We start from the raw sequence: 57,671 nt of genomic DNA, 5'->3' as shown, positions 1-57,671 counted from the left end.
CAGCGGCTTGGCCCAGCCCTTGTCGACGGCCTGCTTGATGGCGCCGGGCTGCGGGAGCATCGCCACGTCCGGCGGGGCACCGCCCGCGACCTTCGAACCGAGGAAGTTGATGATGGGGTCCTGCGCGGGCACGAAGGTCACCTTCGCGCCGGTGCGCTTCTCGAACTCCGCGAGGACCGCCTTGAAGTTCTTCTGCTCGGCACCCGTCCAGACGGCCGCGACCTGAAGGCTCTCACCGTCCAGCTTGGGCAGGGTGACGGTGCTCTCCGTCGCCTTGTCGGTGCCGCCGCTCTTGTCCTCGTCGCCGTCGTCGTCGCCACCGCACGCGGTGAGCGAGAGCGCGAGGGCTCCCGCCACGATCGCCGCCGCGGCCCGTGCGGTTCCGCGTGTCCGGATGGTGTTGCTCGTCCGCATCACTGCCCCGTTCTTCGTTCCTCGTCGAACGTCGCGCTGTCCCGTGCGCACTGGTCTACGCCCGGTGACTCGGGGGCGGCAAGAGCGCATCCCATGTCAACCCGTAGATCGTGATTGCCTCGTGACCAGCGGCGGGGGTGGGGAGGTCGGGGGTGCGTGCGGGCACGGTGGGCCGGGGTGCGGGCGCGGGGCGGGGCCCGGGGGCCCCGGCCCCGGGGGCGGGTGGCTTCGGCCCCGGGGTCACAGCAGGGAGGGGACCTCCGCCGCCGAGACCTCGCGGGCCGCCCGTTCCAGCGCGCTGGCGAGGAGGGCCAGGTCGGTGGGGCCGTTGCCCAGTTCGCGGACCGGGCGGCGGGCCGGGGGGTCGCCCATGCGCGGCCACTCCAAGGGGAGGACCGTCGGACGCAGGGTCGCCGTCCGGGGGATGCGGCCCGTGACCCGGCCGCCCTGGAACGGCGTGACCCGCCCGTCCGGGGTCGTCAACCGGCCGCGCCCCGGCGCCGGTTCGTCCGGCCCCGGCACCGGCGCGTCCAGCGTGACCCGCAGCGCGGCCCGGCGCACCGGTTCCGTCTGGTCCGTACGGCCGCCCGGCGCGGTGGCCGCCACCAGGTGCACGCCGAGCCGCTCGCCGTCCCGGGCCACGGCCTCCAGGGCCCGCATCACCGACCCCGCCGCGGGCCGCCCCGGCGACCCCAGCGGGGGAGTGACCAGCGCGTCCAGGTCGTCCACGACCACCACCAGGCGGGGCAGCGGCGGCGCCGCCTCCGCCCGCCGCCGGGCCGCCCCCGGCCGCAGCTTCAGCGTCGAACTCGGCGGAGAGTCCAGGTCCCCCGCCCCGCCCCCGCCGCCCGGCGCCGGTGTCCGCTGGGCGACCATCCGGCCCGACACCGCGCGCCCGGTGTGCCACTCGGTGAAGTCCGAACGGCCCAGCAACTCCGCGCGCCGCTTCAGCTCGGCGCTCAGCGACTGCGCGAACTCCCGCATCCGCACCGGGTCGTTGGCGGCCAGGTGCGTCGTCACGTGCGGCACGTCCAGACAGACCCGCAGCCCCTCGCCGGGGCCGCCGCCCGCCCCCGCGCCCGTGCCGTCCCGGCCGTCGATCAGGACGACGCCCAGCCGGTCCGGGCGCTCGGCCGAGGCCAGCGAGGCGACCAGCGCCCGCAGCAGCTCCGTACGGCCGCTGCCCGGCGGTCCCTCGATCAGCAGGTGCGGTCCCTCGGCCGCGAGGTCCACGCCGACCGGGCCGCGCGGTCCGGCGCCCAGCACCCCGTGGGCCCGGCCGCCGAGCGCCCGGGGGTCGTCGGCGGCAGCCGCCCAGCGGGCCATCAGGGACGCCGGGGTGGCCCGCGCCAGCCCCAGCTCGTCCAGCAGCCGGGCCGCCTGGGGCAGCGGCGCGGACACGCGCGCGTGCCGCTCGCCCGCGCCGCTCTCCGGGCGCAACGGCGCCAGCGCCCGCGCGAACCGCTCCGCCCACGCCGCCGACACGGCGTCCACCGTGCCCAGGGTGCCGTGGCCGACCGGACCGGCCGGGGCCGCGCCGGTGCGCGCGACGCGCAGCAGCCGCAGCGCCGTCGCCACGTCCCCGCTGAGCAGCGCGACGGCACCGCACTCCCGGAACACCGGGTTCGCCGCGCAGGCCGCCTCGTACGTCTGCGTCACCGGCGACGCCGGGGAGGCGGCGGCCGTCTCGGCGAGGCACACCACATGGATCCCGGCGCGCGGCCCCTCCAGGGCCAGCCTCGTCACCGTCTCCCTGAGGTCCGCGCCGCCCGGGTCCCCGTCCACGACCACCACGGTGTACGGCCCCGGGTGGCCGGCCGCGGCCGGCTCGGTGCCGTCGTCGTCCGGCCGCGCCCACGAGGGGCGTGCGGCCGGGCCCCCGGCTGCGGGGGACCCCTCGGCGGCGGCCGGCCTGGCCGGTGCGGACGGCGGGCGGACGTCGGTCCGGGCTTCGGTGAGGTGGTCGTCGAGGCGGCGGAGCAGCTCCTGACCGCGGGCCGCGGCCTGGTCGCGGTCGAAGGCGAGCAGCAGGCGGCAGTCCTGGCCGTGGCCCGGACGCAGATGGGGCAGCCAGCCCAGCCAGGACCACTCGGCGGTCCGTTCCGGCACCGCCCGCGAACGGTCCGCGCTGATCAGGACGATCTCCAGCAGGTCGGGCGAGTGCAGCGCGGCGAGCTGCGCCAGCACCGAGCGGGCCAGCCCGGCGAGCCGCTCGCGCGGGCCCGCGAGTCCGAGCGCCCCGGACTCGCGCAGCCCGGCGGTCACCGGGACCGCGGGCAGCGGCGCACCGCCCGGCGCCACCCGGTCGGCCGTACCGAGCCGGACCGCGAGCAGCTCCGGATGGACCGGGCCGCGCTCCCACAGCCGGGGGCCCGGCCCGAGCGCGGTCAGCAGCAGCGCGGCCGCGTCCGGCCAGGTCTCCGGCACGGGGGAGGGATCGGCCGGGGGCGGGCCCGGATCGCCGTACTCCCCGTCGTCCGGGAGCGGCGCCTGCTCGGCCCGTCCGCCGGCCAGCTTCCGCGCCCACGCCGACAGCCCCCCGCGCCGCCGCACCCCCGGCGGCACGTCGGTGCCGCGCAGCGGGGTGCCCTTGCGTCCGCCGGTCGCGGGGGGCGGGACGGCGGCCCCGGGGCGGGGGGCGCCGGGGCCGCTCACCGCGCGGTCACCGGCCCCCGGCGCGGGCGGCAGCCCGGACGTGCCGTACGGGTCGCCCGTACCGAGCAGATGCTCCGCGTCGAACCCGGGCACCCCTGACCGGCCCGCGTCGTAGCCGGTGGTTCCGGAGCGGCCCGCGTCGTTTCCGGTCGCTGCGGAACGGCCCGCGTCGTAGCCGGTCACTCCCGACCGGCCCGCGTGCGTGTCCCCGGAAGCGCCCGTGCCGTGGCTCTCGATCCGGGGAGCGCCGCCCTGCCCGGGCACGAGCGGCTCCGCGGGTCCGTGCCCGCGCGCCCCCGGCGTCTCGGCGGCGGCCCCCCACCCGGCCGTACCGTACGCGTGCCCGGTGGCCTGCGCGGTGGCCTGTCCGGCACCCCCGGTGGCCCGCGCCGGAGCCTCGTCCTGCGGTACGTCCCCGCCCTCTCGCCCGTCGGCGGCCCCCCGTACCGCGTCCGCACCGGAACCGCCGTCGCCGGCCCCGGACCCCTCGCCGACGCGCACCCCCGCCACCGGCACCCGCACCCGCACGAACCCCTCCCCGTCCGGCGCGGTCGGCACGCGCGTGCCCGGGTGGGCGGCGCGCGCCGGGACCAGCCGCAGCGCCGACTCCCCGATCCGCAGCAGCGCCCCCGGAGGGAACCGCACCGGGCGGTCGCCCACGCGCGTGCCGTCCAGCGTGGTGCCGTTGGTGGAGCCGAGGTCGGCGACCGTGACGCGGCCGCCGGCGGCGACGGTGACCGCGCAGTGCGCCCGGGAGACGTCGGGGTCGTCGAGCGGGACGTCGGCGTCGGCGGAGCGGCCGATGCGGATCTGGCCGCCGTGCAGCAGGTGGACGCCGCCCGCGTCCGGGCCCGCGACCACCTGGAGCTGGGTCGGGGCGTCCGCGGACTCGGGGTGCGGCTCGGGGTCGCCGGGGGCGCCGAGGAACAGCACGGCGCCGTCGGTCAGGGGCGGCTCGCCGAGGGTGCACCGCCGCGCGTCCAGCGGCCGCTCGCCCGCGTACAGCACCACCGGACCCGAGCCGTCACCGCCCGGGACCGCCGCGGCGAGGGCGGACGCCACGTCGGCCAGGGCCGTGCCGACGGGCGCCGTGACCAGCACGTCGCGGCTCGCGGCGCGGCCCGGCGCCGGCGAGGAGGACGGGCCCAGCGGGTCTACGACGGTCAGCCGGATCTGCATCGCCGTCAGCGGTCCCTTCTGCGCGGGCGCCCGCGCGTCCGCGGACGAAGCCGTCCCGCGGTCCCCCACCACGGACTTCCCCCACCGCCACACGAGCACGTCGGCCAGTACTGCACGCATCCTCGCACCTGCCACTGACAACCTGCCCGCCACCGGCCATCAAATGATCTTGATTGGTCGGCTCTGCCCGTAAAAATGCCCGACCGGCACGGACCGGATGACCGTTCGAGCACTGGTTGAGATCGGTCACGCGCGCCTCCGGCAACCATGGGACCGGACCGAGCGTCTTTCCTTCGAACATGTTCCGGAACCGCCGGGCGCGGGCCATGCGCCGACGACCGGACCGCGGCGGCACCGCAACCGGACGACAGCCGGACGACAGCCCGGTACCAAGGGGCACGGCACTACAGTGGGTCGGAACAGCCAGCAAGCAGCAGGGAGCGCATGACGTGCGGCCGGTAGGCAGCAAGTACCTCCTCGAGGAGCCGCTCGGACGCGGTGCCACGGGGACCGTCTGGCGAGCCCGCCAGCGCGAGACCGCGGGCGCCGAGGCGGCCGTGGCCGGACAGCCCGGCGAGACCGTCGCGATCAAGGTCCTCAAGGAGGAGCTCGCGAACGACGCCGACGTCGTGATGCGCTTCCTCCGGGAGCGCTCCGTCCTGCTCCGGCTCACCCACCCGAACATCGTCCGGGTCCGTGACCTGGTCGTCGAGGGCGATCTGCTGGCCCTGGTCATGGACCTCGTCGACGGCCCCGACCTGCACCGCTACCTGCGCGAGAACGGCCCCTTCAGCCCGGTCGCCGCCGCGCTGCTCACCGCGCAGATCGCCGACGCGCTGGCCGCCAGCCACGCCGACGGCGTGGTCCACCGCGACCTGAAACCGGCCAACGTGCTGCTCAAACAGGACGACGGCCAGATGCACCCGATGCTGACCGACTTCGGCATCGCCCGCCTCGCCGACTCGCCCGGCCTCACCCGCACCCACGAGTTCGTCGGCACGCCCGCGTACGTGGCGCCGGAGTCCGCCGAGGGCCGCCCGCAGACCTCCGCCGTCGACATCTACGGCGCCGGCATCCTGCTGTACGAGCTGGTCACCGGCCGCCCGCCGTTCTCCGGCGGCTCCGCCCTGGAGGTCCTGCACCAGCACCTCAGCGCCGAGCCGCGCCGCCCCTCCACGGTCCCCGACCCGCTGTGGACGGTCATCGAGCGCTGCCTGCGCAAGAACCCCGACGAGCGCCCCAGCGCCGAGAACCTGGCCCGCGGCCTGCGCGTCGTCGCCGAGGGCATCGGCGTGCACGCCAGTTCGGCGCAGATCGGCGCCGCCGAGAACGTCGGCGCGCTGCTCGCCCCCGACCCGGCCCCCGCGCCCGTGCCGGACACCCCGGGCGCCGCCGACCCGACCCAGGTCCTGCCGCAGCACGGCGGGTACGACCCCGAAGGCGCGACCAGCGTCCTGCCGCACACCGGCGGCCCGGCCGGCGCCGCCGACCCCACCGCCGTCCTGCCCAGCCGGGGCGCGGCCGACCCGACCGCCGTCCTGCCGCCCGTACCACCGGACCAGCAGGGCGGACCCGGGCAGCCCGGCGGGCCCGAGGACCCGCACCCCTGGCAGAACCAGTTGCGCGCCGCCCGCGACCGCAACGAGCAGACGCAGGTGCAGTACCTCGACCCGAACGAGGACCCGCTGCGCCGCCGCCCCCAGCGCCAGGTCGCCCGCCCCCAGCAGCCGCCCCGCAGGCAGCCCCAGCAGCCCCAGCAGCCCCCGCAGGGCTACGGCGGCCGGCAGCAGCCGCACCGGTACGTCAACCCCCAGCCCCAGCAGCCGCCGGGGCCCCAGCCGCAGCGGTACGCCCCGCCGCCCGCGCCCGAGCCGCAGCGCCCCCGGCGCGAGCCCCGGCGGCGCGGCGCCAACCCGATGCACATCCCCGGCCTCGGCTGCCTCAAGGGCTGCCTGGTCACCCTCGTCGTGCTGTTCGTGGCCGGCTGGCTGGTGTGGGAGCTGAGCCCGCTCCAGGAGTGGATCGGCACCACCAAGGGCTACTGGGACCAGCTCACCACCTGGATCGGCGACATCACCGGGTGGATCGAGGACCTGGGCGGCTCCGGCTCCAACTGACCGGCACCCGCCCGTCCGCGAGCGGCCGGGCGGGAGACATGTCGACATCCCGCGGGTGATTTCCCCCTCGCCGTGAAGAGCGGCCTTTCGGACGCGTAGTTTTGTCGACCGAGGGCCGGGTCTGTGGACCGGGGGTCCGGGGGTCGGCCCCGGACCGGCGCAGCATCGGCAACACGCGTCGGTAGGAGCAGTCTTGGCACGGAAGATCGGCAGCCGGTACACCGCCCACCAGATCCTCGGGCGGGGCAGCGCCGGCACGGTGTGGCTGGGCGAGGGACCCGAGGGACCCGTCGCGATCAAGCTGCTGCGCGAGGACCTCGCGTCCGACCAGGAGCTGGTCGGCCGCTTCGTCCAGGAGCGGACCGCCCTGCTCGGCCTGGAGCACCCGCACATCGTCTCCGTACGCGACCTGGTGGTCGACGGCAACGACCTCGCGCTCGTCATGGACCTGGTCCGCGGCACCGACCTGCGCACCCGCCTGGACCGCGAGCGCCGGCTGGCCCCCGAGGCCGCGGTCGCCGTGGCCGCCGACGTCGCCGACGGGCTGGCCGCCGCGCACGCGGCCGGCGTCGTCCACCGCGACGTCAAGCCCGAGAACATCCTGCTCGACATGGAGGGCCCGCTCGGCCCCGGCGGCTCGCACCGCGCGCTGCTCACCGACTTCGGTGTGGCCAAACTCATCGACACCCCGCGCCGCACCCGCGCCACGAAGATCATCGGCACCCCCGACTACCTCGCCCCGGAGATCGTCGAGGGCCTCCCGCCGCGCGCCTCGGTCGACATCTACGCCCTGGCCACCGTCCTGTACGAGCTGCTGGCGGGCTTCACGCCGTTCGGCGGCGGCCACCCCGGAGCCGTTCTGCGCCGCCACGTCACCGAGTCCGTCGTCCCGCTCCCCGGCATCCCGGACGAGCTGTGGCAGCTCCTCGTCCAGTGCCTCGCCAAGGCCCCCGCCTCCCGGCTGCGCGCCTCCGAGCTGGGCGCCAAGCTGCGCGAGCTGCTGCCGCTGCTGGCCGGCATGCCGCCCCTGGACGTGGACGAACCCGGCGCCGAGCAGGCCGACGCGGAGCCCGGCGCCCCGGCCGGCCCCGCCGACCGGCCCGAGGGCACCGGCGGCCCGGTCCGGCGGCGCGGCGCGGTCCCGCTGGTGCCGGGCGCCAAGCCCGCGGACTCCAACCGCGACACCCACACCTCGATGCGGGTCCCCGCCCCCGACGAACTCGCCGGCGGCGCCCGCGGCACCGCCCGCGCCCCCCGCGCGGCCGGTGCCCCCCGCCCCGGCTCGGCCCGCAACCGGGCCACCGCCCGGCGCCGCCGGATCGCCCTCGGCGCGGGCGCCGCCGTCCTGGTCGCGGCGGTCGGCGTCGGCACCTGGCTGGCCACCGGCGGCGACGACACCGGCGCGGACCCGCAGGACACCCGGAACTCGGCGCCGGCCTCCCCCTGACCCGGCGCCCGCGCCGCCCGGCGTGGACCGCTTGGCGGAGCCGTTACGCTGGAGGCGTGGCAGTCGTCGATGTATCCGAAGAGCTGAAGTCCCTCTCCTCGACCATGGAGTCGATCGAGGCCGTCCTGGACCTGGACAGGATGAGGGCAGACATCGCCGTGCTCGAGGAGCAGGCGGCCGCGCCGTCCCTGTGGGACAACCCGGACGAGGCGCAGAAGATCACCAGCAAGCTCTCCCACCTCCAGGCCGAGGTCCGCAAGGCCGAGGCGCTGCGCGGCCGGATCGACGATCTCGCCGTGCTCTTCGAGATGGCCGAGGAGGAGAACGACCCGGACACCCGCGCCGAGGCCGAGTCCGAGCTGACGGCCGTGAGGAAGGCGCTGGACGAGATGGAGGTCCGCACCCTCCTCTCCGGTGAGTACGACTCCCGCGAGGCGCTGGTCAACATCCGCGCCGAGGCGGGCGGTGTCGACGCCGCCGACTTCGCCGAGAAGCTCCAGCGGATGTACCTGCGCTGGGCCGAGCAGCACGGCTACAAGACCGAGATCTACGAGACCTCGTACGCGGAGGAGGCCGGCATCAAGTCGACCACCTTCGCCGTGCAGGTGCCGTACGCCTATGGCACGCTCTCCGTCGAGCAGGGCACGCACCGGCTGGTGCGCATCTCGCCCTTCGACAACCAGGGCCGCCGGCAGACCTCCTTCGCGGGCGTCGAGGTGCTCCCCGTCGTCGAGCAGTCCGACCACGTCGAGATCGACGAGTCCGAGCTGCGCATCGACGTCTACCGCTCCTCCGGCCCCGGCGGCCAGGGCGTGAACACCACCGACTCGGCGGTGCGCATCACCCACCTGCCCACCGGCATCGTGGTCTCCTGCCAGAACGAGCGGTCGCAGATCCAGAACAAGGCCACCGCGATGAACGTCCTCCAGGCCAAGCTCCTGGAGCGCCGCCGCCAGGAGGAGCAGGCCAAGATGGACGCCCTCAAGGGCGACGGGGGCAACTCCTGGGGCAACCAGATGCGTTCCTACGTCCTGCACCCGTACCAGATGGTCAAGGACCTGCGCACCGAGCACGAGGTCGGCAACCCCGAGGCCGTTTTCAACGGCGAGATCGACGGTTTCCTGGAAGCCGGAATTCGCTGGCGCAAGCAGCAGGAGAAGTAACTTTGTCGACACGACAACTGCCGTCCACCGGACGGCAGTTGTCGTTCATCCGCCTTTTACGTCACACTCACGCTCTTTGTGTCCGGCATACTCCCCCCAAGCGGACATCGCGTACGCAACGGCCTTGACGCGCTCTTGAAAAATCGGAATGGTGACGTTCGGCATGCGTATTTCTGGGGCGCATGTGAACCGGGGGACTTCTACACGGCTACTCCCGTCGATCACGGCCCCGAACGCGCCGCATTGACTATTCGGCTACTGGGGGTAGCAACTACATGACGAAGAAGACGCGGATCCGTGTCGCGCGCATCGCCGCGGGCGCGGTGATCGCCGCCGGCGCATCCCTGACCGCGGCGGGCGCGGCCTCGGCCCTCGACATCGGCGTGACCGCCGCCAATGCCGGGGGCTCGGTCTCCGCGAAGTCGGACGGCGGTACGACGGAAGGAACCACCGGGAACACCAGCGCCTCGCTGGGTGTGTCCGAGGGCACGTCCAGCGGTACCTCGGCGGGTACGTCGAGCGGTACGTCGGAGGGCACCTCGGCGGGTACGTCCAGCGGTACCTCGGAGGGCACCTCGGCGGGCACCTCCAGCGGTACCTCGGAGGGCACGTCCAGCGGCACGTCCACGGGCACCTCCAGCGGTACGTCCGAGGGCACGTCCAGCGGTACCTCGGCGGGCACCTCCTCGGGTACGTCCAGCGGCACGTCGGAGGGCACCTCCAGCGGTACGTCCGGCGGCTCCACGTCCGGCGGCTCCACCTCCGGCGGCAGCACGTCCGGTGGCAGCACGTCCGGCGGCTCGACCGGCGGCTCCGGCGGCAGCACCTCGGGCGGCTCCACCTCCGGCGGCTCCACCTCGGGCGGCTCCACGTCCGGCGGTGACACCGGCGGCACCGGTGGGTCCACCGGTGGCTCCGGCACCACCGGGGGTTCCGGCGGTCCCGGCCCCGACGGCGGCAACGTCCCGCAGAACCAGGGCACCTCCGCCCTCACCGACACCGGCGACGGCACGTCCGGCGACGCCTCCGCGCAGGGCGGCGGGGACGAACTGGCCGAGACCGGTGCCGCGGAGACCACCTTCCTGGTGGTCGGCGCGGCCACGATGATCGCCGGCGGCATCGGCTTCCGGATGCTGCCGCGGCTCATGAGCGGCCGGGGTGGCGCCGCCGCCTGACGGCGACGGAACCGCCCGCGCACACCACGTGCCGAGGGGCCCGGAGCGCACCCCGCTCCGGGCCCCTCGCCCGTCTGTCCGTCTCGCCCGGCGGCCCCGCCGCCGCGGCCCGGCGCTACGCGGCCTGGTGGGCCAGCAGGGCCACCGCCGCCACCAGCAGCGCGAGCAGTGCGATCAGTGCCACCGGGTTCAGACCCGTGGAGAAGTCCTCGCGCTGCATCCGCTCGCGGTTCGCCCGGCACACCGGGCACCGGCCCTCGCTCACGGGCGCCGCGCAGTTCGCGCACACCAGCCGGTCGTACGTCATGCGCTCGCCCTCCTTGCGGCCGTTCCACCTACACAACGCCCGCGCGTCCGCGAACGTTCCCCTTCCACTGTGCCAGGTTCCGCGAGTCGCTGCGCGCGAACCCCGGGGGACCGGTGTATGGACAAAACACGCAAGCGGCGACCAACCCCGACCGGTGCCTGCGGTCCCATACCCATTTCGCGTATGGTCACGCACATCTACCCCCGGCTACCCGTGGTGCATCCGTGATCCGATTCGACAACGTGTCCAAGGTCTACCCCAAACAGAACCGCCCGGCCCTCAGAGACGTCTCCCTGGAGGTCGAGAAGGGCGAGTTCGTCTTCCTCGTGGGGTCCTCCGGCTCCGGAAAGTCCACCTTCCTGCGGCTCATCCTCCGCGAGGAGCGGGCCAGCCACGGACAGGTGCACGTTCTGGGCAAGGACCTCGCCCGCCTGTCCAACTGGAAGGTGCCGCACATGCGGCGCCAGCTCGGAACCGTCTTCCAGGACTTCCGGCTGCTGCCCAACAAGACGGTCGCCGAGAACGTCGCCTTCGCGCAGGAGGTCATCGGCAAGTCCCGCGGCGAGATCCGCAAGTCCGTGCCGCAGGTCCTGGACCTGGTCGGGCTCGGCGGCAAGGAGGACCGCATGCCGGGCGAGCTGTCCGGCGGTGAGCAGCAGCGCGTGGCCATCGCGCGGGCCTTCGTCAACCGGCCCAAACTGCTGATCGCCGACGAGCCCACCGGCAACCTCGACCCGCAGACCTCGGTCGGCATCATGAAGCTGCTCGACCGGATCAACCGGACCGGCACCACCGTGGTGATGGCCACCCACGACCAGAACATCGTGGACCAGATGCGCAAGCGCGTCATCGAGCTGGAGAAGGGGCGCCTCGTCCGCGACCAGGCGCGCGGTGTCTACGGCTACCAGCACTGAGACCGCACCCCGCCCGGTATCCACGGAAAGGCTTGTTCAGACGCCATGCGCGCCCAGTTCGTCCTCTCGGAGATCGGTGTCGGTCTCCGCCGCAACCTGACCATGACCTTCGCGGTCATCGTCTCCGTCGCCCTGTCCCTGGCCCTGTTCGGCGGTTCGCTGCTGATGAGCGACCAGGTCAACACCATGAAGGGCTACTGGTACGACAAGGTCAACGTCTCGGTCTTCCTCTGCAACAAGAGCGACGCCGAGTCCGACCCCAACTGTGCCAAGGGCGCGGTGACCGAGGACCAGAAGAAGCAGATCATGGCCGACCTCGACGAGATGTCGGTCGTGGAGAAGGTGACGTACGAGTCGCAGGACGAGGCGTACAAGCACTACAAGGAGCAGTTCGGCGACTCGCCGCTGGCCAGCTCCCTCACGCCGGACCAGATGCAGGAGTCGTACCGGATCAAGCTGAAGGACCCGGAGAAGTACCAGGTGATCGCGACCGCCTTCGACGGGCGGGACGGCGTGCAGTCCGTGCAGGACCAGAAGGGCATCCTGGACAACCTCTTCGGCCTGCTCAACGGCATGAACTGGGCGGCCCGCGCGATCATGGCGCTGATGCTGGTGGTGGCGCTGATGCTGATCGTCAACACCGTGCGCGTCTCGGCGTTCAGCCGCCGCCGGGAGACCGGCATCATGCGCCTGGTGGGCGCCTCCGGCTTCTACATCCAGGCGCCGTTCATCATGGAGGCCGCGGTCGCCGGACTCATCGGCGGCGGCGTGGCCTGCGCCTTCCTGGTGGCCGCCCGGTATCTGATCATCGATCACGGACTGGCGCTCTCCGAGAAGCTGACGCTGATCAACTTCATCGGCTGGGACGCGGTCCTGACGAAGCTGCCGCTCATCCTGGCGACCAGCCTGCTGATGCCCGCACTTGCGGCGTTCTTCGCCCTCCGCAAGTACCTGAAGGTGTGACACATGCCAAGAGGGCCGAGCGGTCAAGCGACCGTGCGGCCCTCTCGGGTTGTCCTAGACTCACCGGCATGTCAGGTCGTGACCTGTTCTGTCAGCCCCGCCGCTTTCGCCACGGGGCCGCCCTGACCTTGGTGTTCGCCAGTGTCCTGGTCGCCGGGGCGGCCACCGGCTCGCTTCCCGGAAGCGACCGGAAGGAGACCGCCGACCCGGCCCGTTCCGCCGTTCCCGCCGGAGCCGCGGTGGGGGCGGACGTCACCCGGGCGGCGGCCGAGGCCCTCGCCGACGGCAAGTCCCCCACGGAGGCCGCCGAACGCGCGGTCAGCCGCAGCGGCGACCGCTGGGGCGCGGTCTACTCCCGCGGCGAGTACGAGGAGTTGGAGGACGCCCTCGACGGCCGCTACACCGGCGTCGGCCTCGCCGCGCGGCGTACCCGCGACGGCGGCATCGAGGTGACCCGGGTGCGGCCCGGCTCGCCCGCCGCCGACGCCGGGATCCGCGCGGGCGACCGGCTGCGCAGCGTCGACGGCGAGCCGGTCGACGGTCGCCCCGTCGCCGAGGTCGTCGCCCTGCTGCGCGGCGACGCCGCCGACGCCCCTGTTGGCACCACCGTCCGGCTCGGCGTCCAGCGCGGCACGCGCGCGTGGACGCGCACCGTGCGCCGGGCCGAGCTGCGCACCGAGCCGGTGACCGTACGCCGGCTCGCGGGCGGTGCCACCGTCGTCAAGGTCACCTCCTTCACCCGGGGCGCCGGCGACCGCGTCCGCACCGCCGTACGGGACTCCCCGGCCGGCTCCGGCATCGTGCTGGACCTGCGCGGCAACTCCGGCGGCCTGGTCGCCGAGGCGGTCACCGCGGCCGGCGCCTTCCTCGACGGCGGCCTGGTCGCCACCTACGACATCGACGGCGCCCAGCGCGCCCTGCACGCCCCGGCCGGCGGCGACACCGCCCGCCCCCTGGTCGCCCTGGTCGACGGCGGCACCATGAGCGCGGCGGAACTGCTCACCGGCGCCCTCCAGGACCGCGGCCGCGCGGTCGTCGTCGGCTCGCGCACCTTCGGCAAGGGCTCGGTGCAGATGCCGAGCAGGCTGCCCGGCGGCTCGGTCGCCGAGCTGACCGTCGGCCACTACCGCACCCCGTCCGGCCGCGGCGTCGACGGCACCGGCATCACCCCGGACCTGGAGATCGACCCGGCCCTCCCGTCGGCCCTCACCCGCGCCGAGTCGGTCCTGGACGGCCTGGGCCGGTAGCCGCGCCCGGCGGAAACGACTTCCCGCCGACCCCCTCCGCAGTGCGAAAATGGCGGCACTATGAGCAAGCACATGTACGTACCGAAGGAGCTCCGGCCCAAGCAGGGCGGCGGGGGCGGCAAGGCGCGGGACGGGGAGAAGGGCGGCAAGCGGAAGATCGTCGCCCAGAACAAGAAGGCCCGCCACGACTACGCGATCATCGACACCTACGAGGCCGGGCTGGTGCTCACCGGCACCGAGGTCAAGTCGCTGCGCGAGGGGCGGACCTCGCTGGCCGACGGGTTCGTCCAGATCGACGGGGGCGAGGCGTGGCTGCACAACGCCCACATCCCGGAGTACCACCAGGGCAGTTGGACCAACCACTCCGCGCGGCGCAAGCGCAAGCTGCTGCTGCACCGCGAGGAGATCGACAAGCTGGCGTCCAAGTCCCAGGAGACCGGCCACACCATCGTCCCGCTCGCCGTGTACTTCAAGGACGGCCGGGCCAAGGCCGAGATCGCCCTCGCCCGGGGCAAGAAGGAGTACGACAAGCGCCAGACGCTGCGCGAGAAGCAGGACCGGCGCGAGGCGGAGCGGACCATCTCGGCGATCAAGCGCCGGGAGCGGGGCTGAGCTGCGGGCTGCGCCGGGAATAGGCTGGCATGTGGCCGCGTTGGTCACGTAAGATGGCATCTGCACCGCTCGACGGTGCGGAGATTGAAAAATCAACATGGGGATGATCGGTTTCGACAGCGGCTGTCGAAGCAGGGGAAGCGTGTCGAGGAAGCGGCCATGATCTCGTAAACCACAGGCCGAAAAAAATAATCGCCAACACCAAGCGCGATTCCTCCCAGCAGGCCTTCGCCCTCGCTGCCTGACCTCAGGTAGCGAAGCGAGCCTCCTACTAAGGGAGTGTCAGCCCGGGGCTGTTCCCGACCCGGATCCTGGCATCAGCTAGGGAACTAAACCTCTAGACCCGGTCACGGGGTGTAGAGGGAAATCACACAGTGACTGGGCCCGTCGGCGACTTGTTCGCGTGATCGCCGGGGCCGAGAAAATCGCAGCGAACTGCACACGGAGAAGCCCTGGTTCCGCACCGTTGGACGCGGGTTCGATTCCCGCCATCTCCACGAGGTCGAGGGCGGCGTGTGCTCGCGGAAAGCGCGAGCACACGCCGCCCTCGTCTTTTCCGCGCGGCTCCGCCGCGCGAGGCGGGGGCTCCGCCACCCGCACCCCTCGCTCCAGCGGGCCGGAGTGCCGGTCATGCCCGGCCCCCGCCGGGCGGCGGCGGTGCCGTGCTCGCGCGTACCGTGAGGCGGGCCGGGAGCAGGGTCGTGGCGGGGCCGGGGGAGCCGGCGAGGGCCCGCATCGCCAGGTCCACCGCCGAGCCGCCCAGATCTGCGCACGGCACGCCCACCGCCGTGACCGGCACCCGGGCCGCCAGCGCGTCCTCGTCCGGGCAGATCGCGGCGACCGAGACGTCGCCCGGCACCCGCCGCCCGAGCCGTTCGAAGGACTCGATCAGCGGGGCCAGCAGCGGCTCGTTGTGGACGACGACCCCGGTCGGCACCGGACGCAGCCGCAGCAGACGCCCGGCGATCCGCGCGGCGGCGTCGGGGGTCGCGGCGCACGGGTGCACCGAGGAGACCAGCCCGGCCCGGTCCGCGGCGGCGGTGAAGCCCCGTACCACCCGCTGGGCGGACGCGGTCCCCCGGACGTACACCTCCGGCGGCGAGCCCACCAGCGCCACCGCCCGGTGCCCCAGCCCGGCCAGATGCTCCACACACCGCTCACCCGCCGCCCGGAAGTCCAGATCGACGCAGGTCAGCCCGTCCGGCTCGGCGGGCAGCCCGATCAGTACGGCGGGCCGGCCCGGCCCCCGCAGCAGCGGCAGCCGGGGGTCGTGCACCTCGACGTCCATCACGATCAGCGCGTCCGCCAGCGCCGGGTCGGCCACCCGCCGCAGACCCAGCTCGCCGTCCTCCCGGGTGATCAGCAGCACGTCGTGGTCGGCCGCGCGGGCGGCGGTCACCACCGACGCCACCGACCGCATCACCACCGGTACGTGCACGCCGGTGCGCAGCGGCAGCAGCAGCGCCAGCACCCCGGACCGGCCGCCGGCCGGGGCCCGCGCCGCCGCGTGCGGACGGTAGCCCAGCTCACGGACGGCCGCCTCGACGCGCCGCCGGGTCTCCGCCGAGATCGGACGCTTGCCGCTCAGGGCGTACGAGACGGTGCTGGGGGAGACCCCGGCACGCCGCGCCACATCGGTGATCCTGGGTGCCGTCGTCATGGTCGGCTCCTGCGGGCGGGGCGGAACGGGCGGCCATGGGCGAAACGCTTCGCCGCAGGAACGTAGGGGCGCCAAGCGGAAGCGTCAATGGGTCCGGCGCGAGCGGTGGGGCGGACGGGACCGGGCCGTCGCCGCCAGGGCCAGCACCAGCGCCAGGGCCGCGGCGGTGACGGGGACGGCGTAACCGGCCGTCGGGGAGACGTGCTCGACCGTCCAGCCGCCGAGCGCGCTGCCGCCGGCGATGCCGCCGAGCAGGCCGGTCACCGCCAGGGTCATGCCCTCGTTCAGCCGGCCCTCGGGGGTGCGCCGCTGGACCAGCGTCATGGTGGTGACCATCGTCGGGGCGGTCGCCATCCCGGCCAGCAGCAGCGTGCCCGCCAGCAGCGGCAGCGAACCCGGCCCGGCCGCCGCCAGCAGCGGCAGCGTCAGCAGGCAGGTCATCGCCGCCACGCACCACGGCAGCCGGGACTCCGCGGACCCGGCCGGCCGCCAGGCGCCGTACAGCAGGCCCGCCGCGCAGGAACCGGCCGCCTGGAGGGCCAGGACCGCGCCGGCCGCCGTGCGGTGCCCCTGCGCGTCGGCGAACGCGATCGTCACCACCTCCATCGTGCCGAACACCCCGCCGGTGGCCAGGCAGACCGCCAGCAGCGGCGGCATCCCGGGGGCGCGCAGCGGTGCCTTCCCCGAGGTCCGGGGCCGGGCGGGCGGCTCGGTGGCGCGCTGGGCGGTGAACAGCACCATGCCGGTCAGCAGCAGCGCCGCCGCGACGAGCGTGCCGGCCTCCGGGAAGAACGTCCCGCACAGGAACGCCGCCAGCACCGGGCCGAGCATGTAGCACAGCTCGTCGGCGGCCTGCTCGAAGGAGTTCGCCGTGTGCAGCGCGTCGCTGTCGCCGCCCAGCAGGTGGCTCCAGCGGGCGCGGGCCATGCCGCCGGTGTTGGGCGTGGTCGCGGTGGCGGCGTACGCGGCGAACAGCGCCCAGTCCGGGGCGCCTTGCCGCACGCAGAGCACCAGCGCGAGCGAGCCGAGCACGGCGATCAGCGTGGCCGGCAGGGCGATCCGGGCCTGGCCGTACCGGTCGACGAGCCGCGCGGTCCAGGGGGCGACCACCGCGGTCGCCGCCAGCCCGGTCGCCACGACGGCACCGGCGAGGGCGTACGAGTCCCGGGTGGCGGCGATCATCACCACCGCGCCGATGCTGAACATGCCCTGCGGCAGGCGGGCGACCAGGTTGCCGACGGTGAAGGCCCGCGCACCGGGCACGGCGAGCAGCCGGCGGTAGGGGCCGGGCGGGCGGTCGCGGACGCGGGTGTGCTTTGCGGCAGGGGTGTGCTGTCCGGCAGGGGTGCGGTGTCCGGTGAGCGGCATGCGCCCACCGTCGCCCGGCGCCGGCCGAGGGGTCCAACACCTTCTCCGTACCGATTCACGCACCCCTGTTGTAAGTTCGCCGGATGCCCGCCCCGAGCCACCTCGACCCCCGCCTCCTGCGCGCCTTCGTCACCGTCGCCGAGGAACTGCACTTCACCCGCGCGGCCAGCCGCCTGTACGTCGCCCAGCAGGCGCTCAGCCGGGACGTGCGCCGGCTCGAACGGGCGCTGGGCGCCGAGCTGTTCCTGCGGACCACCCGGCAGGTCACGCTCACCGCCGACGGCGAGAAACTGCTGCCGTACGCGCGCCGCGCGCTCCAGGCGCAGGACGACCTGCTCGCCGCGTTCGGCCACGCCCGCCCCCTGCTGGTCGACCTCAACTCACCGGGACTGGCCACCGGCCGCCGGGTCCTGCACCGGGCCCGCGCGCTCGCCCCCGACCTGGAGCTGATGGCCCGTTACGAGAGCGGCCTGACCTGGGCCGCGTCCGAACTGCTCGCGGGCCGTCTCGACGCCTCCTTCGGACGGTTCGCGGGGCTGGCCCCGGCGCTGCGGGCGGGCCTCGACCACCAGCCCGTCCGGTACGAACCGATGGCGGTGCTGCTGCCCGAGGACCACCCGCTGGCGCCGCTGCCCGCGGTGCCGCTCGCCGCGCTGGCGGGGGAGACGGTGTACGCCGGGGCCGGCAATCCGCGCACCCCGGAGTGGACCGACCTCGCCCACCGGCTGTTCGCGGGGCGCGGCATACGCGTGGCGCCGCCCGCGCCCCTCGCCGTGGGGGAGGCGGAGTTCGAACGCCTGATGGCGAAGACCGGGCACCCGGTGCTCGCCGTGGTCGACTTCCCGGCCCTGCCCTCGACGGTGGTGCGTCCGCTGACCGACCCGGTGCCGCTCTCGCCGGTCTCCCTGGTCTGGCGGAAGGGGCTGGTCCACCCGGCGCTCGACGCGCTGCGGTCGGCCGCCGCCCTGCTCGCCGCGGAGGAAGGGTGGCTCCGCCGAACCTTTGGGGGGTGGATTCCGGACAGTGACGAAGGTGTGATGTCGCCCTGAACAATGGGCACTGTGGCGTCACATGGTCTCCCGGTGCGCTACATTCATCGCCTGAGCACTGTGTGGTAAGGGGGCGCTCGAACCTGGTGGGAGGCCGGTTCGACGACGGGTGCTCGGTGTCGGAAGCGCAACCCGGAACCGTCCCCTGGGGGAAGTGCGTGCGCGTGAGCGATTGGCAGAAAGACGCCCAACCGGAGTGGTCCGAAAGCGCGTCCGAGACGCGCGTGCTCCCGGAGTTCGAGGCGATATCCGAAACGGCCGATGAGTCCGGTGCGCCGCACATATCCGGTCCCTCCGATTCATCTGGTCCGTCCGGTCCGTCCCCGCGGGCCGACGGTCCGGAGACCATACGGACCGAGATACTCCGCTTCCGCCGCGGCGCCCACGCCGACCGCGACGCCACGGACGCCTTCCGGCGCGGCGCCCCCGTCGCCTCCGGCGCCACCGACCCCTTCCGCCCCCCGGCCCGCCCCGACGCCACGGACGTACCCCCCGCCGCCGTCACCGACGTGCTCCCCGCCGCCGTCGACCCCGCCACCGACGTGCTCCCCGCCGTCCCCGGCCCCCGCACCCCCCTCGTACGCGACCCCTGGGCAGCGCCCGGCGAGGACCCGCACGCGCATGACGCGCACGCGCATGACCCGCACGAGGTGACCGTCCAGTTGGACGCCGTGCAGTTGGGCGACGGCGGGCTCCAGCGGGTCCCGGGCGGCGCCGGGCGCGTACCCGCGGTCTCCGACCGCCCCGTCTTCGTCGACGAGTCCGGCCGGCGCGGCCGCCTGTACCGCCGTATCGGCATAGCCGTCGGCCTCACCTGTGCCGTGTACGCCGTCGTCATGGTCGTCACCCTCCTGTCCGGCAGCTCCACCGCGCCCTGGATGCCCGTGCCGGCCGAGCGGGAGGGCAAGCCGGCCGGCCAGGTCGAGACCTCCCCGGCGCCCACCGAGTCCGCGGCGCCCTCCGGCACCGGCACCGCCGACCCCGCGACCGGCCCGGGCACCGCCGCCGGCCCGACCCCGCCGCCCGCCGAGGACACCCCCGCGGCCGGCACCGCCCCGGCCGCCGTACGACCGGACACCACCGCCGACCCCGAGCCGACCGCCACCCGGACCAGCACCCGGCCGGGCGGCGCCGCCGCCGAGCCCGACCCGACCGCGACGGCCGGGGAATCCGGCACCGGCACCACCGGCCCCGCCACCCCGCCCGCCGCCGGCGACCCCACCGCCGACCCGACCGGCACCGCCGGCCCCGGCGAGGACGACGAGACCGGCGACCTCCTCCAGCGCCCGGCCGGACCGGCCCCCGTCGCCTGGGACGGCGTCCCCGCCACCCCACCCGTACAGTCCGTGGAGCACACCCTCTGATGGCCAACCGCACCCGCCGTCACGGAGCCGGATCAGGAGCCCGTGGCGGCTCCCGGCGGCGCCGTCTTCCCCTGCGCCTGCTGCTGCCGGTGTCCGTCCTCGTCGCCCTGGTGGCGATGCTCATGCTGCGCGGGTACGTGCACAGCGAGATCCTCGCCGACCACCGCATCCGCCCGCCCGCCCCCACCGGCACGGTGCCCCAGAAGATCCTGGACGGCGGCCCGGTCATCGACACCCGCGCCGGGCGGACCGAGACCATGAGCGTCCCCGACCACCACTTGGTGCTCACCTTCGACGACGGCCCCGACCCGACCTGGACCCCGCGCGTCCTGGACGTGCTGAAGGAGCACGACGCGCACGCCGTCTTCTTCGTCACCGGCACCATGGCCTCCCGCTACCCGGACCTGGTCCGGCGCATGGTCGACGAGGGCCACGAGGTCGGCCTGCACACCTTCAACCACCCCGACCTGTCCTACCAGTCGACCTCCCGCATCGACCGGGAGCTGGCACAGAACCAGCTCGCCCTCACCGGCGCGGCCGGCATCCGCACCTCCCTGTTCCGGCCGCCGTACTCCTCCTTCGCGGACGCGATGGACGACGCGTCCTGGCCGGTGACCCGGTACATCGGCTCGCGCGGCTACCTCACGGTCGTCAACAACACCGACAGCGAGGACTGGAAGAAGCCCGGCGTCGACGAGATCATCCGCCGCGCCACCCCGCAGGGCGGCAAGGGCGCCATCGTCCTGATGCACGACTCCGGCGGCGACCGGCACCAGACCGTGCAGGCACTGGACCGGTTCCTGCCCGACCTGCAGAAGCAGGGCTACGCGTTCGACAACCTCACCGAGGCGCTGGACCTGCCCAGCGCGCACACCCCGGTGACCGGCACCGACCTGTGGACCGGCAAGGCGTGGACCTTCCTGGTCCAGGCGTCCGAGAAGGTCACCGACGTGCTGGTGGTCGGGCTGGCGGTGATCGGCTTCCTGGTGATCGGCCGGTTCGGGCTGATGCTGCTGCTCTCCGCCGTGCACGCCCGCAGGGTGCGCCGCACGGGCTTCGCCTGGGGGCCGCCGGTCACCGAACCGGTGTCGGTGCTGGTGCCGGCGTACAACGAGGCCAAGTGCATCGAGAACACGGTGCGTTCGCTGATGACCAGTGACCATCCCATCGAGATCCTGGTCATCGACGACGGCTCCACCGACGGCACCGCCCGCATCGTCGAGGCGATGGGCCTGCCCGGCGTCCGCGTCATCCGGCAGCTCAACGCGGGCAAGCCCGCCGCGCTCAACCGGGGCCTGGCCAACGCCCGGTACGACATCGTCGTGATGATGGACGGCGACACCGTCTTCGAACCGTCCACCGTCCGCGAGCTCGTCCAGCCCTTCGGCGACCCGCGGGTCGGCGCGGTCGCGGGCAACGCCAAGGTCGGCAACAAGGACACCCTCATCGGGGCCTGGCAGCACATCGAGTACGTGATGGGCTTCAACCTCGACCGGCGCATGTACGACGTGCTGGGCTGCATGCCGACCATCCCCGGCGCGGTCGGCGCGTTCCGCCGCTCCGCCCTGGAGCGCGTCGGCGGGATGAGCGACGACACCCTCGCCGAGGACACCGACGTCACGATGGCACTGCACCGCGACGGCTGGAAGGTGGTCTACGCGGAGAACGCCCGCGCCTGGACCGAGGCCCCCGAGTCCGTCCAGCAGCTCTGGTCCCAGCGCTACCGCTGGTCCTACGGCACCATGCAGGCCATCTGGAAGCACCGCCGCGCCCTCGTCGAGCGGGGCCCCTCCGGCCGCTTCGGCCGCGTCGGGCTGCCCTTCGTCTCCCTCTTCATGGTCGTGGCCCCCCTGCTGGCGCCGCTGATCGACATCTTCCTGCTGTACGGCATCGTCTTCGGCCCGGCCGGCAAGACGATCACGGCCTGGTTCGGCGTCCTCGCCCTCCAGGCGGTCTGCGCGGCCTACGCCTTCCGCCTCGACCGGGAGCACACCTCCCACCTGATCTCGCTGCCGCTCCAGCAGATCCTCTACCGCCAGCTCATGTACGTCGTCCTGCTCCAGTCCTGGATCACGGCGCTCACCGGCGGCCGGCTGCGCTGGCAGAAGCTGCGCCGGCACGGCGGGGTCTCCGCCCCGCCCGGTCCGTCCGGTCCGTCCGGCCCGTCCGCGCGGCCCGCGCCCGCCCTGCACGGAGGACCGGCCCGATGACGACGCCCCCGTACGACCCGGCGACGCTCTCCCCGACGCCGTCCCCCGCCCTCCCGGAAGACCACGAAGTGACCGCACCCCCCGCCCTGCCCGACGCGACCGGACCCGCGCCGCAGGCGCCGCCCGCGGAACCGCCCCGGCCGGCCCCCGTACGCGACCGCTACTTCGACCTGCTGCGCGCGGTCGCCCTGTTCCGCGTGGTCTTCTACCACCTGATGGGCTGGGCCTGGCTGCCGGTCGTGTTCCCGTCCATGGGCGTGATGTTCGCCCTCGCGGGCAACCTCATGGCGCGCTCGCTCCAGCGCCCGGCCGTGCGGGTCGTGCGCGGCCGGATGCGGCGGCTGCTCCCGCCGCTGTGGCTGCTCGGCGCCGTCGGCGTCACCGGCATGCTGGTCCAGGGCTGGGGACCGGACGCGGAGGGCCACCCGGCCTGGTGGTGGCTGCACCTGCTGTACTGGGTGGTGCCGCTGAGCGACCCGCCCTACGCCGAGGGACTGCCCGGCCTGCACGGCATCGTCGGCGAGGACTGGGCCACCGAACTCGCCGGGCCGCTCTGGTACATCCGCGCCTACCTCTGGTACGTCCTGCTGTCGCCGTTCCTCCTGAAGGCCCTGCGGTCGCTGCCCTGGGCGACCATCCTGTCGCCCGTCGCGCTGGCCGCCGCCCTGGAGTTCGGGTGGCTGCACATCCCGTACGGCCGGATCGACTCGGCCGTCACCGACTTCAGCACCTTCGGCGCCTGCTGGATCCTCGGCATGGCCCACCAGCAGGGCATCCTGGCCCGTCTGCCGCGCTACGTCGTGCCGTCCCTGGCCCCGTTCGTCGCCGCCTTCGGCCTGTGGTACGCCCTCACCCACGGCTTCAAGGAGGGCCACGACCTCGACGACATCCCGTTCGCGCAGTCCCTGTGGTCCCTGGCCACGGTCGCGCTGCTGCTGCACATCAGCCCCTCGTGGACGCAGTGGCCGCGACGGCTGCGGCGCTGGGACCGGCTCATCACCCTGCTCAACTCCCGGGCCGTGACGATCTACCTGTGGCACAACGTCTGCATCCTCGTCGCCGCCACCGTGTGGGACGACCTGTGGAACATCGACACCCTCGCCGATCACGAGGCATGGCTCCTGGACAGCCCCTGGCCCGTCCTCGCCCTCGCCTGGTCCCTCGTCGCGCTCTGCATCGTCGCCTTCGGATGGGCGGAGGACCTGGCCGCGAAGCGCAGGCCCCGACTGTGGCCGGACAGCCCGGCCGCGGCCCGGGGCAGCACCGGTACCCGCCGACACCGGACCTGACGCGCCACGGGGCCCGCCCCGCCCGGGACGGGCCCCGCCTCCGTCAGCCGATGGCGATACGGGTCTTCCAGTGACTCGTAGGACCGATCACCTGCGCCCCGGACCCGGACAGGGCGGTCTTGCCGCCGGAGTGGAACCGCACCGATCCGTCCGACCGGACGGCCCAGATGTCCGGGACGCCGTCACCGTTGGCGTCCGGGGTGCCGATGAGCCACGGGATGCTGTCACTGCCCCACCCCGAAGCCCCGTACGTGGTGTCGACGCCGCCCGCCGAGGCGGCCTCGGTGCCGAGGGAGGCCAGGACCACCCCGCCGCCGGTGGCGGCGATGCCCTTGCGCAGCAGCAGCCGGCCGGTGGCGTCGCTCCGGTAGACGAGGTCGGCGACGCCGTCACCGGAGACGTCCTGGAGAAAATCCGACGCGGCCTGTTCCTGCCACCCCTGCATGACGACGACACCACGTCGGACGTGTCGCCGAGCCAGGGATCAGGTGACCAGTGACGGTGGTGCGATCGTCCGTGCTCGGTCGTACAGGTCGCGTGCCGTGGCGTTCTTCAGATGCGGGCGCAGGAGACCGAACATCGTCTTCACGCGGTCGTCGGCTCGGCCGGACTGCACTTTGGGGTAGTCGTCGAGGGCCTGGTGCCAGGTGGCGCAGGCTGCTTCCAGGTGGCCGAGTTCTAACTGCCGTTCCGCCAGCAGTCCGCGGCGGTGTACGCGTGTGCGCTGGTACGCGCTGGGGCGGAGCCGGTCCGCTTGTCGCATGGCTTCGACGGCTCCGGCCTTGTCACCGAGTTCGTAGCGCACTTGGCTGACGTGGTAGTTGAGCGACGAGGTGTCGTACGAGCCGAACGCCTTGCCGCGTGACTCGGCACGGTCCATGGCCGCCTCGGCCTGCCGGAGGTAGCGAAGCGCACCCGTACGGTCGCCGGTCTGCGCGGCAGCGTGCGCCTGCTGGCCGGTGAGAAAGGCCAGCATCCGAGGGCCGGCTTTCGGGGAAGCCGCGGCGGCGGCATCGGCCAGCTCCATGGCCTTCGCCCCGTGGCGGAGGTCGACCGCCTGGACGCTCATGCCCCGCAGGGTGGTGCAGTACGTCAGGTGGTCTCCGGCAGCGCCCGCCAGTTCCAGGGCCTTGACGTAGTAGCGCTGGGCGAGACCGTGCAGACCTTCGTCCACGGCCATGTAGCCGGTCAAGTAGAGCAGGTCGGAGGCGGCGGACAGCATCGCCTTGCGTACGTTCTCGGGTGCGTCGGCGCGCAGGTAGGAGGCCACGGTGTTGACCATGAACGAGGCCGCCATGGGGCGTGCGTGACGGCCGCCGAACTCGTCGTCCAGTTCCGAGACACGCTCGGTCATGGCGACGACCATGTCCACGTCGTTCATGCCGATGCGGGTCGCGCGGCCGGACCGAATGGCGGCGGCACGTCCGACCACATCGGGCCAGCCGGGAATGGTGACGGCCACCGAGAACAGGCCGGCACCCAGGACGCCCCGACGGGACGGGTCCATGTCCAGCCTCCCCAGGTCGATCACCCCTCCCACGGTAGGTCCTGGACATGATCGCCGGCACACCAACCGCCGCTCCCGTGACGGCAGAACCTGTGGCTCGTCCTGTTTCGGTGGCGGTACGTGAAGTCCCACCGTTCCGTGAGTCCGCCTGGGGGAGTGAGGCGCGGAGGTGCCCTGACCTCTCATCCTCGCTCGCGCGGGGGTGAGTGCAACGTTCCTTTCCGGTCACCCGCTGCCACAGCGCCGAAACGCGGTCTGCCTACCTTCGGAACTCCTAGTCCGGAGCACCGTGGAGGCGTCATGACAGCCGCGAGCAAGGCCCCCGCATCCCCGAGCAGGGGCGGCCGCTGGATCGAGCACTGGGACCCCGAGGACGAGACGTTCTGGCGGGAGACCGGTGAGCGGATCGCCCGCCGGAATCTGTTCTTCTCCGTGCTGTCCGAGCACATCGGGTTCTCGGTCTGGACGCTCTGGTCGGTGCTGGTGCTCTTCATGGGGCCGGAGTACGGGCTCACCCCCGCCGACAAGTTCCTGCTGACGTCCATGGTGACGCTGGTCGGCGCCGTCGTCCGGGTCCCCTACACCTTCGCCGTCGCCGTCTTCGGCGGGCGGAACTGGACGATCATCTCCGCCAGCCTGCTGCTGGTGCCGACGGTCGCCGCGTTCGCGGTGATGGAGCCGGGGACCTCCTTCTCCACGTTCCTCCTGGTCGGGCTGCTGGCCGGCATCGGCGGCGGCAACTTCGCCTCCTCCATGACCAACATCAACGCCTTCTTCCCGCTGAGGAAGAAGGGCTGGGCCCTCGGCATGAACGCGGGCGGCGGCAACATCGGCGTCCCCGTCATCCAGCTCGCCGCGCTCGCCATCATCGGCGCCGGCGGGGGGCCGCGGGTGCTGCTGGGCATCTACATTCCGCTGATCGTCCTCGCCGCCGTCCTGTCCGCGCTCCGCATGGACAACATCGCGTCGGTGAAGAACGACACCGGCGCCGCCAAGGACGCCGCCCGCGACCGGCACACCTGGATCATGGCCTTCCTGTACGTGGGGACGTTCGGGTCGTTCATCGGGTACTCCTTCGCCTTCGGGCAGGTCCTGCAGAACGGCTTCGGACGCACCCCGCTGCAGGCCGCCTACGTCACCTTCATCGGCCCGCTGCTCGGCTCCCTGATCCGCCCGGTCGGCGGCCGGCTCGCCGACAAGTACGGCGGCGCGCGGATCACGCTGTGGAACTACGTCGCGATGGGCGCCGCCACCGCCGTACTCGTCCTCGCCAGCATGCAGAAGTCGCTCGGTCTGTTCGTCGTCGCCTTCGTCGTGCTGTTCGTGCTCAGCGGGCTCGGCAACGGCTCGACGTTCAAGATGATCCCCGGCATCTTCCAGGCCAAGGCCCGCGCCGAGGGCCTCACCGGCGAGGCGGCGGCCCGCTACGGGCGGCGGCTGTCCGGCGCCTCCATGGGCCTGATCGGCGCGGTCGGCGCGCTCGGCGGCGTCGGCATCAACCTCGCCTTCCGCCAGTCCTTCCTCTCCTACGGCTCCGGCACCGGCGCCTTCGTCGCCTTCCTCGCCTTCTACGCCGCCTGCTTCGCCGTCACCTGGGCGGTATACCTTCGCCGTCCGGCCGCCACCGACTCCGGCCCGGCCGCCCCCACCGAGCGGACCTCGCAGCTCAGCTACGCCGAGGTGTGACGTAACACTGGTGACATACATCCGATCCGGGCCTGTCATGCGCCATTGACAGGCTCGGTCGGCACGACGGGTGGAAAGATCCGAGCGGGACGAGGGCGATGGACGACGAACAGCAGCGACCCGACCACGGCCCCCTGGCCGGCTTCACCGTGGGCGTCACCGCCGCCCGCCGGGCCGACGAACTGGGGGCGCTCCTGACCAGGCGGGGCGCCGCCGTGCTGCACGCCCCCGCGCTGCGGATCGTGCCGCTCGCCGACGACGGCGAACTCCTCGCGGCGACCAAGCAGTTGATCGACCAGGCACCCGACGTGGTGATCGCCACCACCGCCATCGGCTTCCGCGGCTGGATCGAGGCCGCCGAGGGCTGGGGCCTGGGCGAGGCCCTGCTCGGCAGGTTGCGGACGGTGGAGCTGCTGGCCCGCGGCCCCAAGGTCAAGGGCGCGGTCCGGGCCGCCGGGCTGACCGAGGAGTGGTCGCCGTCGTCCGAGTCCATGGCCGAGGTGCTGGACAAGCTGCTGGAGGAGGGCGTCGAGGGCCGCCGGGTCGCCGTCCAACTGCACGGCGAGCCGCTGCCCGGCTTCGTGGAGGCGCTGCGGGCCGGGGGCGCGGAGGTGGTCGGGGTGCCGGTGTACCGGTGGATGCCGCCGGAGGACATCGGCCCCGTCGACCGGCTGCTGGACGCCACCGTCACCCGGGGCCTGGACGCCCTCACCTTCACCAGCGCGCCCGCCGCCGCCTCGCTGCTCTCCCGCGCCGAGGAGCGCGGCCTGCTCGCCGAGCTGCTCGCCGCCCTCGGCCACGACGTGCTCCCGGCCTGCGTCGGCCCGGTCACCGCGCTGCCGCTGCAGGCCCGCGGCGTCGACACGGTCCAGCCCGAGCGGTTCCGGCTCGGCCCGCTGGTCCAGTTGCTCTGCCAGGAACTGCCGTCCCGGGCCCGGGTGCTCCCGGTCGCCGGGCACCGGATGGAGATCCGCGGCCACGCGGTCCTGGTCGACGGCGACCTCAGGCCCGTACCGCCCGCCGGGATGTCCCTGCTGCGCGCCCTGGCCCGGCGCCCCGGCTGGGTCGTGCCCCGCGCCGACCTGCTGCGCGCCCTGCCCGGCGCCGGCCGCGACGAACACGCGGTGGAGACGGCGATGGCCCGTCTGCGCACCGCCCTCGGCGCGCCCAAGCTGATCCAGACGGTCGTCAAGCGCGGCTACCGCCTGGCCCTGGACGCCGCGGCGGACACCAAGTACGCGGACGGCTGACGCCCCCGGGGGTTCCGGCCACCGAGCCGTCCGGGCACTGTGGAAAGCGAACGCCCCGTTCGCGGAACCCAAGGCGGTGACGGCCACATGGCACCGGGTACGGTCACGGTCCCCCACGAGCTGCGCTTCGACACCGGACGACTCTGCCTGGACCTGCTCGCCACCACCCACCCCACCGAACAGCTCGACTCGGTGGAGGTGCTGCGCGCCTGGATCACCGGCGCCGGCCTGGTCCCGCCCGGCACCTCCCTGGCCCACGCCGACGCCGGCTGGCCGGCCGCCTTCCGCGAGCTGCGCGCCCAGACCGCGCGGCTGGTCCGCGACCGCCTCGCTCCCGGCACGCGCGCGTACGCCCTGGCGCTGGCCCGGGTCAACGACACCGCCCGCACCGCGCCCCCGGCCCCCCGTGCCGTACCCGGCGCGGACGGGTCGCTGGTACGGGAGCTGACCGGCCCCCCGGAGTGCGCCGCGCTGCTCGGCGCGGTCGCCCGGGACGCGGTGGAGCTGCTCACCGACCCCGTCGCCCGCGCGGCCCTGCGCCAGTGCGAGGGCGACAACTGCCCCATCGTCTACCTGGACACCTCCCGGGGGCGCCGCCGCCGCTGGTGCTCCAGCGAGATCTGCGGCAACCGCGAACGCGTCGCCCGCCACCGCCGCCGCGCGGCCCTCACCCGCCCCTAGGTCGTGTCCGCAAAGTCCCTCCTGCCCCGCGACGCCTGGCACGCTCCCCCGGAGGGGGCACCCCCACTCGCCGCACCGGACACAGCCCCGAGTACGCCCAGTACGAGGGACTGCGTCCGGCACTCCCCCAGCCTTCGGCCGGGGGGACCCCCAGAGCACGCACCAGACGCCGCGGGACCCGCCCTCCGGGCGGACGAAGGGACTTTGCGGACACGACCTGGGCCCGCACCGCTCGCCAAAACCGCCCCCGCCCCGTTGAACACCCCGCCCCCCGGCTCCGTACCGGATGGGCGAGCGACCGACTCGGGGGAACCCCCGGACACCGGAGGTGGGCGTGCGCAAGGATCCCGTGGTGGCCAAAGACCGCGGCACGAGGGCCCGGCACCGCCTGTCCGCCCGGTCCTCGGAGCCCGACGAGGAGCTGATGCGCGCGCTGTACCGGGAGCACGCCGGCCCGCTGCTGGCGTACGTGCTGCGGCTGGTCGCGGGGGACCGGCAGCGCGCCGAGGACGTCGTGCAGGAGACGCTCATCCGTGCCTGGAAGAACGCCGGTTCGCTCAATCGGGCGACCGGTTCGGTACGCCCCTGGCTGGTGACGGTCGCCCGGCGCATCGTCATCGACAACCATCGCAGCCGGCAGGCCCGGCCGCAGGAGGTCGACCCGTCGCCGCTGGAGGTCATCCCCGCGGAGGACGAGATCGACAAGGCGCTGTGGCTGATGACGCTGTCGGACGCGCTCGACGACCTGACCCCGGCGCACCGGGAGGTTCTCGTCGAGACGTACTTCAAGGGGCGTACCGTCAACGAGGCGGCCGAGACCCTCGGCATACCGAGCGGCACGGTCCGCTCCCGGGTCTTCTACGCCCTGCGGTCGATGAAGCTGGCACTGGAGGAGCGGGGGGTGACGGCGTGACGCGCGGTGGTCACGGGGGATTCCAGGGATGCGGCGCGGACGGCGCGGGTATGGCTGGCCCCATGCGCGGTTCCGAGGTGCCGAACGAGCACGAGGCCGTCGGCGCCTACGCCCTCGGCATCCTCGACGACGCGGAGGCGACCGCGTTCGAGGCGCACCTGGCCACCTGCGAGTGGTGCGCCCGGCAACTGGACGAACTGGCCGGGATGGAGCCGATGCTGGCCGCCCTCGCCCAGGTGCCCGGCGCCGGACGCCCGGCGGCCGGCGAGGCACCGGCCGCCCGGCCGGGCCCGGAACTGGCGGCGAAGCTGGCCGACGAGGTCGCCGCGCGCCGCGCCCGCAAGAAGCGCCGCAACCTGTACCTGGTCGGCACCGCCGCCGCGCTGATCGTCGGCGGCCCGTTCGCCGCCGTGGCCACCACCAGCGGCGGCGAGGACGGCGGCGGCCGGTCCACCGGGGCGGGGGCGGCCGGCCCCGCCCAGGCCGCGTTCGCCGAGATGCCCGACCGGGTCAGCGCCACCGACCCCGGCACCCGGGTCAGCGCGACGGTGGCGCTGGAGGGGAAGGCGTGGGGCACGGACGCGGTGCTGGAGCTGAAGAACGTCAAGGGCCCGGAGAAGTGCTCCCTGGTCGCCGTCGGCAAGAACGGCGAGCGCGAGACGGTCAGCTCCTGGTCCGTGCCCGCCCGGGGCTACGGCATCCCGGACGCCGCCACCGGCAAGGCCAGGGAGCCGCTCTACGTGCACGGCGGCGCCGCCCTCACGCCCAACCAGATCGACCACTTCGAGGTCATGACCTTCGACGGCGAGCGGCTGGTGCAGGTCGACGCGTAGCTTCACCGGCCCCCTTCGCGTACGGTTGACGGCTGCCCAGCACGTCAGAAGGGGGCCCGGTGGCCGCACAGGCTCAACAGGATTCAGCGGTCGGCTCGGTTCAGGACGCCGTACCGGACTCCGTACAGGACTCCGTACGGGACCGAGAGATCAGCGGGGAACAGGCGCACCTGGACCGGGTGTACCGCCGCCTGGAGGAGAAGATCCACGAGGCGGAGTTCCTCATGCACGACGCGGCCCGCCGCGGCCAGGTCGGCACGCCCGGCGCGCTGGCCGAGCGCGACGCCCAGGTGTTCCGGGCGGGCGTCCACCTCAACCGGCTGAACAACGAGTTCGAGGACTTCCTCTTCGGCCGGATCGACCTGCTGCCCGGCAAGGACGGCAAGAAGGGCCCCGACGGCGCGTACACCGCCGTGGAGCCCGCCGAGGGCGCGGTCCGCCCGGACCGCACCGCCGACATCGCCGAGACCCTGCACATCGGCCGGATCGGCGTCCTGGACGCGGAGTACGCCCCGCTGGTCATCGACTGGCGGGCGCCGGCCGCCGCGCCGTTCTACCGCTCCACGCCGGTCGACCCGGGCCGGGTGGTGCGCCGGCGCGTCATCCGCTCCAAGGGCCGCCGGGTGCTCGGCGTCGAGGACGACCTGATGCGCCCGGAGATCACCGCCTACCTGGACGGCGAGGAACTCCCCGTCATCGGCGACGGCGCCCTGATGGCGGCCCTCGGCCAGGCCCGTACGCACTCCATGCGGGACATCGTCGCCTCCATCCAGGCCGAGCAGGACCTGGTCATCCGCGCCCCCGCCGCCTCCGTGACGTACGTCGAGGGCGGCCCCGGCACCGGCAAGACCGCCGTCGCCCTGCACCGGGCGGCGTACCTGCTCTACCAGGACCGGCGCCGGTACGCGGGCGGCATCCTGATCGTCTCGCCGACCCCGCTGCTGGTGGCGTACACCGAGGGCGTGCTGCCCTCGCTGGGCGAGGAGGGCCAGGTCGCGATCCGCGCGATGGGCGCCCTGGTCGACGGTGTGGAGGCCACGCTGTACGACAGCCCGGCCGCCGCCCGCGCCAAGGGCTCCGCGCGGATGCTGAAGGTGCTGCGCAAGGCCGCCCGCGGTGCCCTGGAGGGGAACGATTCGCCGGCCCGGCTGCGGGTGGTCGCCTTCGGCCGCCGCCTCGAACTGGAGGCCGAGGAGCTGGCGGAGATCCGGCGCACCGCCCTGGGCGGCACCGCCCCGGTCAACCTGCTGCGCCCGCGCGCCCGCAAGCTGCTGCTGGACGCCCTGTGGGCGAGATCCGGCGCGGCCGGCCGGCACACCGACCCGGAGCTCGCCGCCGAGCTGCGCTCCTCCTTCGACGAGGACGTCTCCTCGGAGGACGCCTTCACCGCCTTCCTGGACGCCTGGTGGCCCGAGCTGACGCCGCGGGCGGTGCTCGCCGCCATGGCCGACGAGAAGAGGCTGGGCCGCTGGGCGCGCCGGGTGCTGAACCCGGGGGAGGTGCGCAAGGTGGCCCGTTCGCTGCGGCGCGAGGGCCTCTCCGTGCACGACGTGGCCCTGCTCGACGAACTCCAGGCGATCCTCGGCGCCCCGGCCCGCCCCCGCCGCAAGCGCGAGATCGACCCGCTGGACCAGCTCACCGGCCTGGAGGAGCTGATGCCGCAGCGCGAGGAGAGCCGCCGCGAGCGGGCCGAGCGCCTGGCCCAGGAGCGCACCGAGTACGCCCATGTCATCGTCGACGAGGCGCAGGACCTCACGCCGATGCAGTGGCGGATGGTCGGCCGCCGGGGCCGGCACGCCACCTGGACGATCGTCGGTGACCCGGCCCAGTCCTCCTGGTCCGACCCGGACGAGGCGGCGGCGGCCCGCGACGAGGCCCTCGGCTCCCGGCCGCGCCGCCGCTTCCGGCTCACCGTCAACTACCGCAACCCCGCCGAGATCGCCGACCTGGCGGCCAAGGTGCTGGCGCTGGCCATGCCGGGCTCCGAGTCGCCGTCGGCGGTGCGCTCCACGGGCGTGGAGCCGCGCTTCGCGGTGGTCGGGGACGGCTCGCCGGCCGACACCGTGCGCGCGGAGGCGCAGCAACTGCTGGAGCGCGTGGACGGCACGGTGGGCGTGGTCGTCGCCATGAACCGGCGCGAGGAGGCCCGGCGCTGGCTGGCCGGGCTCGGCGACCGCGTGGTGGCGCTCGGCAGCCTGGAGGCCAAGGGCCTGGAGTACGACGCGACGGTGGTCGTCTCGCCCGCCGAGATCGCCGACGAGTCCCCGGCCGGCCTGCGGGTGCTCTACGTCGCCCTGACCCGGGCCACCCAGCAGCTCACGGTCGTCTCCGGGGACCGGGACGAGCCGGACGCGGACGGGGTGCCGGACCTGCTGCGCGACTGAGGCACCGCACGCATGAGGCCCGCGCCGTCCGGAACGGCGCGGGCCTCAGCCATGTCTCAGGTGGCACCGACCCGCCATGCTCGCCTCGCGGCAAGTGGTCGCTCGTAGCGACGAAGGTTGGGCCCGGGGGCTTGGATCGGGCCGGTGCCACGTCCACGGTAACAAACGATCCCCGCAAGACAATTCCCGTCCCGGGGGTTATTTCCGGTGAGTCCGGGAAGCCCTTCCCCCTCCGCGCTACTTCTCGTATGGTGGAAGTAGTTTTCCGAAATCGTCGGTCCTGCGTCTGTACGGCGTGCGAACACAACGTTCGCAATCCGGGGCGGCTACCACGTACCCAGGGGTAGGTGCGACGATCGGACGGCACAAAACAAGCGACACGGTGAAAGCAGAGGAAGTCGGCCATGGCAACGGCGCCCAGCGTCTCCTACTCGATGACCATCCGGCTGGAGGTGCCCGCGAGCGGGACGGCCGTCTCGCAGCTCACCACGGCCGTGGAGTCCTCCGGAGGCTCGGTCACCGGCCTCGACGTCACGGCCTCCGGCCACGAGAAGCTCCGCATCGACGTCACCATCGCCGCCACCTCCACCGCCCACGCCGACCAGATCGTGCAGCAGCTCAAGGGCATCGAGGGCGTCACGCTGGGCAAGGTCTCCGACCGCACCTTCCTCATGCACCTCGGCGGCAAGATCGAGATGGCGTCGAAGCACCCCATCCGCAACCGCGACGACCTCTCCATGGTCTACACCCCCGGTGTGGCCCGGGTGTGCATGGCGATCGCCGAGAACCCCGAGGACGCCCGCCGCCTGACCATCAAGCGCAACTCCGTCGCGGTGGTCACCGACGGCTCGGCGGTGCTGGGCCTGGGCAACATCGGCCCGAAGGCCGCGCTGCCGGTGATGGAGGGCAAGGCGGCCCTGTTCAAGCGGTTCGCCGGGATCGACGCCTGGCCGATCTGCCTGGACACCCAGGACACCGACGCAATCGTGGAGATCGTCAAGGCCATCGCCCCGGGCTTCGCCGGCATCAACCTGGAGGACATCTCCGCGCCGCGCTGCTTCGAGATCGAGGCCCGGCTGCGCGAGGCCCTGGACATCCCCGTCTTCCACGACGACCAGCACGGCACCGCCATCGTCGTGCTGGCCGCCCTCACCAACGCCCTGCGCGTGGTGGACAAGCCGATCGAGAACGTACGGGTCGTCATGTCCGGCGCCGGCGCCGCCGGTACGGCCATCCTCAAGCTGCTCCTGGCCGCGGGCGTGAAGAACGCCGTCGTCGCCGACATCCACGGCGTCGTCCACTCCGGCCGCGCCGACCTGGTGGACGCCGCCCCCGGCTCCGCGCTGCGCTGGATCGCCGACAACACCAACCCCGAGAACCTCACCGGCACCCTCAAGGAGGCCGTGCGCGGCGCCGACGTCTTCATCGGCGTCTCCGCGCCCAACGTGCTGGACGGCGAGGACGTGGCCGCCATGGCCGACGGGGCGATCGTGTTCGCGCTCGCGAACCCCGACCCCGAGGTGGACCCGGCGATCGCCCGCCAGACCGCCGCGGTGGTGGCCACCGGCCGCTCCGACTTCCCCAACCAGATCAACAACGTCCTGGTCTTCCCGGGCGTCTTCCGCGGCCTGCTGGACGCCCAGTCCCGCACGGTCGACACCGGGATGATGCTCGCCGCCGCGCAGGCCCTGGCGGACGTGGTGACCGAGGACGAGCTGAACCCGAACTACATCGTGCCGAGCGTCTTCAACGACAAGGTCGCCGGGGCCGTGGCCGGCGCGGTGCGGGAGGCCGCCAAGGCCGCCGGGGTCACCGCCTCCTGATCCGGGACCGGCCCCCCGGGGCCGTCCGGGAGCGCCGGGCTGTGAGGATCACCACGGATTCCCGCCCGGCGCGTCGGGGAACCCGCTGGCGGTGGCGGCATTCTAGGGTGGCGGCCGGGCCCACCCGCCTCGTCGTGTGACTCCCAAGGGTGTTCTCACGACTCCTGCGGGTGCCGGATTGGCTTTACCGCCGCAGGTGGAGGCAGGATGCCTCCCTGGGCGCGTGGGTCCGGCGACGGACCCGGGTCCGGGGACTGTCCGAGGACCCTGGCAGCATCGGCTTCGCTGTGCCCATCATGCGGCTCCGCCGCGTGGCACGCCTCAACGGCAAGAAGAACACGGGAGTAACAACATGAACCGCAGTGAGCTGGTGGCCGCGCTGGCCGACCGCGCCGAGGTGACCCGCAAGGACGCCGACGCCGTGCTGGCCGCGTTCGCCGACGTCGTCGGCGACATCGTCTCCAAGGGCGACGAGAAGGTCACCATCCCCGGCTTCCTGACCTTCGAGCGCACCCACCGTGCCGCTCGCACCGCCCGCAACCCGCAGACCGGCGAGCCGATCCAGATCCCGGCCGGCTACAGCGTGAAGGTCTCCGCGGGCTCCAAGCTCAAGGAAGCCGCCAAGGGCAAGTAAGCGTTCAGCAGGTGAGCGCAGGGGCTGCTGTGGGCGCGGCGTGGCTGGTCGCGCCCACGCGGCGGTAGCCGCACATTCAGCACAGCCCCGCGCCCCTTTCGGGGGCGCTTCACCAACGCCGATGGGGCGGTCACCCGGGTCCGGGTGACCGCCCCATCGGCGTATCGGAAGCCTTCTAGCCGAGCGCCTTGCCCGGCAGCTCGACCTTCGCGCCCAGCTCCACGAGCTTCTCCATGAAGTTCTCGTAGCCCCGGTTGATCAGGTCGATGCCGTGCACCCGGGAGGTGCCCTGGGCCGCGAGGGCGGCGATCAGGTACGAGAAGCCGCCGCGCAGGTCGGGGATGACCAGGTCGGCGCCCTCCAGCTTGGTCGGGCCGGAGACGACCGCCGAGTGCAGGAAGTTGCGCTGGCCGAAGCGGCAGTCGGAGCCGCCCAGGCACTCGCGGTAGAGCTGGATGTGGGCGCCCATCTGGTTGAGCGCGGAGGTGAAGCCCAGCCGGGACTCGTAGACCGTCTCGTGGATGATGGACAGGCCCGTGGCCTGCGTCAGCGCCACCACCAGCGGCTGCTGCCAGTCGGTCTGGAAGCCGGGGTGCACGTCCGTCTCCAGCGCGATGGACTTCAGCCGGCCGCCCGGGTGCCAGAAGCGGATGCCCTGGTCGTCGATGTCGAAGGCGCCGCCCACCTTGCGGTAGGTGTTCAGGAACGTCATCATCGAGCGCTGCTGGGCGCCGCGGACGTAGATGTTCCCCTCGGTCGCCAGCGCCGCCGACGCCCAGGAGGCGGCCTCCAGGCGGTCCGGCAGGGCCTGGTGGTTGTAGCCGCCGAGGGTGTCCACACCGGTGATCCGGATGGTCCGGTCGGTGTCCATGGCGATGATCGCGCCCATCTTCTGCAGCACGCAGATGAGGTCCTCGATCTCGGGCTCGACGGCCGCGTTGGACAACTCCGTCACGCCCTCGGCGAGCACCGCCGTCAGCAGCACCTGCTCGGTGGCGCCGACCGACGGGTAGGGCAGCCGGATCTTGGTGCCGCGCAGCCGCTGCGGGGCCTCCAGGTACTGGCCGTCCGCCCGCTTCTCGATGGTCGCGCCGAACTGCCGCAGCACGTCGAAGTGGAAGTCGATGGGCCGGCCGCCGATGTCGCAGCCGCCCAGCCCCGGGATGAAGGCGTGGCCCAGGCGGTGCAGCAGCGGCCCGCAGAACAGGATCGGGATGCGCGAGGAACCGGCGTGGGCATCGATGTCGGCGACGTTCGCGCTCTCCACCCGGGTCGGGTCCAGGACCAGCTCGCCCGGCTCCTCGCCGGGACGGACGGTCACCCCGTGCAGTTGCAGCAGCCCGCGTACGACCCGTACGTCGCGGATGTCCGGCACATTGCGCAGTCGGCTCGGCGCACTGCCGAGCAGCGCGGCGACCATGGCCTTCGGTACGAGGTTCTTCGCACCGCGGACACGGATCTCGCCCTCCAGCGGGGTTCCGCCGTGGACAAGCAGTACGTCATCAGCGCCGTTGACGGTCATGAATCTCGCGTTCCGTGGAGTGGGGCAGGGGCCAGAAGGGAAAGGGTAATCGTCCTCGGCACCCCTTCCGCATGCCCGCGGACCGCCCGCACCGTCATGGCTCTGTCACAACACGGACCGTTCCGCGACGGGCACGGCGGGTCACCGGAACCGGTGGGACGCCGGGGTGTACCGGTGCCCGCCTGAGCTGCGTTCACTCCCGTGCCCCCGATTGCCTCCCCACGCGGGGGCAAGATGCGGGATCATGTCAGGCATGACCGAGGTGTCCTCGCTCACAGGGCGGCTGCTCGTGGCCACACCCGCTCTGGCGGACCCCAATTTCGACCGCGCGGTGGTGCTCCTCCTCGACCACGACGAGGAGGGCTCCCTCGGCGTCGTCCTCAACCGCCCCACCCCGGTCGACGTCGGCGACATCCTGGAGGGCTGGGCCGCGCTGGCCGGCGAGCCCGGCGTGGTCTTCCAGGGCGGCCCGGTCTCGCTGGACTCGGCCCTCGGCGTCGCGGTCGTCCCCGGCGAGACGGACGGCCCGAGCGCGCCGCTGGGCTGGCGCCGGGTGCACGGCGCGATCGGCCTGGTCGACCTGGAGGCCCCGCCGGAGCTGCTGGCCTCCGCGGTCGGCTCGCTGCGGATCTTCGCCGGGTACGCCGGCTGGGGCCCGGGGCAACTGGAGGACGAACTGGTCGAGGGCGCCTGGTACGTCGTGGAGTCCGAGCCCGGCGACGTCTCCTCGCCGTCCCCGGAGCGCCTGTGGCGCGAGGTGCTGCGCCGCCAGCGCAACGAGCTGGCGATGGTGGCGACGTACCCGGACGACCCTTCGCTCAACTGAAGCGCGGGTGCTTTCAGTACCCTGGCTTGCATGAGCACTCTCGAGCCCGAGCGCGGGACTGGTACGGGGACCCTCGTAGAGCCGACGCCACAGGTGTCCCACGGCGACGGTGACCACGAGCGCTTCGCCCACTACGTCCAGAAGGACAAGATCATGGCGAGCGCCCTCGACGGCACCCCCGTCGTGGCGCTGTGCGGCAAGGTCTGGGTACCGGGCCGCGATCCGAAGAAGTACCCCGTGTGCCCCATGTGCAAGGAGATCTACGAGTCCATGGGCGCCGGCGGCGACGAGGGCAAGGGCGGCGACAAGAAGTAGCGGAGGTCCGACGGGCCCCCGGAGCGTGTGCGCGCACGCTCCGGGGGCCTTTGTGCGTCCTGGGGTCACGAAGTGGTGGAGACCTCTTGTGGAGTTGTTCATCCGCTCCATAGCCTCCGGTGTGTTGTGCAGAGCGAAACCGTCATTGCATATGTTGCAACGCACGTCCGGAGGAACTCTCCATGAAGCTCGCCCCCCGACTGGCCGTGTTCCTGGCCGCCGTCACCCTCGGCGCCGCCGCCTGCGCCCCGCAGACCTCCGGCAACTCCTCCTCCGGCAAGGACGAGAAGACCGGCACCCTGCGCGTCTGGCTGTTCCAGGAGGTCAACAACAAGCCCAAGGAACGCGCCGTCGACGCCGTCCTCGCCGGCTTCGAACGGGCCCACGAGGGCACCGAGGTCGACATCGAGTACATCCCCGTCGAGACCCGCGCCCAGCGCATCAAGGCCGCCTTCAACGACCCCTCCTCCGCCCCCGACGTCATCGAGTACGGCAACACCGACACCGCCGGCTACGTCGAGGACGGCGGACTCGCCGACGTCACCGCCGAGTTCGACGCCTGGGACGAGGCGAAGGACACCGACCCCACCGCCCGCCGCTCGGTCACCGTCGGCGGCAAGGTCTACGGCGCGCCGTACTTCGTGGGCGTCCGGGCCCTGTACTACCGCACCGACCTCTTCGACGAGCACGGCCTGGACGTCCCGCGCTCCCTGGCCGAACTGGCCGCCACCGCCCGCGAGCTGCGCGCCGCCGAGCCCGGCCTGTACGGCCTCGCGGTGGGCGGCGCCTACACCTACGGCGCGCTGCCCTTCCTCTGGGCGCACGGCGGCGAACTCGCCACCGGCGAGGACGGGACGTACACCGCCGCCGTCGGCAGCGCCGCCGCCCGCAAGGGCATCGAGGCGTACACCGCCCTCTTCGGCGACGACAACTGCCCCACCGCCAAGTGCGCCGGCATGGGCGGCAACGACACGGTCACCGCGTTCGCCGCCGGGAAGGCGGCCATGGCCATCGGCGGCGACTTCAGCCACCAGGCCGTGGAGGCGGGCAAGGTCAAGGGCAAGTACGCGGTCGTGCCGCTGCCCGGCGTGCAGCCGGGCTCGATCGCCCCGGCCTTCGCGGGCGGCAACAACATCGGCGTCCTGAAGTCCACCGCGCACCGGTCCCTCGCCGTCGACCTGATGAAGAGGCTGGCGTCGAAGAAGGCGCAGGGCGAGCTGTTCGAGGCGATGGGCTTCCTGCCGACCTTCACGGACGTGCGCGCGCGGGCGGCCGAGTCCGAGCCGTTCGTCAAGCCGTTCGTCGACACGCTCGAGGCCGGGACCCGGTTCGTGCCCGCCTCCCCGGCCTGGGCCCAGATCGACTCCTCCCTGGTGCTGCCGACGATGTACCAGGAGATCGTCAGCGGCAAGAAGGACGTGGCCGCCGCCGCGGCGGACGCGGCGCGCAAGATGGACGACGCCTTCGGGTCCGCCGGATGACCGCGACCGCCCGGGCGCGCACCGGCACCCCCTGGATCTACCTCGCGCCCGCCCTGGTGGTCCTCGCCGGACTGCTCGTCTACCCCGTCTACCAGCTCGGGCTGATCTCCGTCCTGGAGTACACCCAGGCCCAGGTCAGCGGCGGGCAGCCGACCTCCTTCCAGGGCCTGGGCAACTACGCCGAGCTGTTCGGGGACACGGAGTTCTGGCGGGTGCTCGTCGCCACCGTGGTCTTCGCCGCCGCCTGCGTGGTGAGCACCCTGGCCGTCGGCTGCGCGCTCGCCGTGCTGCTCACCCGGGTCCGCGCGGTGCCCCGGCTGGCGCTGATGCTGGCCGCCCTCGGCGCCTGGGCGACCCCCGCGGTCACCGGATCGACGGTGTGGCTGCTGCTGTTCGACCCGGACTTCGGGCCCGTCAACCGCGTCCTCGGGCTCGGCGACCACTCCTGGACGTACGGCCGGTACAGCGCGTTCGCGCTGGTCCTGCTCGAAGTGGTGTGGTGCTCCTTCCCGTTCGTCATGGTCACCGTCTACGCCGGCATCCGCGCCGTCCCCGCCGAGGTGCTGGAGGCCGCCGCCCTGGACGGCGCCTCGCAGTGGCGGACCTGGCGCTCGGTGCTGGCGCCGATGCTCCGCCCGATCCTGGTCGTCGTCACCATCCAGTCGGTGATCTGGGACTTCAAGGTCTTCACCCAGATCTACGTGATGACGGGCGGTGGCGGCATCGCCGGCCAGAACCTGGTCCTCAACGTCTACGCGTACCAGAAGGCGTTCGCGTCCTCGCAGTACAGCCTCGGCTCGGCGATCGGCGTGGTGATGCTGCTGATCCTGCTCGCCGTCACCCTCGGCTATCTGCGGCTGCTGCGCCGCCAGGGGGAGGAACTGTGAGGCGCCCGTGGAGGTTCGCCGCCGAGGCGTCCGCGCTGCTGGTCGCGGCGGTGGTCGCGTTCCCCCTGTACTGGATGGTGCTCAGCGCCTTCAAACCGGCCGGCGAGATCGAGTCGGACGCCCCCCGGCCGTGGACGCTGGCACCCTCCTTCGACGCGTTCCGGCGGGTCTTCGGACAGCAGGAATTCGGCCGGTACTTTCTCAACAGCCTGGTCGTCGCGGGCACCGTGGTGATCGCCTCGGCGCTCATCGCGTTTCTCGCCGCGACCGCCGTGACGCGTTTCCGGTTCCGTTTCCGGACCACCCTGCTGATCATGTTCCTGGTGGCCCAGATGGTGCCCGTGGAAGCGCTCACCATCCCGCTGTTCTTCCTCATGCGCGACCTCGGCCAGTTGAACACCCTGGGATCGCTGATCCTGCCGCACATCGCGTTCTCGCTGCCCTTCGCGATCTGGATGCTGCGCGGATTCGTGAAAGCCGTGCCGGAGGCGCTGGAGGAGGCCGCCTACCTCGACGGGGCGAGCCGCGCCCGATTCCTCTGGCAGATCCTTTTCCCGCTGGTCCTGCCGGGCCTGGTCGCCACCAGCGTGTTCTCGTTCATCTCCACCTGGAACGACTTCCTGTTCGCCAAGTCGTTCATCATCAGCGACACCTCCCGGTCCACCCTGCCGATGGCCCTGCTGGTCTTCTACAAACCCGACGACCCCGACTGGGGAGGCGTGATGGCCGCGTCCACGGTGATGACCGTTCCGGTGCTCGTCTTCTTCGTCCTCGTGCAACGACGACTCGTCTCCGGCCTCGGCGGAGCGGTGAAGGACTGACATGAGTGAACCCACCCACCTCGTCCCGGCGGCCCGCACCGCCACCCGGACCGCGGGCCCGGACGCCGCGCTGACGGCCGCCACCACCCTGTGGGCCGCGCCCGGCACCGGCACCGCCGAACGCTGGCTGCGCACCGTCCTGGGCCCCGCCCTGGGCCTGCCGCTGCACCCCGGCCCCGAGGACGCCGACGGGGCCGTACGGCTGCGGCTCGACGGCTCGCTGCCGCCCGAGGCGTACCGCCTGGAGGCCGGCGGGCAGGGCGTCACCCTCACCGGCGGCGGCCCGGCCGGCGTGTTCTGGGCCGCCCAGAGTCTGCGCCAGCTCCTCGGCCCCGACGCCTTCCGCCGCGCGCCCCTCGACCCCGGCCGGACCTGGACGGTGCCCGCCGGGACCGTCGAGGACGCGCCCCGGTTCCGCTGGCGCGGGCTGATGCTGGACGTCGCCCGGCACTTCATGCCCAAGGACGGCGTACTGCGCTACCTCGATCTGATGGCCGCGCACAAACTCAACGTCTTCCACTTCCACCTGACCGACGACCAGGGCTGGCGCGTCGAGATCAAGCGCTACCCGAAGCTCACCGAGACCGGCTCCTGGCGGCCCCGGACGAAATTCGGCCACCGCGCCTCCCCGCACTGGGAGGAGAAGCCGCACGGCGGTTTCTACACCCAGGACGACATCCGCGAGATCGTCGCCTACGCCGCCGCCCGGCACATCACCGTCGTCCCCGAAATCGACGTCCCCGGCCACTCCCAGGCCGCCATCGCCGCCTATCCCGAACTCGGCAACACCGACGTGGTCGACACCGCCGCGCTCGGCGTCTGGGACACCTGGGGGATCTCCCCGAACGTCCTCGCCCCCACCGAGCACACCCTGCGCTTCTACGAGGGCGTGTTCGAAGAACTCCTCGAACTCTTCCCCTCCGAGTTCATTCACGTCGGCGGCGACGAATGCCCCAAGGAACAGTGGCGGCGCTCGGCCACCGCCAAGGCCCGCATGGAAGACCTGGGGCTCGCCGGCGAGGACGAACTCCAGGCGTGGTTCATCGGGCACTTCGACGCCTGGCTCGCCGACCGCGGACGCCGGCTCATCGGCTGGGACGAGATCCTGGAGGGCGGCCTCGCCCCCCGCGCGGCGGTCTCCTCCTGGCGCGGCTACCAGGGCGGCATCGCCGCCGCCCGTGCCGGACACGACGTCGTCATGTGCCCCGAGCAGCACGTGTACCTCGACCACCGGCAGGACGGCGGCCCCGACGAACCCGTGCCGATCGGCTACGTGCGCACCCTGGAGGACGTCTACCGCTTCGAGCCGGTGCCGCCGGAGCTGACGGCCGAGGAGACCCGGCGCGTCCTGGGCACCCAGGCCAACCTCTGGACCGAGGTGATGGAGAACCCGGCGCGCGTGGACTACCAGGCGTTCCCCCGGCTCGCCGCCTTCGCCGAGGTCGCCTGGAGCACCCTGCCCGCCCCGGCGGAACGGGACTTCGCGGACTTCGCCCGCCGGATGGGCGAGCACTACCGCAGGCTCGACGCGCTCGGCGTCGCCTACCGGCCGCCCACCGGGCCCCGGCCCTGGCAGCGCCGGCCCGGAGTGCCCGGCCGGCCCCTCGACGGCACGCCGCCGCGGCGCTGACGCCGCCCGGCTCGGACCCGTACCGCCGGCGAGTCTCGAACACGTACCGCTAACAAGTACGGGAAAAGACGCCCACCTTCACCGGAGAGTGGCAATTCGCGCACAGCGGTGATGCCGTGCGAAAACGGACCATCTCCCCGGTGAGGTGGGCGAATGCCTCCTAGCGGACCCCCGCGTCCGGGCGCTGCGATGATGTGCCAGAGTTGCCACGTCCGCCCTGTCAGCACGTACCGTACGGCAACACAGGCGGGACCAGGTGGGACAGCGGGAAGGGGCAGCCGGTTTGAGCACGCACGCACCGCAGGCGGCGCAGGCCGTCACGCTGCCCACGACACTGGACGAGGCCGTGGCCGCGCTCGCCGCGCTGCCCACCGCCGTCCCCGTCGCCGGCGGCACCGACCTGATGACCGCCGTCAACTCCGGGCAGCTCCGGCCCGCCGCCCTGGTCGGCCTCGGCCGGATCAGCGAGATCCGCGGCTGGCAGTACCAGGACGGCCACGCCCTGCTCGGCGCCGGACTCACCCACGCGCGCATGGGGCGCCCCGACTTCGCCGCCCTCATCCCGGCGCTGGCCGCCGCCGCGCGCGCCGCGGGCCCGCCGCACATCCGTAACGCGGGCACCCTCGGCGGCAACATCGCCACTGCCGCGCCCACCGGCGACGCGCTGCCGGTCCTGGCCGCCCTGGAGGCGACGCTGATCATCGCGGGCCCGGGCGGGGCCCGCCGCGAGATCCCGGTGTCGCACCTGCTGGCGGGCGTGGAGCTGCTCCGCGCGGGCGAACTCATCGGCTACGTGCGCGTGCCGCTGCTGCACGCCCCGCAGGTCTTCCTCAAGGCCACCGGCCGCACCGGCCCCGGCCGCGCGGTCGCCTCCGTCGCCCTGGTCCTCGACCCGGCCCGGCGCGGGGTGCGGTGCGCGGTCGGCGCCATAGCGCCCATGCCGCTGCGTCCCCTGGAGGCCGAGCACTGGGTCGCCCAGCTCATCGACTGGGACAACAACCGCGCGATCGTCCCCGAGGCGCTCACCGCCTTCGGCGAGTACGTCGCCGCCGCCTGCATCCCGGACCCCGCCCCCGCCGAGGACGGGTCCGTACCGCAGCTCCCGCCCGCCGTACTGCACCTGCGGCGCACCGTCGCCGCGCTGGCCCGACGAGCACTGGGGAGGGCGCTGACGTGAGCGACGACCAGCACGGACAGGGTGTGCCCGAGGGCGGCGGACGCTGGGACCCGCTGCCCCAGGGCGACTACGACGACGGCGCCACCGCCTTCGTGAAACTCCCCGAGGGCGGCATCGACGCGCTCCTCGACTCCGTCGACAGCCCCCTCGCGGCCCCCGGCCACGGCTATGTGCCCCCGCCGATAACGGTCACCCCCGCGACCACCGCGGGCACCGACCCGGCGGCGACCGGCACCTGGGCGATGCCGTCCGCACCGGTGGACGGCGCGCAGTGGCAGGCGCAGGGGAGCGGGGAGCAGGAGCCGTACGGGCACGGGCAGGACGGCGGCGGGGCGCAGCCCTACGGGCAGCAGGACCAGCGGTTCTACGGGCCGCAGGAGCACGGCGGGCAGCAGCCGTACGGCGGGCCGGAACAGGGCGGGCAGCAGCCGTACGGTGAGCACCCTTACGGAGAGCAGCCGTACGGGGAACAGCCGTACGGGGAGCAGCCGTACGGAGAGCAGCCGTACGGGGACCACGGCCACGGCGGGCAGCAGCCGTACGGGCAGCACGACCAGCAGCCGTACGGCGGGCAGCCCTACGGCCGGCCGGACGAGGCCGGGCGGGACGACCAGTTCGTGTACCGGCCGGGTGCCACCGGGCACTGGGACTTCTCGGCGGCCGCGGCGGAGGAGCCGGCGGCGCCGCCCGCGCCCGGTCACGACGTCACCGGCCAGTGGTCCATCCCGGTCGCCGGGGGCGAGCTGCCGGACGAATCCGGCGAGTTCACCACGTCCGCCCTGGTCGAGCAGTGGGGCGGCACCCCGCCGGCCACCCTCCCGGGCGGCGCGCCCGCGCCCTGGGCGACCCAGGCGACCGGACAGCCGTGGGGGGAGACGCCGCCCGCCGGGGACGCCCCCGCCGGTGCGCCGTCCGAGGAGACGGCGACGGAAGATGCGCGAGGGGGCGTGGAGGCCCCTGAGGGCCCGGCAGAGCGCCCGGAACCGCCCGCCCCCGCCGAGGAGTCGGAGACGGCACCGGAGGCGGCGCAGGAGGCGCTGACGGCCGCCGGGGCCGAGGCTGCGGAGACGGACGAGGCCGAGCCTTCGGCGGCGGACGGCCCCGACGGGGAGCCGGCGTCCGGCGACGCTCCGGAGGACGCCGCGCCCGAGCGGGCGGAGTCGGAGGAGCGGGCGGAGCCGGAGGAGTCGGAGGAGCCGGAGGAGTCGGAGGAGCCGGAGGGCACCGCCGAGCCGGAGGCCGAAGCCGAGGTCGAGGCCGAGGGCGAAGGCGCGGCCGGGACCGAAGCCGAGGGCGACCCGTCCGAGGCCCCCGCTGCCGAGGCTCCTGCCTCCGAGGCCCCCGCCGAGGACGACGCCCCCGAAGCCGCCGCCGAGGACACCGCCGCCCCCGAGGTCGCCGCCGCCCCGCACGAGGAACACCCCCTCGCCTCCTACGTCCTGCGCGTCAACGGCACCGACCGGCCCGTCACCGACGCCTGGATCGGCGAGTCGCTGCTCTACGTGCTGCGCGAGCGGCTCGGCCTCGCGGGCGCCAAGGACGGCTGCTCGCAGGGCGAGTGCGGCGCCTGCAACGTGCAGGTCGACGGCCGCCTGGTCGCCTCCTGCCTGGTCCCGGCCGCGACCGCGGCGAGCAGCGAGGTCCGTACGGTCGAGGGCCTGGCCGCCGACGGGCAGCCGTCGGACGTGCAGCGGGCGCTCGCCCGGTGCGGCGCGGTGCAGTGCGGTTTCTGCGTGCCCGGCATGGCGATGACCGTGCACGACCTGCTGGAGGGCAACCCGGCGCCGACCCCCCTGGAGACCCGCCAGGCGCTCTGCGGCAACCTGTGCCGCTGCTCGGGCTACCGGGGCGTCCTGCGGGCCGTCGAGGAGGTCGTCGCCGAGCGCGAGGCGCACGCGGCGGCCGACGCGGGTGAACAGGACACCGGCGAGGCCCGTATCCCGCACCAGGCGGGTCCCGGCGCCGGCGGCGTCCACCCGGCGGCCTTCGAGTCGCCGTCCGTGTTCGAGTCGCCGACGGCGTTCGAACCGCCGCACCCGCCCGGCGCGCCCGCCGGGCAGCCCCCGGCGCCGCCGGCGCCGCACGACCAGCACGACGGCCAGGACGGAGGCCACGCGTGACCGACGAAGCAGCCACCGCGGAGGCCGTGGCGACCGCGGCGGCGGCGCCCGCCCCCGAACCGATCGCGCACGGCCTGGGCGCGTCCCTGCCGCCCGCCGACGCCCGCGCCAAGACGGAGGGCACCTTCCCGTACGCCGCCGACCTGTGGGCCGAGGGCCTGCTCTGGGCGGCCGTGCTGCGCTCGCCGCACCCGCACGCGCGCATCGTGTCCATCGACACCAGCCACGCGCGCGAGATGCCCGGCGTACGGGCGGTCGTCACCCACGCGGACGTCACCGGCGCCCCCCTGGTCGGACGCGGCCGGGCCGACCGGCCGGTGTTCGCCGCCGAGGTGGTGCGCCACCACGGGGAGCCCATCGCCGCCGTCGCCGCCGACCACCCGGACACCGCGCGGATGGCCGCCGCCGCCGTCATCGTCGAGTACGAGGTGCTGGACCCGGTCACCGACCCCGAGCAGGCGTTCGAGGCCGAGCCGTTGCACCCCGACGGCAACCTGATCCGGCACATCCCGCTGCGCCACGGCGACCCGGAGGCGAGCGGCGAGGTCGTCGTGGAGGGCCTGTACCGGATCGGCCGCCAGGACCCGGCGCCGATCGGTGCCGAGGCCGGGCTGGCGGTGCCCCGTCCGGACGGCGGCGTGGAGCTGTACCTCGCCTCCACCGACCCGCACGGCGACCGCGACCGGGCCGCCGCCGCCTTCGGGCTGCCGCCCGAGCAGGTGAAGGTCGTCGTCACCGGGGTGCCGGGCGCCACCGCCGACCGCGAGGACCAGGGCTTCCAGCTCCCGCTCGGCCTGCTGGCGCTCAGGACCGGCTGCCCGGTGAAACTGACCGCCACGCGTGAGGAGTCCTTCCTCGGCCACGCCCACCGCCACCCCACCCTGCTGCGCTACCGCCACCACGCGGACGCCGAGGGCCGCCTGGTGAAGGTCGAGGCGCAGATCCTGCTGGACGCGGGCGCCTACGCCGACACCTCCTCCGACGCCCTGGCCGCCGCCGTCGCCTTCGCCTGCGGCCCGTACGTCGTGCCGAACGCGTTCATCGAGGGCTGGGCGGTCCGCACCAACAACCCGCCCTCCGGGCATGTGCGCGGCGAGGGCGCGATGCAGGTGTGCGCCGCGTACGAGGCGCAGATGGACAAGATCGCCAAGAAGCTGGGCCTGGACCCGGCCGAGGTGCGGCTGCGCAACGTCCTGGCCACCGGTGACGTCCTGCCGACCGGCCAGACCGTCACCTGCCCGGCCCCGGTCGCCGAACTCCTCCAGGCGGTACGCGACTTCCCGCTCCCGGCGCTGCCCAAGGACACGCCCGAGGAGGAGTGGCTGCTGCCCGGCGGGCCCGAGGGCGCGGGCGAACCGGGCGCGGTGCGCCGCGGCGTGGGCTACGGCATCGGCATGGTGCACGTGCTCGGCGCGGAGGGCGCCGACGAGGTGTCCACGGCGACGGTGAAGGTCCAGGACGGCGTGGCGACCGTGCTCTGCGCGGCGGTGGAGACCGGGCAGGGCTTCAGCACGCTCGCCCGGCAGATCGTCCAGGAGACCCTCGGCGTGGACGAGGTGCGGGTCGCCCCCGTCGACACCGACCAGCCCCCGGCCGGCGCGGGCTGCCGGGGCCGCCACACCTGGGTGTCGGGCGGCGCGGTGGAGCGGGCGGCCAAGATGGTCCGCACCCAGCTCCTCCAGCCGCTCGCGCACAAGTTCGGCATGTCCACCGAGCTGCTCCAGATCGCCGACGGGAAGATCACCTCGTACGACGGTGTGCTGTCGACCACGGTCGCCGAGGAACTGGCCGGCAAGGAACTGTGGGCCACCGCCCAGTGCCGCCCGCACCCCACCGAGCCGCTGAACGAGTCCGGTCAGGGCGACGCCTTCGTCGGCATGGCCTTCTGCGCCGTCCGCGCGGTGGTCGACGTCGACATCGAACTGGGCTCGGTACGGGTCGTGGAGCTCGCCGTCGCCCAGGACGTCGGCCGGATCCTGAACCCGGCCCAGCTCGCCGCCCGCATCGAGGCCGGCGTCACCCAGGGCGTGGGCATCGCGCTCACCGAGAACCTGCGCACCCCGCGCGGCCTGATCCGCCACCCCGACCTGACCGGCTACGCCCTGCCGACGGCCCTGGACGCCCCCGACATCCGGATCGTCAAGCTCGTCGAGGAACGCGACGTGGTGGCCCCGTTCGGCGCCAAGGCGGTCAGCGCGGTCCCGGTGGTCGCCTCCCCGGCGGCGGTCGCCTCCGCGGTGCGCGCCGCCACCGGCCGCCCGGTGAGCCGCCTGCCCATCCGCCCCCAGGCCGCGGTGGTCACCTGAGTTCCTCCCGCCCCCCAGGCAACGCGCCGGGGCGCGGCATGCGTCCTACCCGGTGAACACGCCGCGGCCGACCGGGCGTTGTCAGTGCCCGCGCGTAGAGTGCGAAGCGCTGGGAACGACGGCCGTTCCCGCGCGCACACCATCCGGGGGAGACATGCACGGGCTCACGAGCGATCCGACGACGGCGGCGGCACGGACGCCGGGACAGGTGCCGTCCCTGCTCACCCTGGCCCGCCTCACCACCACCCGGGAACCGTCCTCGGCGGGCCTGTTCTGGAACCCGGCGGCACTGATCGGCTGCCTCCTGCTGTCGACGGACCGCCGTACCGCCTCCGGCCTCGCCCTGGACCTGCCGCACCGCCTGCTCGCCCGCGACTTCGGCCGGTCCCGCATCGTCCGCTTCGAGGACCTCGACTTCCCGCCGTCCCTCACCCACGAGCCCACCCGCCGCTTCCTGCGCGACACGGGCCTGCCGGAGGACGCCTTCCCCCTCCGCCTGGGCCAGGACGACATCGCCCTGCCGACCCTCCACGAGCACTACGAGGACCCGGCCGCCCCCGCCCACCTGATCCGCCTGGGCACCCTCCCCGGCGACGAGGACGCGGTCATCGACGGCACCACCGGCACGATCCTCACCTGGCACCACCCCACCACCACCCTCCGCCCCCTGACCCCGGACGTCTCCACCCTCACCTACACCCTGTGGCTCCTCCACAGAACAGTGACACCGGAGGCCACGGCCCCCGGGCCCAAGGGCGCGTCGGCACCTCTGGAACACCGAACACCGAGGCCGTGACGCCCTGTCCGAGCGTCGAGCGCTGCTACCGGCCGACTGAGACGGGAACTGAGACGGACGGCCAAAGGGCGGCACCCCTTCCGGGGTGCCGCCCTTTTCTTTTGCCTGGTCAAGGCACCAGAGGCCGTGGCGGGAATCGAACCCGCGTAACTCGCTTTGCAGGCGAGTCCCTCAACCACTCGGGCACACGGCCCGGGCGCGGACCCGTCGGTCCGGCTCGGTGGAACGACCGTAGGGCGGGGGAGGGGAGGGGCTCAAGGGGTCGGGGTGCGCCGCAACGCGACTGCCATACGCCGTTCATGGAAGGAGGAGCGTGCGGGGCGGCGGTCGTACGACCGAAGTCCCGGTCGCGAACCGTCTCCCGACAGGGGCCAACTCGGAGTACGCCCCTTACCCTGGCGACCATGACCACCCCTGAGCCGCGCGACACCGACGTCGCCGACACCGAGCCGAGCCCCGGCCTGCCCCCGACGAAGAGCGACGACACCGTGCTGAGCCGGGCCTACCGGGCCCTCAGCATCGGCATCGTCTCCGTCGTCGTACTCATCGCCTTCGAGGCGACCGCGGTAGGGACGGCGATGCCGGTGGCGGCCCGGGAGCTGGACGGGGTGTCGCTGTACGCGTTCGCGTTCTCGGGGTACTTCACGACGAGCCTGTTCGGGATGGTGCTGTCCGGGCAGTGGTCCGACCGGCGGGGGCCGATCGGGCCGCTGACCTGGGGGATCGGGAGCTTCGCGGCGGGGCTGGTGCTGTCGGGGACGGCCGGGGCGATGTGGCTGTTCATCCTGGGCCGGGCGGTGCAGGGGCTCGGCGGCGGGCTGGTGATCGTCGCGCTGTACGTGGTCGTCGGCCGGGCCTATCCGGAGCGGCTGCGGCCGGCGATCATGGCGGCGTTCGCGGCCGGATGGATCGTGCCGTCCATCGTCGGACCGCTGGCGTCGGGGGCGGTGACCGAGCACCTCGGGTGGCGTTGGGTGTTCATCGGCATCCCGGTGCTGGTGGTGTTCCCGCTGGCGCTCGCCCTGCCGCAGATACGCCGCCGGGCCGCCGGGCCGGTGACCCAGGGCGAGGAGGCACCGCCCTCCTTCGACCGGCGGCGGATCCGGCTCGCCCTCGCGATCTCGCTCGGCGCCGGACTCCTCCAGTACGCGGCCCAGGACCTGCGCTGGATATCCCTGCTCCCCGGTGCCGTGGGCGCCGCGCTGCTCGGGCCGGCCGTCCTCGGGCTGCTCCCGCGCGGCACCTACCGGGCCGCCCGCGGCCTGCCCTCCGTCGTCCTGCTGCGCGGCATCGCCGCGGGCTCCTTCATCGCCGCCGAGTCCTTCGTCCCGCTGATGCTGGTCACCCAGCGCGGCCTCAGCCCCACACTGGCCGGCTTCTCCCTCGCGGCGGGCGGCCTGACCTGGGCGGGCGGCTCCTGGCTGCAGTCCCGGCCCAAGCTGGAGCCGTACCGGGAACGGCTGATGACCCTCGGCATGCTCCTGGTCGCCGCCGCCATCGCCACCGCGCCCAGCGTCCTGATCGAGGCCGTGCCCGCCTGGACGGTGGCCGTCGCCTGGGCCTTCGGCTGCCTCGGCATGGGCCTGGTGATCTCCTCCACCAGCGTCATGCTGCTCAAGCTCTCCTCGCCCCAGGAGGCCGGTACCAACTCCGCCGCCCTCCAGATCTCCGACGGCCTCTCCAACGTCCTCCTCCTCGCCGCCGGCGGCGCCGCCTTCGCCGCCCTCGGCGGCGGCACGGTCACCCACACCACGACCGACGCCACCGGCTCCCACCCGGCCGCCTTCGCGGCGGTGTTCCTGCCGATGGCGGGGGTGGCGCTGGTGGGAGCGTGGGTGACCACGCGGCTGCGGCAGCGGTGAGCGGCGGGGCAGTGAGGGCCCGAGGTCCCGGCGCCCCTGCCGCCCTCCGCGTGGTGACTGTGACCTCCGTCCCACCCGCGGGCGACCCGGCGGGACCCGGGCACCGGCAGGTGGTGGGCGCCGGTAGGGTGGCCCGGTTGTCATACGTGGCCGAGCCGACCGACCCCCTTCGGAGACCGTGACTACCACCGCCAGTTCCAGCTCCTCGCACCACCTGTCGCCGGCCTTCCCCGGGCGTGCCCCGTGGGGTACCGCCAGCAAGCTGCGCGCCTGGCAGCAGGGGGCGATGGAGAAGTACATCCAGGAGCAGCCCCGCGACTTCCTGGCGGTCGCCACGCCGGGCGCCGGCAAGACGACCTTCGCGCTGACGCTGGCGTCCTGGCTGCTGCACCACCACGTCGTGCAGCAGGTGACCGTGGTGGCGCCGACCGAGCACCTGAAGAAGCAGTGGGCCGAGGCGGCGGCGCGGATAGGGATCAAGCTGGACCCCGAGTACAGCGCCGGGCCGCTCGGCCGGGAGTACGACGGCGTCGCCGTGACGTACGCCGGTGTCGGGGTGCGGCCCATGCTGCACCGCAACCGGGTCGAGCAGCGCAAGACCCTGGTGATCCTGGACGAGATCCACCACGCCGGTGACTCCAAGTCCTGGGGCGAGGCGTGCCTGGAGGCGTTCGAGCCGGCCACCCGGCGGCTGGCGCTGACCGGTACGCCGTTCCGCTCCGACACCAACCCGATCCCCTTCGTCACGTACGAGGAGGGCCCCGACGGCATCCGGCGCTCCGCCGCCGACTACACCTACGGCTACGGCGCCGCCCTCGCGGACGGCGTCGTGCGGCCGGTGATCTTCCTCTCCTACAGCGGGAACATGCGCTGGCGGACCAAGGCCGGCGACGAGATCGCCGCGCGGCTCGGCGAGCCGATGACCAAGGACGCGGTCAGCCAGGCGTGGCGCACCGCGCTCGATCCGCGCGGCGAGTGGATGCCGTCCGTGCTGCGCGCCGCCGACCAGCGGCTCACCGAGGTACGGAAGGCCATCCCGGACGCCGGCGCCCTGGTCATCGCCTCCGACCAGGACTCCGCCCGCGCCTACGCCAAGCTGATCCGCGAGATCACCGGCACCAAGGCCACCCTGGTGCTCTCCGACGACACCGGCGCCTCCAAGAACATCGACACCTTCAGCAACGGCACCGACCGGTGGATGGTCGCCGTCCGCATGGTGTCCGAGGGCGTCGACGTGCCCCGCCTCGCGGTCGGGGTGTACGCCACCACCATCTCGACCCCGCTGTTCTTCGCCCAGGCCGTCGGCCGCTTCGTACGGTCCCGGCGGCGCGGCGAGACCGCGTCCGTGTTCCTGCCGACCGTGCCCGACCTGCTCTCCTTCGCCAACGAGATGGAGCGCGAGCGCGACCACGTCCTGGACCGCCCCAAGAAGGACGGCGAGGAGGACCCGTACGCCGAGTCCGAGAAGGAGATGGACGAGGCCAACCGGGAGCAGGACGAGGACACCGGCGAGCAGGAGCAGTTCTCCTTCGAGGCGCTGGAGTCCGAAGCCGTCTTCGACCGGGTGATGTACAACGGCGCCGAGTTCGGGATGCAGGCCCACCCGGGCAGCGAGGAGGAGCAGGACTACCTCGGCATCCCCGGCCTGCTCGAACCCGACCAGGTGCAGCTCCTGCTCCAGAAGCGGCAGGCCCGGCAGATCGCGCACAGCCGCAGGAAGCCGGACGAGGAGGCCGACCTGCTCGAACTGCCCGCCGAGCGGCGGCCGGTCGTCTCCCACAAGGAGATGATGGAACTGCGCCGCCAGCTCAACACCATGGTCGGCGCCTACGTCCACCAGAGCGGCAAACCGCACGGCGTCATCCACACCGAGCTGCGCCGGGTCTGCGGCGGTCCGCCCAGCGCCGAGGCCACGGCCGGGCAGTTGCGGCAGCGCATCGCCAAGGTGCAGGAGTGGGCGACCCGCATGAAGTGACAGGCCGGAAGGGCCTGGTGGGCGTACGTACCAGGACAAACGTCAGTAGTCCGTACAGGTGACTGACCGGATTCTGGACGGAACCTTCCGCTGAGCGGACCGGCTCGCTACTGTCCCGCTACGCACACGCCCCGTGGCAGCGCCGCCGCGGAGCGCAGCCGTGAAGCGACTCGGGCCCGGACGCCGCCGGGCCGCCGGCCGATCGGCGGCCTCAGGCGCGGCACCGACGGGACTCGGTGCCGCACCCGCCGCGAGGAGGCCGCCGACCTCACCACTGAAGGAGTGGGCGTCGTGACCGCGGAGACCTCCCAGACGCTCGACAGGGGACTGCGGGTCCTCAAGCTGCTCGCCGAAACCGACCACGGGCTGACCGTCACCGAACTCTCGCACCGCCTCGGGGTGAACCGGACCGTGGTGTACCGGTTGCTCGCCACGCTGGAACAGCACGCCCTGGTACGCCGTGACCTCGGCGGCCGGGCCCGGGTCGGGCTCGGCGTGCTGGGCCTGGGCCGCCAGGTGCACCCCCTGGTCCGCGAGGCGGCGATGCCGGCGCTGCGCGCGCTGGCCGAGGACATCGGGGCGACCGCCCATCTGACGCTGGTGGACGGCGCGGAGGCGCTGGCCGTGGCCGTCGTCGAGCCGACCTGGACCGACTACCACGTGGCCTACCGGGCCGGGTTCCGGCACCCGCTGGACCGGGGTGCCGCGGGCCGGGCGATCCTGGCCGCCCGGCAGCAGCCCGCCACCGACCCCGGCTACACCCTCACCAGCGGGGAGCTGGAGACCGGCGCGTGCGGGGCGGCGGCCCCGCTGCTCGGCGTCTCCGGCGTCGAGGGCAGTGTCGGCGTGGTGATGCTGGCGGACGTGATACCGGAACGGGTCGGTCCGCGGGTACGGGATGCGGCGCGGGAGGTGGCGGAGGCGTTGCGCTGACGCGGTGCGCTGACGCGGTACGGTGACGCGGTTCCGCTGAGCCTTCCCCGTTCCGCGTCGCCGGGTGCGGGTGGAGTGTGGCTGGGCGCGCAGTTCCCCGCGCCCCTGGGGGCGTTGTCCGCGCCGGCGTTCCGTCCTGGCCGGTGATTGGGCGCGCAGTTCCCCGCGCCCCTGAGGGCGTTGTCCGCGCCCCTGAGGGTGCTGCCGTGCCCGGTGTGCCTCGCGTCCCTGGGGGCGCTGGTGCCCCGTCCCGGTTGGGCGTAGGGGCCCCGCGTTAGATTGAACCCGTGCTCTCTCGTCTCACGCGTCACCAGGTTCTCGCCGTCTGTGCCCTGCCCGTCGTGGCGCTGTTCGCCGTCGCCGGGCTCGCGCCGCTGCCGTTCTCCGTGGCCGAGCCCGGGATGACGGCGGACGTGCTGGGGAAGAACCGGGGCACCCCGGTGATCACCGTCTCGGGGGCGCCGACCCGGAAGACCAGCGGGCAACTGCGGATGACGACCATCGTGGCGACCGGCCCGGAGACACGGATCTCGCTCGGCGAGGTGATCGGCGCCTGGTTCGACACCGACCGGGCGGTCATGCCGCGCGACGCGGTCTACCCCAGCGGCGACGACCCGGGGGAGATCGAGCGGTACAACACCGCGCAGATGAAGGAGTCCCAGGACGACGCGGTCAGCGCCGCGCTGGGCTATCTGAAGCTGGACCCCGACGACGTGGACGTGAAGCTGCGCCTGGCGGACGTCGGCGGTCCCAGCGCCGGGCTGCTGTTCTCCCTCGGCATCATCGACAAGCTGGGCGCCGGCGACCTCACCGGCGGCCGGACCATCGCCGGTACGGGCACCATCACGCCCGGCGGCGAGGTCGGCGCCGTCGGCGGGGTGCCGCTGAAGACGCAGGCGGCCCGGCGCGACGGGGCGACCGTCTTCCTCGTACCGAAGGCGGAGTGCGCGGACGCGGCCACCGAGCTGCCGAAGGGGCTGCGGCTGGTCCCGGTGACGACGCTGAAAGGCGCCGTCGACGCGCTGCGCGCGCTGGCCGACGGCAAGGGCGAGGTGCCGCACTGCTGAGCCGGGCTCAGCCCTCCCTCACGAACCCCTTCCGCGTCATCCAGTCCAGCGCCACCTGGTGCGGGTCCTCCCCGTCCACGTCGACCCGGGCGTTCAGCTCCCGCGCCACGTCGTTGGTGAGCGCCTCGGTGACCGGGGCGAGCACGTCGGCGATGGCCGGCCACTTCTTCAGGGTGTCGGTGCGGACCATGGGCGCCGCGTTGTAGTTCGGGAAGAACTTCCGGTCGTCCTCCATCACCACCAGGTCCATCGACCTGATCCGCCCGTCGGTGGTGTAGACCTCGCCGTAGACGCAGGCGCCCTTGGCGGTCTGGGTGTAGATGATCCCGGTGTCCATCTGCGTGATGTTCCGCGCCGGCAGCCGCATCCCGTACGCCTTCTGCAGTCCCGGCAGCCCGTCCGCGCGGTTGGCGAACTCGCCTTCCACGCACAGCGTCACCGCCCCCGGGTCGGACTTCGCCAACGCGGCCACCTGCGACAGGGTGTCCGTGCGGTACTTCTCGTGGTGGGCCCGGTTCATGGCCAGCGCGTACGTGTTGTTCAGCGCCGCCGGGGGCAGCCAGCTCAGCCCCTTCTTGGCGTCCGCCGCGCGCACCGCCTCCCACTGCCGCCGCGGGTCGGGGATCGGGTGGCTGTTGCCGAGGTACGTGATCCAGGCGGTGCCGGTGTACTCGTACGTGGCGTCGGCGTCGCCGTTCTCGACGGCCGCGCGGGTGCCGACCGAGCCCTGGATGCCGGTGCGGTCCAGCACTTGCGCGCCGGCCGCCTCGAAGGCGATGCCCATGATCGCGCCGAGCACGAGCTGCTCGGTGAACTCCTTCGATACGACGGTCAGGTCGGCGCCCTCGAGCGGCCGGCCGCGGCCGACGGTGCCCGGTTCCACGTCGTCGGCCATGGGGGAGCCGCTGGTCAGACCGCAGCCGGCGGCGGCGAGCAGCACCCCGGCCAGCAGCGCCCGGGCGAGGCGCCTCATGAGCCCGCCTCCAGGCCGCGCGGGCTGAGCAGCACCTCGGCGAGCGAGGCCAGCCAGTCCACCAGCAGGGCCAGGGCGACGGTCAGGACCGAGCCCAGCACCAGCACCGGCATCCGCTGGCTGGTGATGCCGGTGGTGATCAGCACCCCCAGGCCGCCGCCCCCGCCGAAGGTCGCCAGGGTCGCCGTACCGACGTTGAGGACGAGGGCGGTGCGCACCCCGGCCAGGATCAGCGGGACGGCGAGCGGCAGTTCGACGCGGAGCAGGACGCCGAGGGGGGACATGCCGATGCCGCGGGCCGCCTCCAGCAGGGTCGGGTCGTTGGCCCGCAGGCCCGCGATGGTGTTGGCGAGCACCGGCAGGATCGCGTAGACGATGATGCCGATGAGGGCGGCCCGGCGGCCGATGCCCAGCCAGATCACCAGCAGCGCCAGCAGGCCGATGGCCGGGGTGGCCTGGCCGGTGTTGGCGACGGCGAGGGCCGCCGGGGTCGCCCGGCGGAACATCCGGCGGGTGAGCAGGACGCCCAGCGGAATGGCGATGATCAGCACGAAGAAGGTGGAGATCACCGTCAACTGCACGTGCTGCCACAGGGCCTTGGTGACCTGCCCGCCGGCCAGCGCGTTCTCGCTCAGCGCGTCCAGGTCGGCCTGCCGGAACCAGAGCCAGGTCGCCAGCAGCACCGCCACCAGCAGCGCGGGCAGGAAGGTCAGCTTGCGGTAGCCGACGCGCCGCCGGGACGGGGCGGGCGGCGCGGGCCGGGGCTCCTGATCGTCCTCGGGTTCGTCCTCGTACCCGAGGTCCGCGGGCGGCCGCCGGGAGGAAGGGCTCATCACGGTGCCGGCTCCCCTCCGCGGCCCTCCTGCTCGGCCCGGGTCCGCTCGGCGCGGGCCTCCTCCAGGTCGTGCTGGTGGGCCAGCGCGTCCAGCCGGTCGGCCTCCAGCATCTCGTGCACGGAGTTCATCAGCGTCTCCATGTCGACGACGCCCTCGTACGCGCCGCGCCGCCCGGTGACCGCGACCCGCCCGGCGTTGTCGGTGAGCACCGCCTCCAGCGCGTCCCGCAGCGTCGCGTCCCGCGTCACCGTGTCGTGGACCGGCGTCCCGGCCCGCGCCAGGGACCCCTTGGCCCGCATCAGATCGCCGCGCCGCAGCCACTTGTAGGGCCGGCCGCGCCGGTCCAGCAGCAGGATCTCGTTGCTGCCGCTGGCCCGGAGCCGGTCGAAGATGTGCTGGAGCGGGTCGTCCACGGTCACCGTCGGGTAGTCGGTGATGCCCACGTCCCGCACCCGGGTCAGGTTCAGCCGCTTCAGCGCCGCCCCCGCGCCCACGAAACCGGAGACGAAGTCGTCGGCCGGGTTGGTCAGGATCGCCTCCGGGGTGTCGAACTGGGCGATGTGGGAGCGTTCGCGCAGCACCGCGATCCGGTCGCCCAGCTTGATCGCCTCGTCGAAGTCGTGGGTGACGAAGACGATGGTCTTGTGCAGTTCGTGCTGGAGCCGGATCAGCTCGTCCTGGAGGTGGTCCCGGGTGATCGGGTCGACCGCGCCGAACGGCTCGTCCATCAGCAGCACCGGCGGATCGGCGGCCAGCGCCCGCGCCACCCCGACCCGCTGCTGCTGCCCGCCGGACAACTGGCGCGGATAGCGGTGGCGGAACTCCCCGGGGTCCAGGCCCACCAGGTCGAGCATCTCCTCCACCCGGTCCCGGGTACGGGCCTTGGACCAGCCGGTCATCCGCGGCACCAGGGCGATGTTCTGCGCCACGGTCAGGTGCGGGAACAGGCCCGAGGACTGGATGGCGTACCCGATCTTGCGGCGCAGTTTGACCGGGTCGATGTCGGTGACGTCCTCGCCGCCGATGCGGATGCGTCCGCCGGTCGGCTCGATCAGCCGGTTGATCATCTTCAGGGTGGTGGACTTGCCGCAGCCCGAGGGGCCGACGAAGACGACCGTCTCGCCCGCGCCGATCTCCATCGAGACGTTGTCCACGGCGGGCTGGGGATTGCCGGGGTAGCGCTTGGTCAGGTTCTCCAGCTCGATGGTGGCGCCGGTGGTGGCGGTGGCCGTCGTCTCAGACACGGATCCCCCTGGGGATGGTCAGCTTCCCGAGCAGCACGTACGCGGCGTCGAACAGC

At 73.6% G+C, this 57,671-nt stretch carries 45 protein-coding genes, 1 tRNA gene, 1 other RNA gene and 1 pseudogene (2 of these 48 only partly in view); 35 read left to right on the top strand and 13 right to left on the bottom strand.

Annotated features, from left to right (window positions below; all coding sequences use genetic code 11):
- Both IE316_RS04050 and IE316_RS04045 read right to left on the bottom strand, forming a co-directional pair.
- Nucleotides 1-414, bottom strand: the start of a protein-coding gene (locus tag IE316_RS04050) for an ABC transporter substrate-binding protein (RefSeq protein WP_190202677.1). 963 nt of this gene lie to the left of the window's left edge; the window shows 414 of its 1,377 coding nt (coding positions 1-414); its start codon is at nt 412-414; the stop codon falls past the left edge of the window.
- A gap of 240 nt (nt 415-654) precedes the next feature.
- Nucleotides 655-4,248, bottom strand: a complete 3,594-nt coding sequence (locus IE316_RS04045) for an FHA domain-containing protein (protein WP_190202755.1) — start codon at nt 4,246-4,248, stop codon at nt 655-657.
- A gap of 449 nt (nt 4,249-4,697) precedes the next feature.
- On the opposite strand from IE316_RS04045, the gene IE316_RS04040 reads away from it, so the two are divergent.
- The 4 genes from IE316_RS04040 (at nt 4,698) to IE316_RS04025 (ending at nt 10,150) form a co-directional block, all read left to right on the top strand.
- Nucleotides 4,698-6,365 (top strand): serine/threonine-protein kinase, encoded by a 1,668-nt coding sequence (locus IE316_RS04040; protein ID WP_190202676.1) that lies wholly within the window; start codon nt 4,698-4,700, stop codon nt 6,363-6,365.
- Between the two features lie 193 nt (nt 6,366-6,558).
- On the top strand, nt 6,559-7,812 hold the full coding sequence (locus IE316_RS04035; RefSeq protein WP_190202675.1) for a serine/threonine-protein kinase: 1,254 nt from the start codon (nt 6,559-6,561) through the stop codon (nt 7,810-7,812).
- 56 nt (nt 7,813-7,868) lie between these two features.
- Nucleotides 7,869-8,975, top strand: a complete 1,107-nt coding sequence (gene prfB, locus IE316_RS04030; RefSeq protein WP_190202674.1) for a peptide chain release factor 2 — start codon at nt 7,869-7,871, stop codon at nt 8,973-8,975.
- A 275-nt stretch (nt 8,976-9,250) separates the two neighbouring features.
- Nucleotides 9,251-10,150 (top strand): hypothetical protein, encoded by a 900-nt coding sequence (locus IE316_RS04025; RefSeq protein WP_190202673.1) that lies wholly within the window; start codon nt 9,251-9,253, stop codon nt 10,148-10,150.
- 115 nt (nt 10,151-10,265) lie between these two features.
- On the opposite strand, the gene IE316_RS04020 is transcribed toward IE316_RS04025, so the two are convergent.
- Nucleotides 10,266-10,457, bottom strand: coding sequence for a hypothetical protein (locus IE316_RS04020; protein WP_190202672.1), 192 nt, complete (start codon nt 10,455-10,457; stop codon nt 10,266-10,268).
- A gap of 224 nt (nt 10,458-10,681) precedes the next feature.
- Here IE316_RS04020 and ftsE point away from each other — a divergent pair, with 224 nt between their 5' ends.
- The 5 genes from ftsE (at nt 10,682) to ssrA (ending at nt 14,693) form a co-directional block, all read left to right on the top strand.
- Nucleotides 10,682-11,371: a cell division ATP-binding protein FtsE gene (gene ftsE / locus IE316_RS04015; protein ID WP_190202671.1), complete on the top strand. Its 690-nt coding sequence runs from the start codon at nt 10,682-10,684 to the stop codon at nt 11,369-11,371.
- Nucleotides 11,372-11,416: 45 nt separating this feature from the next.
- Nucleotides 11,417-12,334 carry a permease-like cell division protein FtsX gene (ftsX, locus tag IE316_RS04010; RefSeq protein WP_190202670.1) on the top strand — a complete coding sequence of 306 codons (918 nt, stop codon included), beginning with the start codon at nt 11,417-11,419 and terminating at the stop codon, nt 12,332-12,334.
- A gap of 68 nt (nt 12,335-12,402) precedes the next feature.
- Entirely contained in the window at nt 12,403-13,581 is a 1,179-nt protein-coding gene (locus tag IE316_RS04005) for a S41 family peptidase (RefSeq protein WP_190202669.1), read from the top strand.
- 72 nt (nt 13,582-13,653) lie between these two features.
- Nucleotides 13,654-14,193 (top strand): SsrA-binding protein SmpB, encoded by a 540-nt coding sequence (gene smpB, locus IE316_RS04000; RefSeq protein WP_229910183.1) that lies wholly within the window; start codon nt 13,654-13,656, stop codon nt 14,191-14,193.
- Nucleotides 14,194-14,292: 99 nt separating this feature from the next.
- Nucleotides 14,293-14,693: a transfer-messenger RNA gene (gene ssrA, locus IE316_RS03995) on the top strand.
- Nucleotides 14,694-14,821: 128 nt separating this feature from the next.
- Here ssrA and IE316_RS03990 read toward each other — a convergent pair.
- Nucleotides 14,822-15,853 carry a LacI family DNA-binding transcriptional regulator gene (locus IE316_RS03990; RefSeq protein WP_190202668.1) on the bottom strand — a complete coding sequence of 344 codons (1,032 nt, stop codon included), beginning with the start codon at nt 15,851-15,853 and terminating at the stop codon, nt 14,822-14,824.
- Nucleotides 15,854-15,937: 84 nt separating this feature from the next.
- Complete coding sequence (locus tag IE316_RS03985; protein ID WP_229910172.1) at nt 15,938-17,221, bottom strand: MFS transporter; 1,284 nt, start codon at nt 17,219-17,221, stop codon at nt 15,938-15,940.
- Between the two features lie 83 nt (nt 17,222-17,304).
- Here IE316_RS03985 and IE316_RS03980 point away from each other — a divergent pair, with 83 nt between their 5' ends.
- From IE316_RS03980 to IE316_RS03965, 4 genes are all read left to right on the top strand, one after another.
- A complete protein-coding gene (locus tag IE316_RS03980; protein ID WP_190202667.1) occupies nt 17,305-18,270 on the top strand; it encodes a LysR family transcriptional regulator in 966 nt (321 codons plus the stop codon).
- Between the two features lie 224 nt (nt 18,271-18,494).
- On the top strand, nt 18,495-19,634 hold the full coding sequence (locus IE316_RS03975) for a hypothetical protein (RefSeq protein WP_229910171.1): 1,140 nt from the start codon (nt 18,495-18,497) through the stop codon (nt 19,632-19,634).
- Nucleotides 19,634-21,844, top strand: a complete 2,211-nt coding sequence (locus IE316_RS03970) for a bifunctional polysaccharide deacetylase/glycosyltransferase family 2 protein (protein ID WP_190202666.1) — start codon at nt 19,634-19,636, stop codon at nt 21,842-21,844. Before IE316_RS03975 ends, IE316_RS03970 begins: the two co-directional genes overlap by 1 nt.
- Nucleotides 21,841-23,133, top strand: a complete 1,293-nt coding sequence (locus IE316_RS03965) for an acyltransferase family protein (RefSeq protein ID WP_190202665.1) — start codon at nt 21,841-21,843, stop codon at nt 23,131-23,133. The genes IE316_RS03970 and IE316_RS03965 overlap by 4 nt, the downstream gene beginning before the upstream one ends.
- Nucleotides 23,134-23,176: 43 nt before the next feature.
- Here IE316_RS03965 and IE316_RS03960 read toward each other — a convergent pair whose 3' ends face one another.
- Together IE316_RS03960 and IE316_RS03955 are read right to left on the bottom strand one after the other, a co-directional pair.
- A complete protein-coding gene (locus tag IE316_RS03960) occupies nt 23,177-23,578 on the bottom strand; it encodes a hypothetical protein (protein ID WP_190202664.1) in 402 nt (133 codons plus the stop codon).
- A gap of 39 nt (nt 23,579-23,617) precedes the next feature.
- Nucleotides 23,618-24,784 (bottom strand): annotated as a pseudogene (locus IE316_RS03955) (tetratricopeptide repeat protein); the annotation flags it as partial.
- Nucleotides 24,785-24,940: 156 nt separating this feature from the next.
- On the opposite strand from IE316_RS03955, the gene IE316_RS03950 reads away from it, so the two are divergent.
- The 8 genes from IE316_RS03950 to IE316_RS03915 all read left to right on the top strand — a co-directional run bounded on the left by IE316_RS03950 (nt 24,941) and on the right by IE316_RS03915 (nt 34,844).
- Nucleotides 24,941-26,326: a nitrate/nitrite transporter gene (locus IE316_RS03950; protein WP_190202662.1), complete on the top strand. Its 1,386-nt coding sequence runs from the start codon at nt 24,941-24,943 to the stop codon at nt 26,324-26,326.
- 98 nt (nt 26,327-26,424) lie between these two features.
- Nucleotides 26,425-27,576, top strand: a complete 1,152-nt coding sequence (locus IE316_RS03945) for a uroporphyrinogen-III synthase (protein ID WP_190202661.1) — start codon at nt 26,425-26,427, stop codon at nt 27,574-27,576.
- A gap of 87 nt (nt 27,577-27,663) precedes the next feature.
- Nucleotides 27,664-28,257 carry a CGNR zinc finger domain-containing protein gene (locus IE316_RS03940; RefSeq protein ID WP_190202660.1) on the top strand — a complete coding sequence of 198 codons (594 nt, stop codon included), beginning with the start codon at nt 27,664-27,666 and terminating at the stop codon, nt 28,255-28,257.
- A gap of 328 nt (nt 28,258-28,585) precedes the next feature.
- A complete protein-coding gene (locus IE316_RS03935) occupies nt 28,586-29,170 on the top strand; it encodes a sigma-70 family RNA polymerase sigma factor (RefSeq protein ID WP_190202659.1) in 585 nt (194 codons plus the stop codon).
- A 62-nt stretch (nt 29,171-29,232) separates the two neighbouring features.
- A complete protein-coding gene (locus tag IE316_RS03930; RefSeq protein ID WP_190202658.1) occupies nt 29,233-30,003 on the top strand; it encodes a zf-HC2 domain-containing protein in 771 nt (256 codons plus the stop codon).
- A 59-nt stretch (nt 30,004-30,062) separates the two neighbouring features.
- Nucleotides 30,063-32,387, top strand: coding sequence for a HelD family protein (locus IE316_RS03925; protein WP_190202657.1), 2,325 nt, complete (start codon nt 30,063-30,065; stop codon nt 32,385-32,387).
- 404 nt (nt 32,388-32,791) lie between these two features.
- Nucleotides 32,792-34,210, top strand: coding sequence for an NAD-dependent malic enzyme (locus IE316_RS03920; protein WP_190202656.1), 1,419 nt, complete (start codon nt 32,792-32,794; stop codon nt 34,208-34,210).
- Between the two features lie 352 nt (nt 34,211-34,562).
- Nucleotides 34,563-34,844 (top strand): HU family DNA-binding protein, encoded by a 282-nt coding sequence (locus IE316_RS03915; RefSeq protein WP_003990598.1) that lies wholly within the window; start codon nt 34,563-34,565, stop codon nt 34,842-34,844.
- A 175-nt stretch (nt 34,845-35,019) separates the two neighbouring features.
- Here the strand turns inward: IE316_RS03915 and murA are convergent, their stop codons facing one another.
- Nucleotides 35,020-36,366 carry a UDP-N-acetylglucosamine 1-carboxyvinyltransferase gene (gene murA / locus IE316_RS03910; RefSeq protein WP_190202655.1) on the bottom strand — a complete coding sequence of 449 codons (1,347 nt, stop codon included), beginning with the start codon at nt 36,364-36,366 and terminating at the stop codon, nt 35,020-35,022.
- 253 nt (nt 36,367-36,619) lie between these two features.
- Here murA and IE316_RS03905 point away from each other — a divergent pair, with 253 nt between their 5' ends.
- From IE316_RS03905 to IE316_RS03860, 10 genes are all read left to right on the top strand, one after another.
- The gene (locus tag IE316_RS03905; protein ID WP_190202654.1) at nt 36,620-37,192 is read left to right on the top strand and encodes a YqgE/AlgH family protein; all 573 of its coding nucleotides are present in this window, start codon (nt 36,620-36,622) and stop codon (nt 37,190-37,192) included.
- A 30-nt stretch (nt 37,193-37,222) separates the two neighbouring features.
- Nucleotides 37,223-37,507, top strand: a complete 285-nt coding sequence (locus IE316_RS03900) for a DUF3039 domain-containing protein (RefSeq protein ID WP_190202653.1) — start codon at nt 37,223-37,225, stop codon at nt 37,505-37,507.
- A gap of 182 nt (nt 37,508-37,689) precedes the next feature.
- On the top strand, nt 37,690-38,988 hold the full coding sequence (locus IE316_RS03895) for an extracellular solute-binding protein (RefSeq protein ID WP_190202652.1): 1,299 nt from the start codon (nt 37,690-37,692) through the stop codon (nt 38,986-38,988).
- Entirely contained in the window at nt 38,985-39,875 is an 891-nt protein-coding gene (locus IE316_RS03890) for a carbohydrate ABC transporter permease (RefSeq protein ID WP_190202651.1), read from the top strand. Before IE316_RS03895 ends, IE316_RS03890 begins: the two co-directional genes overlap by 4 nt.
- On the top strand, nt 39,872-40,696 hold the full coding sequence (locus IE316_RS03885) for a carbohydrate ABC transporter permease (RefSeq protein WP_190202650.1): 825 nt from the start codon (nt 39,872-39,874) through the stop codon (nt 40,694-40,696). The genes IE316_RS03890 and IE316_RS03885 overlap by 4 nt, the downstream gene beginning before the upstream one ends.
- 1 nt (nt 40,697) lies before the next feature.
- Nucleotides 40,698-42,326, top strand: coding sequence for a beta-N-acetylhexosaminidase (locus tag IE316_RS03880; protein WP_190202649.1), 1,629 nt, complete (start codon nt 40,698-40,700; stop codon nt 42,324-42,326).
- Between the two features lie 283 nt (nt 42,327-42,609).
- A complete protein-coding gene (locus tag IE316_RS03875) occupies nt 42,610-43,503 on the top strand; it encodes an FAD binding domain-containing protein (RefSeq protein WP_190202648.1) in 894 nt (297 codons plus the stop codon).
- Complete coding sequence (locus tag IE316_RS03870) at nt 43,500-45,623, top strand: (2Fe-2S)-binding protein (protein ID WP_190202647.1); 2,124 nt, start codon at nt 43,500-43,502, stop codon at nt 45,621-45,623. The genes IE316_RS03875 and IE316_RS03870 overlap by 4 nt, the downstream gene beginning before the upstream one ends.
- Nucleotides 45,620-47,929, top strand: coding sequence for a xanthine dehydrogenase family protein molybdopterin-binding subunit (locus tag IE316_RS03865; RefSeq protein WP_190202646.1), 2,310 nt, complete (start codon nt 45,620-45,622; stop codon nt 47,927-47,929). The genes IE316_RS03870 and IE316_RS03865 overlap by 4 nt, the downstream gene beginning before the upstream one ends.
- 154 nt (nt 47,930-48,083) lie before the next feature.
- Nucleotides 48,084-48,725 carry an SUKH-4 family immunity protein gene (locus IE316_RS03860; protein ID WP_190202645.1) on the top strand — a complete coding sequence of 214 codons (642 nt, stop codon included), beginning with the start codon at nt 48,084-48,086 and terminating at the stop codon, nt 48,723-48,725.
- 121 nt (nt 48,726-48,846) lie between these two features.
- On the opposite strand, the gene IE316_RS03855 is transcribed toward IE316_RS03860, so the two are convergent.
- Nucleotides 48,847-48,918 (bottom strand) — tRNA-Cys (locus IE316_RS03855).
- 211 nt (nt 48,919-49,129) lie between these two features.
- Between IE316_RS03855 and IE316_RS03850 the strand changes: the two genes are divergently transcribed.
- The 4 genes from IE316_RS03850 (at nt 49,130) to IE316_RS03835 (ending at nt 54,562) form a co-directional block, all read left to right on the top strand.
- Complete coding sequence (locus IE316_RS03850) at nt 49,130-50,587, top strand: MFS transporter (protein WP_190202644.1); 1,458 nt, start codon at nt 49,130-49,132, stop codon at nt 50,585-50,587.
- A gap of 178 nt (nt 50,588-50,765) precedes the next feature.
- Nucleotides 50,766-52,562, top strand: coding sequence for a DEAD/DEAH box helicase (locus tag IE316_RS03845; RefSeq protein ID WP_190202643.1), 1,797 nt, complete (start codon nt 50,766-50,768; stop codon nt 52,560-52,562).
- A 291-nt stretch (nt 52,563-52,853) separates the two neighbouring features.
- The gene (locus IE316_RS03840; protein ID WP_190202642.1) at nt 52,854-53,495 is read left to right on the top strand and encodes an IclR family transcriptional regulator; all 642 of its coding nucleotides are present in this window, start codon (nt 52,854-52,856) and stop codon (nt 53,493-53,495) included.
- Between the two features lie 287 nt (nt 53,496-53,782).
- The gene (locus IE316_RS03835; protein WP_190202641.1) at nt 53,783-54,562 is read left to right on the top strand and encodes a S16 family serine protease; all 780 of its coding nucleotides are present in this window, start codon (nt 53,783-53,785) and stop codon (nt 54,560-54,562) included.
- Nucleotides 54,563-54,569: 7 nt separating this feature from the next.
- Here IE316_RS03835 and IE316_RS03830 read toward each other — a convergent pair whose 3' ends face one another.
- The 4 genes in view from IE316_RS03830 to IE316_RS03815 are tightly spaced (each overlapping or abutting the next) and all read right to left on the bottom strand, a layout consistent with a single transcriptional unit that may run on beyond the window.
- The gene (locus tag IE316_RS03830) at nt 54,570-55,535 is read right to left on the bottom strand and encodes a glycine betaine ABC transporter substrate-binding protein (RefSeq protein ID WP_190202640.1); all 966 of its coding nucleotides are present in this window, start codon (nt 55,533-55,535) and stop codon (nt 54,570-54,572) included.
- Nucleotides 55,532-56,368: an ABC transporter permease gene (locus IE316_RS03825; protein ID WP_190202639.1), complete on the bottom strand. Its 837-nt coding sequence runs from the start codon at nt 56,366-56,368 to the stop codon at nt 55,532-55,534. Before IE316_RS03825 ends, IE316_RS03830 begins: the two co-directional genes overlap by 4 nt.
- Nucleotides 56,368-57,615 carry a betaine/proline/choline family ABC transporter ATP-binding protein gene (locus tag IE316_RS03820; protein WP_190202638.1) on the bottom strand — a complete coding sequence of 416 codons (1,248 nt, stop codon included), beginning with the start codon at nt 57,613-57,615 and terminating at the stop codon, nt 56,368-56,370. The genes IE316_RS03825 and IE316_RS03820 overlap by 1 nt, the downstream gene beginning before the upstream one ends.
- Nucleotides 57,608-57,671, bottom strand: partial view of an ABC transporter permease gene (locus tag IE316_RS03815; protein ID WP_190202637.1) — the 3' end only. 584 nt of this gene lie beyond the right edge of the window; only the last 64 of its 648 coding nucleotides appear in the window; the start codon falls outside the window, past its right edge — the gene reads right to left on this strand; it ends in the stop codon at nt 57,608-57,610. Before IE316_RS03815 ends, IE316_RS03820 begins: the two co-directional genes overlap by 8 nt.

Source organism: Streptomyces fumanus, assembly GCF_014655295.1.
GTDB classification, from domain to species: Bacteria; Actinomycetota; Actinomycetes; order Streptomycetales; family Streptomycetaceae; genus Streptomyces; species Streptomyces fumanus.
This window is presented reverse-complemented; position numbering and strand designations above follow the sequence as displayed.

Bases quoted from the DNA above. Each gene is read 5' to 3' on its own strand.
- IE316_RS03825 (WP_190202639.1), bottom strand. From the start codon at position 56,368: ATGAGCCCTTCCTCCCGGCGGCCGCCCGCGGACCTCGGGTACGAGGAC.
- IE316_RS03950 (WP_190202662.1), top strand. From the start codon at position 24,941: ATGACAGCCGCGAGCAAGGCCCCCGCATCCCCGAGCAGGGGCGGCCGC.
- IE316_RS03985 (WP_229910172.1), bottom strand. From the start codon at position 17,221: ATGCCGCTCACCGGACACCGCACCCCTGCCGGACAGCACACCCCTGCC.
- IE316_RS03890 (WP_190202651.1), top strand. From the start codon at position 38,985: ATGACCGCGACCGCCCGGGCGCGCACCGGCACCCCCTGGATCTACCTC.
- IE316_RS03905 (WP_190202654.1), top strand. From the start codon at position 36,620: ATGACCGAGGTGTCCTCGCTCACAGGGCGGCTGCTCGTGGCCACACCC.
- IE316_RS03850 (WP_190202644.1), top strand. From the start codon at position 49,130: ATGACCACCCCTGAGCCGCGCGACACCGACGTCGCCGACACCGAGCCG.
- IE316_RS04045 (WP_190202755.1), bottom strand. From the start codon at position 4,248: ATGCAGATCCGGCTGACCGTCGTAGACCCGCTGGGCCCGTCCTCCTCG.
- IE316_RS04025 (WP_190202673.1), top strand. From the start codon at position 9,251: ATGACGAAGAAGACGCGGATCCGTGTCGCGCGCATCGCCGCGGGCGCG.
- ftsX (WP_190202670.1), top strand. From the start codon at position 11,417: ATGCGCGCCCAGTTCGTCCTCTCGGAGATCGGTGTCGGTCTCCGCCGC.
- IE316_RS03980 (WP_190202667.1), top strand. From the start codon at position 17,305: ATGCCCGCCCCGAGCCACCTCGACCCCCGCCTCCTGCGCGCCTTCGTC.
- IE316_RS03940 (WP_190202660.1), top strand. From the start codon at position 27,664: ATGGCACCGGGTACGGTCACGGTCCCCCACGAGCTGCGCTTCGACACC.
- IE316_RS04005 (WP_190202669.1), top strand. From the start codon at position 12,403: ATGTCAGGTCGTGACCTGTTCTGTCAGCCCCGCCGCTTTCGCCACGGG.
- IE316_RS03860 (WP_190202645.1), top strand. From the start codon at position 48,084: ATGCACGGGCTCACGAGCGATCCGACGACGGCGGCGGCACGGACGCCG.
- IE316_RS03930 (WP_190202658.1), top strand. From the start codon at position 29,233: ATGCGCGGTTCCGAGGTGCCGAACGAGCACGAGGCCGTCGGCGCCTAC.
- IE316_RS03880 (WP_190202649.1), top strand. From the start codon at position 40,698: ATGAGTGAACCCACCCACCTCGTCCCGGCGGCCCGCACCGCCACCCGG.
- IE316_RS03960 (WP_190202664.1), bottom strand. From the start codon at position 23,578: ATGCAGGGGTGGCAGGAACAGGCCGCGTCGGATTTTCTCCAGGACGTC.
- IE316_RS03945 (WP_190202661.1), top strand. From the start codon at position 26,425: ATGGACGACGAACAGCAGCGACCCGACCACGGCCCCCTGGCCGGCTTC.
- IE316_RS03970 (WP_190202666.1), top strand. From the start codon at position 19,634: ATGGCCAACCGCACCCGCCGTCACGGAGCCGGATCAGGAGCCCGTGGC.
- IE316_RS03965 (WP_190202665.1), top strand. From the start codon at position 21,841: ATGACGACGCCCCCGTACGACCCGGCGACGCTCTCCCCGACGCCGTCC.
- smpB (WP_229910183.1), top strand. From the start codon at position 13,654: ATGTACGTACCGAAGGAGCTCCGGCCCAAGCAGGGCGGCGGGGGCGGC.
- IE316_RS04020 (WP_190202672.1), bottom strand. From the start codon at position 10,457: ATGACGTACGACCGGCTGGTGTGCGCGAACTGCGCGGCGCCCGTGAGC.
- IE316_RS03900 (WP_190202653.1), top strand. From the start codon at position 37,223: ATGAGCACTCTCGAGCCCGAGCGCGGGACTGGTACGGGGACCCTCGTA.
- IE316_RS03915 (WP_003990598.1), top strand. From the start codon at position 34,563: ATGAACCGCAGTGAGCTGGTGGCCGCGCTGGCCGACCGCGCCGAGGTG.
- IE316_RS03830 (WP_190202640.1), bottom strand. From the start codon at position 55,535: ATGAGGCGCCTCGCCCGGGCGCTGCTGGCCGGGGTGCTGCTCGCCGCC.
- IE316_RS03895 (WP_190202652.1), top strand. From the start codon at position 37,690: ATGAAGCTCGCCCCCCGACTGGCCGTGTTCCTGGCCGCCGTCACCCTC.
- murA (WP_190202655.1), bottom strand. From the start codon at position 36,366: ATGACCGTCAACGGCGCTGATGACGTACTGCTTGTCCACGGCGGAACC.
- IE316_RS03990 (WP_190202668.1), bottom strand. From the start codon at position 15,853: ATGACGACGGCACCCAGGATCACCGATGTGGCGCGGCGTGCCGGGGTC.
- IE316_RS03920 (WP_190202656.1), top strand. From the start codon at position 32,792: ATGGCAACGGCGCCCAGCGTCTCCTACTCGATGACCATCCGGCTGGAG.